At 66.6% G+C, this 55,246-nt stretch carries 53 protein-coding genes (3 of these 53 only partly in view); 18 read left to right on the forward strand and 35 right to left on the reverse strand.

The window, feature by feature from the left end; all coding sequences use genetic code 11:
* The 10 genes from B2W22_RS10210 to B2W22_RS10255 form a co-directional block, all read right to left on the reverse strand.
* Positions 1 to 551, reverse strand: partial view of a hypothetical protein gene (locus B2W22_RS10210; RefSeq protein ID WP_175122713.1) — the 5' portion only. The gene continues 103 nt to the left of window position 1, outside the view; the window shows 551 of its 654 coding nt (coding positions 1-551); the start codon lies at positions 549 to 551; its stop codon lies off the left edge, out of view.
* Positions 548 to 817 carry a hypothetical protein gene (locus tag B2W22_RS10215; protein WP_175137629.1) on the reverse strand — a complete coding sequence of 90 codons (270 nt, stop codon included), beginning with the start codon at positions 815 to 817 and terminating at the stop codon, positions 548 to 550. Before B2W22_RS10215 ends, B2W22_RS10210 begins: the two co-directional genes overlap by 4 nt.
* 8 nt (positions 818 to 825) lie before the next feature.
* Positions 826 to 1,974: a DUF4157 domain-containing protein gene (locus tag B2W22_RS10220; RefSeq protein ID WP_218343003.1), complete on the reverse strand. Its 1,149-nt coding sequence runs from the start codon at positions 1,972 to 1,974 to the stop codon at positions 826 to 828.
* A gap of 8 nt (positions 1,975 to 1,982) precedes the next feature.
* The gene (locus tag B2W22_RS10225; RefSeq protein WP_286937504.1) at positions 1,983 to 2,231 is read right to left on the reverse strand and encodes a hypothetical protein; all 249 of its coding nucleotides are present in this window, start codon (positions 2,229 to 2,231) and stop codon (positions 1,983 to 1,985) included.
* Positions 2,222 to 4,165: an ATP-binding protein gene (locus B2W22_RS10230; RefSeq protein ID WP_286937506.1), complete on the reverse strand. Its 1,944-nt coding sequence runs from the start codon at positions 4,163 to 4,165 to the stop codon at positions 2,222 to 2,224. The genes B2W22_RS10225 and B2W22_RS10230 overlap by 10 nt, the downstream gene beginning before the upstream one ends.
* The gene (locus B2W22_RS10235; RefSeq protein ID WP_175122718.1) at positions 4,162 to 5,454 is read right to left on the reverse strand and encodes a DUF4255 domain-containing protein; all 1,293 of its coding nucleotides are present in this window, start codon (positions 5,452 to 5,454) and stop codon (positions 4,162 to 4,164) included. The genes B2W22_RS10230 and B2W22_RS10235 overlap by 4 nt, the downstream gene beginning before the upstream one ends.
* Complete coding sequence (locus tag B2W22_RS10240) at positions 5,451 to 6,275, reverse strand: hypothetical protein (protein ID WP_286937508.1); 825 nt, start codon at positions 6,273 to 6,275, stop codon at positions 5,451 to 5,453. The genes B2W22_RS10235 and B2W22_RS10240 overlap by 4 nt, the downstream gene beginning before the upstream one ends.
* On the reverse strand, positions 6,272 to 6,997 hold the full coding sequence (locus B2W22_RS10245; RefSeq protein WP_175122720.1) for a hypothetical protein: 726 nt from the start codon (positions 6,995 to 6,997) through the stop codon (positions 6,272 to 6,274). Before B2W22_RS10245 ends, B2W22_RS10240 begins: the two co-directional genes overlap by 4 nt.
* 12 nt (positions 6,998 to 7,009) lie before the next feature.
* Positions 7,010 to 7,534 (reverse strand): phage tail protein, encoded by a 525-nt coding sequence (locus B2W22_RS10250; protein WP_056566211.1) that lies wholly within the window; start codon positions 7,532 to 7,534, stop codon positions 7,010 to 7,012.
* Positions 7,535 to 7,601: 67 nt separating this feature from the next.
* Entirely contained in the window at positions 7,602 to 9,884 is a 2,283-nt protein-coding gene (locus B2W22_RS10255) for a phage tail sheath subtilisin-like domain-containing protein (protein WP_286937511.1), read from the reverse strand.
* 412 nt (positions 9,885 to 10,296) lie between these two features.
* Between B2W22_RS10255 and B2W22_RS10260 the strand changes: the two genes are divergently transcribed.
* Positions 10,297 to 12,918: a carbohydrate-binding family V/XII gene (locus tag B2W22_RS10260; protein WP_286937512.1), complete on the forward strand. Its 2,622-nt coding sequence runs from the start codon at positions 10,297 to 10,299 to the stop codon at positions 12,916 to 12,918.
* A gap of 74 nt (positions 12,919 to 12,992) precedes the next feature.
* Here the strand turns inward: B2W22_RS10260 and B2W22_RS10265 are convergent, their stop codons facing one another.
* From B2W22_RS10265 to B2W22_RS10280, 4 genes are all read right to left on the reverse strand, one after another.
* On the reverse strand, positions 12,993 to 14,186 hold the full coding sequence (locus tag B2W22_RS10265) for a hypothetical protein (protein WP_286937513.1): 1,194 nt from the start codon (positions 14,184 to 14,186) through the stop codon (positions 12,993 to 12,995).
* A gap of 55 nt (positions 14,187 to 14,241) precedes the next feature.
* A complete protein-coding gene (locus B2W22_RS10270) occupies positions 14,242 to 14,970 on the reverse strand; it encodes a hypothetical protein (protein ID WP_286937515.1) in 729 nt (242 codons plus the stop codon).
* A 38-nt stretch (positions 14,971 to 15,008) separates the two neighbouring features.
* Positions 15,009 to 16,736 carry an alpha/beta hydrolase gene (locus tag B2W22_RS10275; protein WP_224776715.1) on the reverse strand — a complete coding sequence of 576 codons (1,728 nt, stop codon included), beginning with the start codon at positions 16,734 to 16,736 and terminating at the stop codon, positions 15,009 to 15,011.
* 102 nt (positions 16,737 to 16,838) lie between these two features.
* Positions 16,839 to 17,498 carry a glutathione S-transferase family protein gene (locus tag B2W22_RS10280; protein ID WP_175122725.1) on the reverse strand — a complete coding sequence of 220 codons (660 nt, stop codon included), beginning with the start codon at positions 17,496 to 17,498 and terminating at the stop codon, positions 16,839 to 16,841.
* A 156-nt stretch (positions 17,499 to 17,654) separates the two neighbouring features.
* On the opposite strand from B2W22_RS10280, the gene B2W22_RS10285 reads away from it, so the two are divergent.
* Positions 17,655 to 18,419, forward strand: coding sequence for a class II aldolase/adducin family protein (locus B2W22_RS10285; protein WP_175137640.1), 765 nt, complete (start codon positions 17,655 to 17,657; stop codon positions 18,417 to 18,419).
* Between the two features lie 44 nt (positions 18,420 to 18,463).
* Here the strand turns inward: B2W22_RS10285 and B2W22_RS10290 are convergent, their stop codons facing one another.
* From B2W22_RS10290 to B2W22_RS10300, 3 genes are all read right to left on the reverse strand, one after another.
* Positions 18,464 to 19,252 (reverse strand): hypothetical protein, encoded by a 789-nt coding sequence (locus B2W22_RS10290; protein WP_175184496.1) that lies wholly within the window; start codon positions 19,250 to 19,252, stop codon positions 18,464 to 18,466.
* A 163-nt stretch (positions 19,253 to 19,415) separates the two neighbouring features.
* Positions 19,416 to 19,877 carry an SRPBCC family protein gene (locus B2W22_RS10295; protein WP_175122728.1) on the reverse strand — a complete coding sequence of 154 codons (462 nt, stop codon included), beginning with the start codon at positions 19,875 to 19,877 and terminating at the stop codon, positions 19,416 to 19,418.
* A gap of 93 nt (positions 19,878 to 19,970) precedes the next feature.
* A complete protein-coding gene (locus B2W22_RS10300; RefSeq protein WP_175137642.1) occupies positions 19,971 to 21,554 on the reverse strand; it encodes an FAD-dependent monooxygenase in 1,584 nt (527 codons plus the stop codon).
* 332 nt (positions 21,555 to 21,886) lie between these two features.
* Here B2W22_RS10300 and uvrA point away from each other — a divergent pair, with 332 nt between their 5' ends.
* On the forward strand, positions 21,887 to 24,523 hold the full coding sequence (gene uvrA, locus B2W22_RS10305) for an excinuclease ABC subunit UvrA (protein WP_286937519.1): 2,637 nt from the start codon (positions 21,887 to 21,889) through the stop codon (positions 24,521 to 24,523).
* A 6-nt stretch (positions 24,524 to 24,529) separates the two neighbouring features.
* A complete protein-coding gene (locus B2W22_RS10310) occupies positions 24,530 to 24,979 on the forward strand; it encodes a GNAT family N-acetyltransferase (RefSeq protein ID WP_056558459.1) in 450 nt (149 codons plus the stop codon).
* 26 nt (positions 24,980 to 25,005) lie between these two features.
* Here the strand turns inward: B2W22_RS10310 and B2W22_RS10315 are convergent, their stop codons facing one another.
* A complete protein-coding gene (locus B2W22_RS10315; RefSeq protein WP_175122731.1) occupies positions 25,006 to 25,788 on the reverse strand; it encodes a hypothetical protein in 783 nt (260 codons plus the stop codon).
* A gap of 155 nt (positions 25,789 to 25,943) precedes the next feature.
* Between B2W22_RS10315 and B2W22_RS10320 the strand changes: the two genes are divergently transcribed.
* A complete protein-coding gene (locus tag B2W22_RS10320) occupies positions 25,944 to 26,993 on the forward strand; it encodes an NADP(H)-dependent aldo-keto reductase (RefSeq protein ID WP_286937521.1) in 1,050 nt (349 codons plus the stop codon).
* A gap of 284 nt (positions 26,994 to 27,277) precedes the next feature.
* Positions 27,278 to 28,348, forward strand: a complete 1,071-nt coding sequence (locus B2W22_RS10325) for a polymorphic toxin type 44 domain-containing protein (protein WP_175122733.1) — start codon at positions 27,278 to 27,280, stop codon at positions 28,346 to 28,348.
* Positions 28,349 to 28,867: 519 nt separating this feature from the next.
* Here the strand turns inward: B2W22_RS10325 and B2W22_RS10330 are convergent.
* On the reverse strand, positions 28,868 to 29,689 hold the full coding sequence (locus tag B2W22_RS10330; RefSeq protein ID WP_175122734.1) for a metallophosphoesterase: 822 nt from the start codon (positions 29,687 to 29,689) through the stop codon (positions 28,868 to 28,870).
* Positions 29,690 to 29,798: 109 nt separating this feature from the next.
* On the opposite strand from B2W22_RS10330, the gene B2W22_RS10335 reads away from it, so the two are divergent.
* Positions 29,799 to 30,203 carry a lysozyme inhibitor LprI family protein gene (locus B2W22_RS10335; RefSeq protein ID WP_175122735.1) on the forward strand — a complete coding sequence of 135 codons (405 nt, stop codon included), beginning with the start codon at positions 29,799 to 29,801 and terminating at the stop codon, positions 30,201 to 30,203.
* A gap of 170 nt (positions 30,204 to 30,373) precedes the next feature.
* Entirely contained in the window at positions 30,374 to 30,934 is a 561-nt protein-coding gene (locus B2W22_RS10340) for a DNA-3-methyladenine glycosylase I (protein ID WP_254594940.1), read from the forward strand.
* Positions 30,935 to 31,011: 77 nt separating this feature from the next.
* On the opposite strand, the gene B2W22_RS10345 is transcribed toward B2W22_RS10340, so the two are convergent.
* Together B2W22_RS10345 and gvpU are read right to left on the reverse strand one after the other, a co-directional pair.
* Positions 31,012 to 31,707, reverse strand: coding sequence for a pentapeptide repeat-containing protein (locus B2W22_RS10345; protein ID WP_175122737.1), 696 nt, complete (start codon positions 31,705 to 31,707; stop codon positions 31,012 to 31,014).
* Positions 31,708 to 31,712: 5 nt separating this feature from the next.
* Entirely contained in the window at positions 31,713 to 32,159 is a 447-nt protein-coding gene (gvpU, locus tag B2W22_RS10350) for a gas vesicle accessory protein GvpU (RefSeq protein ID WP_175122738.1), read from the reverse strand.
* Positions 32,160 to 32,330: 171 nt separating this feature from the next.
* Between gvpU and B2W22_RS10355 the strand changes: the two genes are divergently transcribed.
* The gene (locus B2W22_RS10355) at positions 32,331 to 32,705 is read left to right on the forward strand and encodes a hypothetical protein (RefSeq protein ID WP_175122739.1); all 375 of its coding nucleotides are present in this window, start codon (positions 32,331 to 32,333) and stop codon (positions 32,703 to 32,705) included.
* Positions 32,706 to 32,756: 51 nt separating this feature from the next.
* Here B2W22_RS10355 and B2W22_RS10360 read toward each other — a convergent pair whose 3' ends face one another.
* A complete protein-coding gene (locus B2W22_RS10360) occupies positions 32,757 to 34,109 on the reverse strand; it encodes a ParB/Srx family N-terminal domain-containing protein (protein WP_175122740.1) in 1,353 nt (450 codons plus the stop codon).
* 190 nt (positions 34,110 to 34,299) lie between these two features.
* Between B2W22_RS10360 and B2W22_RS10365 the strand changes: the two genes are divergently transcribed.
* Positions 34,300 to 34,983, forward strand: a complete 684-nt coding sequence (locus tag B2W22_RS10365; protein WP_175122741.1) for an ankyrin repeat domain-containing protein — start codon at positions 34,300 to 34,302, stop codon at positions 34,981 to 34,983.
* A gap of 54 nt (positions 34,984 to 35,037) precedes the next feature.
* Here B2W22_RS10365 and B2W22_RS10370 read toward each other — a convergent pair whose 3' ends face one another.
* Positions 35,038 to 36,144 carry a porin gene (locus B2W22_RS10370; protein ID WP_175122742.1) on the reverse strand — a complete coding sequence of 369 codons (1,107 nt, stop codon included), beginning with the start codon at positions 36,142 to 36,144 and terminating at the stop codon, positions 35,038 to 35,040.
* A gap of 252 nt (positions 36,145 to 36,396) precedes the next feature.
* Between B2W22_RS10370 and B2W22_RS10375 the strand changes: the two genes are divergently transcribed.
* The 3 genes from B2W22_RS10375 to B2W22_RS10385 all read left to right on the forward strand — a co-directional run bounded on the left by B2W22_RS10375 (position 36,397) and on the right by B2W22_RS10385 (position 39,747).
* A complete protein-coding gene (locus B2W22_RS10375; protein WP_175122743.1) occupies positions 36,397 to 37,050 on the forward strand; it encodes an NUDIX hydrolase in 654 nt (217 codons plus the stop codon).
* Positions 37,051 to 37,153: 103 nt separating this feature from the next.
* Positions 37,154 to 37,999: a ribose-phosphate diphosphokinase gene (gene prs / locus B2W22_RS10380; RefSeq protein ID WP_175122744.1), complete on the forward strand. Its 846-nt coding sequence runs from the start codon at positions 37,154 to 37,156 to the stop codon at positions 37,997 to 37,999.
* Between the two features lie 47 nt (positions 38,000 to 38,046).
* Complete coding sequence (locus tag B2W22_RS10385) at positions 38,047 to 39,747, forward strand: nicotinate phosphoribosyltransferase (protein ID WP_175122745.1); 1,701 nt, start codon at positions 38,047 to 38,049, stop codon at positions 39,745 to 39,747.
* Positions 39,748 to 39,832: 85 nt separating this feature from the next.
* On the opposite strand, the gene B2W22_RS10390 is transcribed toward B2W22_RS10385, so the two are convergent.
* From B2W22_RS10390 to cyoA, 5 genes are all read right to left on the reverse strand, one after another.
* The gene (locus B2W22_RS10390; protein ID WP_286937526.1) at positions 39,833 to 40,612 is read right to left on the reverse strand and encodes an SURF1 family protein; all 780 of its coding nucleotides are present in this window, start codon (positions 40,610 to 40,612) and stop codon (positions 39,833 to 39,835) included.
* Entirely contained in the window at positions 40,612 to 41,034 is a 423-nt protein-coding gene (cyoD, locus tag B2W22_RS10395) for a cytochrome o ubiquinol oxidase subunit IV (RefSeq protein ID WP_370647789.1), read from the reverse strand. Before cyoD ends, B2W22_RS10390 begins: the two co-directional genes overlap by 1 nt.
* Positions 41,035 to 41,042: 8 nt before the next feature.
* Entirely contained in the window at positions 41,043 to 41,687 is a 645-nt protein-coding gene (gene cyoC / locus B2W22_RS10400; protein WP_105240366.1) for a cytochrome o ubiquinol oxidase subunit III, read from the reverse strand.
* Positions 41,680 to 43,683: a cytochrome o ubiquinol oxidase subunit I gene (gene cyoB / locus B2W22_RS10405; protein ID WP_105240365.1), complete on the reverse strand. Its 2,004-nt coding sequence runs from the start codon at positions 43,681 to 43,683 to the stop codon at positions 41,680 to 41,682. The genes cyoC and cyoB overlap by 8 nt, the downstream gene beginning before the upstream one ends.
* 63 nt (positions 43,684 to 43,746) lie before the next feature.
* The gene (gene cyoA / locus B2W22_RS10410) at positions 43,747 to 44,790 is read right to left on the reverse strand and encodes a ubiquinol oxidase subunit II (RefSeq protein WP_105241679.1); all 1,044 of its coding nucleotides are present in this window, start codon (positions 44,788 to 44,790) and stop codon (positions 43,747 to 43,749) included.
* Between the two features lie 221 nt (positions 44,791 to 45,011).
* Here cyoA and B2W22_RS10415 point away from each other — a divergent pair, with 221 nt between their 5' ends.
* A complete protein-coding gene (locus B2W22_RS10415; RefSeq protein ID WP_175122748.1) occupies positions 45,012 to 46,346 on the forward strand; it encodes an MFS transporter in 1,335 nt (444 codons plus the stop codon).
* 37 nt (positions 46,347 to 46,383) lie between these two features.
* Here B2W22_RS10415 and B2W22_RS10420 read toward each other — a convergent pair whose 3' ends face one another.
* Complete coding sequence (locus B2W22_RS10420; protein ID WP_286937529.1) at positions 46,384 to 47,427, reverse strand: histone deacetylase family protein; 1,044 nt, start codon at positions 47,425 to 47,427, stop codon at positions 46,384 to 46,386.
* Positions 47,428 to 47,468: 41 nt separating this feature from the next.
* The gene (locus B2W22_RS10425) at positions 47,469 to 48,047 is read right to left on the reverse strand and encodes a YdcF family protein (protein ID WP_286937531.1); all 579 of its coding nucleotides are present in this window, start codon (positions 48,045 to 48,047) and stop codon (positions 47,469 to 47,471) included.
* Positions 48,048 to 48,255: 208 nt separating this feature from the next.
* On the opposite strand from B2W22_RS10425, the gene B2W22_RS10430 reads away from it, so the two are divergent.
* Positions 48,256 to 48,657, forward strand: coding sequence for a hypothetical protein (locus B2W22_RS10430; protein ID WP_175122751.1), 402 nt, complete (start codon positions 48,256 to 48,258; stop codon positions 48,655 to 48,657).
* A gap of 73 nt (positions 48,658 to 48,730) precedes the next feature.
* On the opposite strand, the gene B2W22_RS10435 is transcribed toward B2W22_RS10430, so the two are convergent.
* The 3 genes from B2W22_RS10435 to B2W22_RS10445 form a co-directional block, all read right to left on the reverse strand.
* The gene (locus B2W22_RS10435; protein WP_286937534.1) at positions 48,731 to 49,390 is read right to left on the reverse strand and encodes a hypothetical protein; all 660 of its coding nucleotides are present in this window, start codon (positions 49,388 to 49,390) and stop codon (positions 48,731 to 48,733) included.
* A gap of 52 nt (positions 49,391 to 49,442) precedes the next feature.
* The gene (locus tag B2W22_RS10440) at positions 49,443 to 49,841 is read right to left on the reverse strand and encodes a hypothetical protein (RefSeq protein WP_175122753.1); all 399 of its coding nucleotides are present in this window, start codon (positions 49,839 to 49,841) and stop codon (positions 49,443 to 49,445) included.
* 86 nt (positions 49,842 to 49,927) lie between these two features.
* Positions 49,928 to 50,821 (reverse strand): LysR family transcriptional regulator, encoded by an 894-nt coding sequence (locus B2W22_RS10445; protein WP_175137668.1) that lies wholly within the window; start codon positions 50,819 to 50,821, stop codon positions 49,928 to 49,930.
* A 121-nt stretch (positions 50,822 to 50,942) separates the two neighbouring features.
* Here B2W22_RS10445 and B2W22_RS10450 point away from each other — a divergent pair, with 121 nt between their 5' ends.
* Together B2W22_RS10450 and tam are read left to right on the forward strand one after the other, a co-directional pair.
* Positions 50,943 to 51,929 (forward strand): TerC family protein, encoded by a 987-nt coding sequence (locus tag B2W22_RS10450; protein WP_175122755.1) that lies wholly within the window; start codon positions 50,943 to 50,945, stop codon positions 51,927 to 51,929.
* A gap of 234 nt (positions 51,930 to 52,163) precedes the next feature.
* The gene (tam, locus tag B2W22_RS10455; protein ID WP_286937537.1) at positions 52,164 to 52,937 is read left to right on the forward strand and encodes a trans-aconitate 2-methyltransferase; all 774 of its coding nucleotides are present in this window, start codon (positions 52,164 to 52,166) and stop codon (positions 52,935 to 52,937) included.
* A gap of 66 nt (positions 52,938 to 53,003) precedes the next feature.
* Here tam and B2W22_RS10460 read toward each other — a convergent pair whose 3' ends face one another.
* On the reverse strand, positions 53,004 to 53,810 hold the full coding sequence (locus tag B2W22_RS10460) for an AraC family transcriptional regulator (protein ID WP_175137669.1): 807 nt from the start codon (positions 53,808 to 53,810) through the stop codon (positions 53,004 to 53,006).
* A gap of 143 nt (positions 53,811 to 53,953) precedes the next feature.
* On the opposite strand from B2W22_RS10460, the gene B2W22_RS10465 reads away from it, so the two are divergent.
* Positions 53,954 to 55,246 carry the 5' portion of an MFS transporter gene (locus B2W22_RS10465; protein WP_349679452.1) on the forward strand. 45 nt of this gene lie beyond the right edge of the window, so the window shows 1,293 of its 1,338 coding nt (coding positions 1-1,293); the start codon lies at positions 53,954 to 53,956; the stop codon falls past the right edge of the window.
* Positions 55,212 to 55,246, reverse strand: the 3' end of a protein-coding gene (locus B2W22_RS10470; RefSeq protein WP_175122759.1) for a protealysin inhibitor emfourin. Its footprint extends 298 nt past the window's final position; only the last 35 of its 333 coding nucleotides appear in the window; its start codon lies off the right edge, out of view; it ends in the stop codon at positions 55,212 to 55,214. The genes B2W22_RS10465 and B2W22_RS10470 overlap by 80 nt on opposite strands.

Genomic DNA, 55,246 nt, shown 5'->3' on the forward strand with positions numbered 1-55,246 from the left:
TTGTCGCCAAAGCCCAGATCGCCCACGTGCAGCACGCGCAGGCCCAGCGACACCTTGGCGCGGATGGGATTGAGGCGCGCGTCGAAAGCCTCTTCGGTAATCGAAAAGTCCGTCACGCGCACCGGCACCACGCGCTCGCGGCTCCACACGAACAGGCTCAGCGGCGCGACCGTGGGCGCGATTTCCAGCGTGCCCAGGTTGGCGATCTGGTTGTTGCGGATGAGCGCGGCGCTGTCCGGGTAGACGATGGTCTCCAGCGCGGCCAGCTGCGCATGGATGCCCGTGTCGCGCGCCTGCGGATGATCGTCGGGAAATTCGAGCTGATCGGTGGCGTCCAGCTCGGCGTCCAGCCGGATCGTCTCGGACGGCGGACCTTTCAGGCGCAGCGGTTCGCCTGCCGCGCCGCCGTCGTCCACGCTCTGCGGCTGCAGCGAGCGCGTCAGGGTCTCGGGGTTGTATTGCAGCGATATCACGCGCTGCACCGCCCCGCTGGCCGGATCGATCAGGATGATGCCGCCGCGCAGCAGGCGGGGCGAAAGCGGTCCGCTCATGGATAGGCCTGCGGTTCCGCAGCGTTGCGTACGGCGGTGATGCGCTGCGCGCCCACCAGCGCTTCCGGCCAGTGGCGCGCCGCGCTGAAGAGGTCGGGGCGGTAGTCGAACTCCAGCACGAAGCGCGACACCGGCACCCGCGCCACGCAGTCCAGTTCGACGGCGCGCAACTTGCCCGGCGGCTCGTCGACCATCGTGACGTCGGCGTAGCGCGTCTGGCACAGTTCCAGCACCTCGCCCACGGTCTTGCCAATCCAGTCTTCCATGGCGGCTCCTAGATCAGGTTCATGTTCTTGGGCACGGCGCTCGCGTCGTCCGGCCGGCAGGCGCGATAAAAGCAGATGCCGCAGCCGTCGACCGAGGCCCGCACGGCGGTCTCGACCTTGGCCTGGAACGTGCCGGTGGCGGCGGCAAACGCGTCGTTCCAGCGTGTCTTGAAATCGACGCCGCGCTTTCGGCAGTCGTACACGGCCTCGTAGTCCTGCATGTTCAGCGCGTAGTTGCAGCTGCCGGCGCCGATGTACTTCACCCAGCCCTGGCTGCCCGCCATGAAGTTGGCCACGTCGGCGCCGGAGAACGCGACGCCCAGCTTGGATCCTTCCGAGCTGCTGTACGGATGCGTGTGATAGGTGCCGAGCGTGTAGTCGCCCTTTTTCTCGGCGGGCAGGCTGATGCTGCCGCCGCCGCCCGATCCGGTGCGGATCACCCGCTTGCCGTCCTTGTCGGACACGATGCGCCCGCCATGTTCCTGCACGGTGTCGCCGCCGTGGCCGGACTTGGACCAGGCTTCGTTGACCGCGTCATACACGTCGTCCGGCATGGTGTGCGTGGTGGGGCACTTGCGCGCCTCGGCTTCGGCCACGCGCAGATCGCCCATGCCGGCGCGCTGCACGGTCTGCGCCAGGCCCGGCGCCGCAGCGGGCCGTGACAGGCTGTGCGCGGCGCGGTCGGCTTCCGCTTCCTGCGGCGAGTGCGACGGGCCCAGTTCCAGCGGCAGCCCGGGACGGTAGCGCCCATGCTGCTGCACGACGTGCGCCAGCTCGTGCGCCAGCAGGTCGCGGCCCTGGCGTGTGCCCGGCGCGTAGCGGCCCGCGCCAAAGGCGACATGCGCGCCGACGGTCCAGGCCTGCGCATCCAGCGCGCGCGCCGATTCCGCGGCCCGCGCATCCGCGTGGATGCGCACGCGCCCGAAATCGTGGCCGTAGCGCCGCTCGAATTCCATCCGGTCGGCGGAGGCCAGGGGCTGACCCGCGCTGCGCAGCACGTCCTCGACCTGCTCGGGCACCGCTGATTTTGCACGACCCGAAGTCGACGAGGCGGCGCACGTCGACTTGCCGCCGCAACCGCAGGCGCATCGCCGCATCACCAGGCGCGAGCGCGGCGTTGCGGTGTCCGGCCGCGGCGCGAACAAGGACGTTCTCATGGCTCTGCTCAATGCTTCAGATGAAACGTGTCCGCGATCGCGCGGCCCGCCTGCGTGCCCGTCTGCGCCGGTTGCGCGCCGTCCGCCACGGTGCGTACCGCTTCTGCATGGGCATCGGCGGCCGCGCCGCCGTTCTGCGCCGCCCGCCGGACCAGCTCGTGGACCAGGGCGGCAACGAACGCATTGCGTTGGGCCGCGTCATGGCTCGGCAGGCTGAGCGCGCGGATATGCAGGTGAATTGCGGATTTCATGGCCATCCCCTCGTTTCGGCATCGGCCAGCGGCCGTTCCCGTTTGGCGGCTTCAGCGTGCGCGGCTTGCAGCACGTGAGCCATGGTGACTTCGGAGCCGGCGTCGGCGGCCAGAAAGGCCGCGTTCAGCGCGACGTTGCGGATGCTGCCGCCCGTCAGGTTCAGGCGCGCCAGTTGGCGCGGATCAAGATCGCGGGTAGGCGTGGCGGCCGGGAACACGCCGCGCCAGATCCGCGCGCGCTGCTCCAGGTCAGGAAACGGAAACTGCACGACAAAGCGCAGCCGCCGCAGAAAGGCGCTGTCCAGGTTGGACTTCAGGTTGGTGGTCAGCACCGCGAGGCCCCGGTACGACTCCATGCGTTGCAACAGGTAGCTGATTTCGATGTTGGCGTAGCGGTCGTGGCTGTCCTTAACCTCCGAGCGCTTGCCAAAGAGCGCGTCTGCCTCGTCGAACAGCAGGATCGCGCCGCCGTCTTCCGCGGCTTCGAAGAGGCGCCGCAGATTCTTTTCGGTCTCGCCGATGTACTTGCTGACGACGGCGGACAGGTCGATGCGGTACAGGTCCAGCCTGGTTTCGCGCGCCAGGACCTCCGCGGCCAGCGTCTTGCCCGTGCCGCTTTCGCCGGTGAACAGGGTGGCAAGACCCAGACCTCGCGACTGCGCGGCCGCGAACCCCCAGTCTTGATGGACCCGATAGCGCTGGCGCAGATGCGCGGCGATCTGGCGCAGCACGGCGCGTTGCGGCTCGGGCAGCACCAGGTCGTCCCAGCCTGCGGCCGGCGTCAGACGTTGCGCCAAGCCGTCCAGCTTGCGGCGGCTGGCCTGCGCGCAGCCCTGCCACAGCACGGCGGCCGGATCGGCGCCGGGTTCCTGCAAGGCGGGGGCGAGCGCGGCGGCGGTGCGCTGCAGGGTCCGCGAGTCCAGCCCGAACTGGCTGGCCGCCTGGTCCACGGCATCGCCGACTTGCGCGGCGGCTTGCGGCCCCAACGCCTGCCGCCACAGCGTTCTGCGGTCGGCCTCTTGCGGCCGGGAGACGGCGCACGGGCGCGAGGCCGCGCGCAACGTGACGGGTTCGCGCACGCCCACGAGGCACAGCCCGCCGGCCTGTTCCACCAGATGCCGCGCCGCCGGCGTCAGGCCCTCCGAGGCGTCGATGAACAGGGCGGCCCCCAGCAGCACGGCCTCGCGCTGCCAGAGCGTCAGCATGACGTTGCGCTCGGCGGCGTCCGCCGGCACGTCTTCTACCTGCAGCGCCAGGCACGCGAGGCCCGCAGCATGCGCGGCGCGCGCCGCCACGTCTTCCTGCGCACCGGGGTCATCGCCTTCCAGCACAAACACCGGCAGCGGCGTGCCTTGCGCGGCGGTGACCTGCGCGGCGATCTGTTTCGCCGCCGCTTCGTGCGCGGTCGCCGTGTGGGGCAGGGGCAGCGCCGGCCGCAGTAGCGGGCGCAGTCGCGCGTCCGGCTCGTTCAGGCCGGCCAGGTAATGCAGCACGCGTTCGTCGATGCGCAGGCGCGCGGTGCTCAGGTCGGCCGTGTCGTCCACGTCCAGCAGGCGCCAGCGGCGCAGCGGACGCTGCGGCGACAGGGCGCTCCAATGCGCGCCTTCCAGCTCGGCCAGCGCCAGCGCGAAGCTGGCATGACGCTGGCTGCCCGATCGGCCGTTCGCGTGGGCGCACAGATCGGCCAGCACCGCGTCCATCTCGATGCCGGCGCACAGCAGCAGCAGATCACGCTCGAACGCCGACAGGCCGAAGGTGGCCGTCAACTGATCGATGGCCGAGTCGCCGTGGAGCGCGGCGCGCGCCTGCGCAAGCTGCTGCGCGCCGTGGCGCGGCGGCCGGCTGCCGGGCTTGCGCAGCCTTGTGCGCAGCCGCGTGAACTCGGCGGCCAGCAGTTGTTGGTTGGCTTCGATCCAGTCGGTGGGCGCGCGCGCGTTCATGGCAGCTCGATCTGGCGGTCAAGATAGCGGACGGGGACCGCCTCGCGGTCCACCAGCGGGCTTTCAATGCCGTCCACCCGCAGCCGCACCAGAAATCGCGTGCCGGCGGGCGGCGCGTCGCGCCATTCGAAGATGAGCGCGCTGGCGGGTGCGGTGGCGGGTTCAGCGGGCAGCTCGCGGTCGCCCAGCAGCAGGCTGGCCGCCTGGCTGGGCAAGAGCGGCGGCGCGATGCCCAACGTGATGCGCACCGTGCCCGCGTTGCGCGTGGCGGCGGCCGGCGGCAGCACGGGCTCGGGCGCCAGCACCAGCGCCAACTGATTGCTGTCGCGGCGCAGGCCGGTATCGCTGGCCTGCACCGTGGCATGCACGCGATAGACGCCGACCGGCAGGTCCGACGGCATCGTCAGCCGCAGCCATGCGTCCGTGCCGGCCTCGACGGGCACGTTGCGTTCGGCATCCAGCGTTGAATGGCGCAGCGTCACCGTGCGCGCCAGGCCATCCAGATGATGACCCTGCAACGTCACGGCGCCGCCGGGCACGGCAACCGGCTGCCTGCCCGCGGGTTGCACCGATAGCAGCGTGGGCAGCGGCGGCGTCAGGCCGGGGAACACCAGCACACCCCGGTCGCGCGGCGTGCCGGGAATGGCTTCCCCGCGTGTCAGCACGGGCAGGGCGCCGCGCGCGGGCCGCCTGGACTCGATCAGCACCACCGACACCTGAAACGCGGCGGTCGGGCGGTAGTGCGCCTGCAGGGCGGACCACAGGCGCGACATCTCTTCCGCGCCCAGCGCTGCCGGGGTGATCTTCAACAGTTCGATCTGACTGGCCAGGTCTGCGCTGCGCAGGCTCTGGTAAACCGTCGGCAGAATGGCGCCATCGACCACGTCCGGATCCAGCGCGCGGCGCACGGCCTCGCGCGGCAGCACGGCCGATTCGTGCAGCAATTGCAGCGCATAGCCCAGCAGCACTTCCGCCTGCAGCTCGGCGCGGCCATACGCGGTCAGCAGATAGTGGAGGTCCAGGGCCAGCGGCGGATTCGCGATGCGATCGCCTGCCGGATCGCGCGACGGCAGCGCGGCATTGCGCCACGCAGCGTTGGGCGTGACCTGATGCAGGAAGAGGTTCAGTTGCGGATCTTCCTGGTTGTCCAGCGACACCGCGTCGGGCGCCAGCGCGGATACCTTGACGCCCGCGCCCAGCGCGTCCGTGACCGCGTGGTCGATCATGCCCGAGTCGAGCAGGTCCTTGATGACGGCGGTGACCGCCGCGATCGCCAGCGCGTTGCTCATGGCAGCCCCGCGCGTCTGGCGGTCAGGTAGGCGCGCAGCGACAGCGCAGACGATCGCGGGGCGGCGGGCGCCGCGCGTTGGGGCGGGGGGGCGACTTCCAGGCGGTCAATGGTGATGTGGACGTCGGGCGGAGAGGGCGGCAGCGCGGGAAGGCGGGAGGCGGACGCCGCATCGGCGGCGTGGCTTCTTGCGTTGCGTGCGTTGGGGCCGGCAAGTTCACGTGCCTCGGCGGACAAGGCCGCGTCGCGTGGGGCAGCAGGGCGGGTACTGTCAGTGACGTCGTGCTCGCCTGACTTTTCCGCCGGTAAGGGCGATGTGATTGGCGATACGGCTGCGGGGCGGGTCTGCCGGTCGTCGGCGGCGTGTTTGTCTGCCTCGGTGGACCGAAGCGCGCGCGATTGGCGAACCGGCGAGGGCGCATCTTGATCACCGCGCGCCGGGTTGCGTGGGGGCACGTCCGCGTCGGCGATCGGCGCTGTCACGCTGAAATGCGTGCGATGCCGGCGTGTGTCATGCGCCGCGTCAGGCCCGTTCGCGCCGGCCGTATCAACGTTCCTTTCTGTCTGGCCAATCCCCCCGGAATCCGCAGCGTGCAACGGCGTCTGCGCGAAGCTGGCCACGCTGGATCGCGCGTCGTCTCTGGCCGCCTGGACGCGCGCGTCCGACGCCGCCTGCGCAGCCCCCAGCCCCTGCGTCTCACCCCGCCAATCATCACGCGGCACGGTCCCGACAAGCGCCACGGCCCGCGGCGACGGCGCGCTGCGCAGGCGCGGTGCGGAACCCACGCTGCGGCTCGCAAGCTGGCGCAGAAAGCCGCTCATGGAAGCGCCTCGCTGTCGGCCAGTTCCAGATACGCGGCGCGCCGGGCAGGTCCCAGCGCCAGCACCTGCGGTTCGGTCCAGCCGTAGGCGCGCGCCAGACGATGCACATCCCGCAGCAGTCCACGCGCGCAAAGACTGATGTCGTCCCACACGCAGGCGTCGGCGTCCAGCGCCACGGTCCACGCATGCGCGCAGTCCGCGCAGCGCAACGACAGCTCGATGTTGGCGGCGGGGTCCAGCGCTTCCATGCGCGCTTCGATGTCGTCCAGCGCCGCACCCTGCGGCAGGTCGGCGCCGGGCGGTGCGTCAACCCGGCACGCACGCAGCAGCAGCGCAAGCGCCGCGTCGCTGTCGGCGGCCACCGCGGCCTGCGCCTGGTCGCGGCTGCTGGGCAGACGCCATGCCGCTCCATGCGCGTCGAACATCGGCTCGGCCGATGCGCGTTCCGGCGGCGGGGACACCGATTCCAGCAGCGTGGCCACATCCAGGTCGAACGCCATCGCCGCGCCGCATGCCGGACAATCGGCGCAAGCGGCCAGCTGCGGCCCGAACGTGGCTTGCCGCAGGCGCAGCAGCGCCAGGTTCCGCCATCCGACCGGCCGTGACGCGACATCCACGTCGGGCATTGCCTCGGCAAGCGCAAGCAGGCCGCGGTCTATCGGATGACAGTCACGGCCCGCCTCCCACAGCGCAAGAATCTGCGATTCGATCAGGGCGTTCATCGCGGCGCTCCATCAGGCCGGCTCGACGAAACTCGGTTCGGATGGCTCGGCGACTTCGTAGTCGCGTTCCCATCCTTCGTTTTCCAGCTTGATGGTCTGAATGGCGACCGCGTTGGCGTTCGCATCCAGATCGGGAATCGCCTGGTATTCCGACACCCAGCAGCGGAACACCTTGTAGGCCAGGACGAGCTGCCCGGCTTCGTTGTAGACCTCGATAATGAGGTCCTTGCGGAAGTTCTTCAGCGACACCTCGCTGCCCAGGCCCGATCCAAAGTTCCACACCTTGTTGGCCCACTGCTCAAATTCGCGGTCGTGCGTGACGCCGCGTTCCAGCGTCACCGCCTCGAATTTGCTGCGGCCTGGCGATTTGCGTCCGCTGGACGGGTCGCCGCCTTCGCGGTGCTCGACCACTTCGGTGCTGCGCTTGAGCGCCGACACCTTGCTGACGCCGGCCACGTAGCGGCCATCCCACTTCACCCGGAATTTGAAGTTCTTGTACGGGTCGAAGCGCTGCGGATTGACGGTGAACTGCGCCATGGCAATCTCCTGGTAACCGTGGTCGGCAAACGCGCCGGGCCGCATGCGGCGCCGGGGCGTGCCGGGCTCAGGCCTGTATCTGGCCGGCCAGTTGCTGGATGCTGATGACGACGAACTCGGCGGGCTTGAGCGGCGCAAACCCCACCAGGATGTTGACCACGCCGCGATTGATGTCGTCCTGCGTGGTGGTTTCCCGGTCGCACTTGACCAGATAGGCCTCGCGCGGCGAACTGCCCTGGAAGGCGCCTTGCCGGAACAGCGTGTTCATGAACGCGCCGATGTTCAGGCGGATCTGCGCCCATAGCGGCTCGTCGTTGGGCTCGAACACCACCCACTGCGTGCCGCGATACAGCGACTCTTCGAGGTAGAGGGCCAGGCGCCGCACGGGTACGTACTTGTATTCCGAAGTGAGCTGATCCGCGCCGCGCAGCGTGCGCGCGCCCCACAACACCGCGCCATACACCGGGAACGTGCGCAGGCAATTGACCCCCAGCGGATTCAGGCTGCCGTTCTCGCCATCGGTCAGCGTGGCGGCCAGCGAGATGACGCCGGTCAGGTTGGCGTCGGTGCCCGCAGGCGCTTTCCACACGCCGCGATTGCCGTCGGTGCGCGCATACACGCCGGCGACGGTGCCACACGGCGGCGCCAGACGCGGCTTGCCGTTCTTGAGCGGGTCGGACACGTACGTCCACGGGTAGTAGACGGCGGCGTGATCCGACTTGGGCAGCGCCGTGCCGTTGGCCACTGCCACCATCGCCGCCGGATCGGTGGCGGTGGGCGGGGCATCCACGATCATGAAGGCGCGCCGCTCTTCGCAGTACGACGCGGCATCGGCCAGCACGCCGCTGTGCGTGATGGCCGGCAGGCAGAGCAGATTGAAGATGTCGGCGTCTTCCAGGGCGTACAGCCCTTGCCGCAGCGCGCGGCTGCCGATGAACGCGGCATAGACGTCGTCCGGCCCGTACGGCGTTTCGGTGCCGCCTTCCAGCAATGCATCAACCGGCGGCGGCGAGGCGACGGCCCCGGTCAGCAGATGCAGCGAGGCGGCCAGGTCGTTGGCCGGCGCGGCCGCGACCGCGATGGTCGAGCCCAAGCCGCGCGAGCCGCTTGCCAGCACCAGCGTGCTGCCCTGCACCCGCGCCGTGAAGTCGCGGAAGGCCGGCGTGCCCGGCCGCAGCGCGCGCACGGCGGCCTGCAGGCGCGCCGCCACGTCTTCCAGTTTGGCGGCCAGCGAACCGCCCGTGGCGGTGGCGTCACCCAGGCTCACGAGTTCGGGCCCCAGGCCATCCAGCGTGATGCGCAGGCTGGTGTGCGTGGCGTCGGGCAGCGCGTCCAGGTCGGTTGCGCCGAAGGCGTCGCTGGTCAGCGTTGCCGCGTCGGGCGTGGGCGCGGGGCGAATGATGGCCGCGCCGTCGGTTTCGATGCCGCCCGCCAGCGAGCCCAGCATCAGCACGCCCGCGGCGTTGTTGCGCGCGCCCGGCAGCACGCGGACGCTGGCGTTCTCGCCGCCCGCGCCGGACGTCATCACCAGCGTGTTGCCGTTGCGCGCGGCGGTGAAGTTCGCCAGCGCCGGCCGGCCCTGCGCCTGCGCCCGCACCTTGGCCTGGATCGCCGAAGCCAGCGCGGTCAGACGCTGCGTCGCGGTGCCGCCGGCTATGTCGCCAGGCAACGCGATGCTGACGCCCACGGGTTCCAGCCCGTTCACGGCCACGCGGAAATCGGTGTGCGTCGCATCCAGCAGCGTCTGCACGTCGCCCAGCGTGCCGCTGACGCTGGTGCCCGCCGGCAGCGCATCCAGCGCGCCCTGCGACAGCATCCGCTCCAGTCGAACGAGCTGCGATACGCCCTGCACCAGATCCAGCAGATAGCGCGGATCCTTGGCGTTCAACGAGACGTTGGCGTAGCTTTCCGCCCGCCCGTCGCTGCCGCGGATGATCTGGATGTTGAAGGTGCTGGAGGGCACCGCGGTGGCGTGGTCGACGCGGACCTGGATGCTGTTGCCGGATACGCCGGGGTCCAGCGCGCGCACCGTCAGCACGTCCACCGCGGTTGCGCTGCGCAAGGTGCGCTGCGCGGGCGACGCTTCCTTGACCACGCGCACGACCCAGGCGTCCGTGCCGCCGTTCACGAAGAACTGGCGCACGGCATAGCCCAGCTCGGAATCGTCGGCCAGTCCGCCGAAGGCGCGTTCATAGTCGGAGAAACTGAATATCCGGACCGCCTTGTTGACGGGACCGCGTGGGGCCGCGCCCAGAAAGGCGGCGACCGAGGTCGCGACCCCGGCAATCGTGCGAACGCCGCTGGGAATTTCCTGGATATAAACCCCGGGATGGGACAGGGTAAGGGCCATGAGCTGCTCCTTCACACGGCTGTCAGGATCAATGTCCTGGCCGCAGGAGAGGCTTAGAGAGCCGCCAGCGCGCCACGGGAGACGGGCAGGAGAAGGCTGGCGATTCGCGCGAGGCTTGCGCGGGATGGCGGGCGTTGCGCCGCTCTAGTTGGATTGCAGCGGAAAGGCAATCGGGCAAAAGCAGCAAGCCCTGGTAGGAACGAGTTATAGAAGTTCTGATTGATGCGATCAATAGCTTTTTAACGGCGTTAACCATCTGTTTCTTATTCAGGGGGCGGTCAGCTCCGGTCTTGCCGCAATTGAACCCCGGGGCGCGCTGGCGTATAACCCGAAGCGGCGCCGCCCGCGATCATCCGGGCGGCGGAACGCCCCAGCCGGTTTGGCAGGCGGCCAGAACCTCAAGGAGCGTGAGATGAATTGCGTGTCCCGAATGCTGCATTTGCATGACTGGTTTTCCCGCTTGCCTGCCACCTCCGGCGATGCCGCCCGACGCCTGCGCATGACGCGCGTTGTCCTGGGCGTGGCGGCCGGAACGTCGCTGGCGTTTGGTGCCGCGGCGCAGCCGCAGAATGCCGGCCAGCCCCCGTCAGCCCCCACGACCCAGACTGCTGCCGCGCAACCGGGCGCCGGCCAACAAGACTCGTCCGCCGCGCGCGCGCTGCAATGGCCGCGTAGCTTCACCGCACCCGACGGCAAGCGGGTCGAGCTGTACCAACCGCAGATCGACACCTGGACCGCCGACCGCCTCACCGGCCGCATGGCGGTGGCGGTGGGACCGGCCAAGGGCAGCCCGACCTACGGCGTCGCCGAGTTTTCCGCCCGCGCCGACGTGAACAAGCCGGCCGGGCTGGTGCGCCTGTCAGACATCCGCGTCGAACGCGTGCAGGTGCCCACCGCGCCGCAGGAGGCCGCGCGCCTGCGCAGCGAACTCGAAGCCCGCATCCCCGCCAACGGCGTGGTCACGCCATTGGCTGCGCTGCAACTGAGCTATGCGCTGTCGCAGAACAACCCGCCCGCCAAGACCGTGCCGGTGAACAACACGCCGCCGCGCATCATCTACCGCACGGTGCCGGCGATCCTGGTGCTGGTGGATGGCGCACCCGCGTGGACCCAACTGCCCGACACGCAGGGATGGCGCCGCGTCATCAACACCCGCGCGCTGATCCTGGGCGACAACGCCGGCCGGTTGTACCTGCAGGCCGCGGGCCACTGGTACGAAGCCGGCGACATCAACGGGCCGTGGCGCACCGTGGCGCAACCGTCGCCCGCGCTGCTTGCGGCGGCAGACGCCGCGCGACGCGGTCCGGCGGCGGACCCGTTGATGCCGCACGACGGCAAGGCGCCGCACCGCGCGCCCGATGTCGAAGTGTCGACCGTGCCCGCTGAACTGCTGATCACGATTGGCCAGGCCGAGCTGCGGCCGGTGCCGGGGACTTCGCTGCTGTCGGTCACCAACGCCGACCACGCCGTGTTCATGAACCCGGGCGACAACCGCTACTACCTGCTGGTGTCCGGCCGCTGGTTCCGAGGCGCGCGGCTGGAAGGGCCATGGTCGTATGTGCCGGGCAAGGACCTGCCGCGCGATTTCGCGCGCATTCCGCCGCGGGATCCGCAAGGCGGGGTGCTGGTGTCGGTGCCCGGCACGCCGCAGGCGCGGGAAGCCGTCATTGCGTCGACCATTCCGCAGACCGCCACCGTGTCGCGCAGCGCCGCCAAGCTGCAGGTCGAATACGCCGGCGGCGCGCCGGTGCTGCGGCCCATCGACGGCACGACTCTGCACTACGCGACGAACTCGCCGGTGCCGGTCATCGAGGCGGAAGGCCGCTATTACGCGCTGTCGAACGCGGTGTGGTTCGTGTCGGACTCGCCAACCGGACCGTGGCGCGTGGCCGACCATGTGCCGGCGGCCATCTACGCCATTCCCGCCAGCTCGCCGCTGCATTACGTGACCTATGTGCAGGTCTACGGCGCCACGCCGCAAAGCGTGGTGTTCGGCTATTCACCCGGCTACATGGGCGTGGTGGTGGCGCCAGACGGCACCGTCGTCTACGGCACGGGCTATTCCTATCCGCCCACGATCGTACAGAACACCTGGGTCGGCTATCCGCCCAGCTATGGCTACAACGCCGCCTTCGATTCGGCCGCGGGCTTTGCCTTCGGGTTTGCCGCCGCCGAGGCCTGGGGCGGCGCCGCGCCGTACTGGGGACCGTACTATGGCGCGCCCTATTGGGGCGGCGTGGACGTCAACAAGGTCGACGTCTACGGCGCCTGGGGCGGTTCCGGCACGGTCACGCACGCGGCCGGCTGGAACGGCTGGACGGGCACCGAGTGGCAGGGCGCCCACGCCGAAGGCTACAACCCGCATACCGGCGCCGCGTTTGAAGGCACGCGCGGCGCGGCTTACAACGAGTACACGGGCAACGCCGCCGCCGGACGCCGGGGCGCCTACACCGATCCGGTCACGGGCGCATCGGGCGCGGGCCGCGCGGGCGCGGTCGAGAACGACGACGGCCAGTGGGCCGCGGGCCGGCAGAACGTGCGCACCAATGCCGACACCGGCCGCACCACGTACTCCGCCGCCAGCGCGACCGGCACGGCGGGCCAAGGCGCCGACAGCGTCGACCGGCGCGGCGCCACCTACAACCGCAACACCGGCAGCGGCGCGGCGTGGAACAACGGCAACGTGTATGCGGACCACAACGGCAACGTCTACGAGCACAACGACAACGGCTGGCAGCAGCACACGTCGTCGGGGTGGCAGCCCGTTCAGCCGAACACGCAGTCCAATTACCTGAACGCACAGCGCCAGGCGCGCGATTATTCGACGCAACCGGGCGGCATGGATGGCGGAGGCTGGCAGAACCGCATGAACGAGTCCGCGGGCGGTTGGCAAGGCCGCAGCGACGGCGGCTGGCAGGGTCGCGCGGAGGGCGGCTGGCAAGGGCGCGGGGAGGGCGGCTGGCAGGGCCGCGGGATGGAGGGGCGCAGCTTTGGCGGGTTTGGCGGGTTCCGGGGCGGCGGCTTCCGGCGTTGAGCCGGTAGGGGCAACGCGCTCACCTGGCGCGCAACGCGTGCCGGCTCGGCGGCCGGCACGCATGTTGTCTGTGGTCAGTCCTGCACCAGGTACGCCTGTCCGCCCGGCTTCAGATACGCCGCCAGATCGCTGAACGGCACCTGCGCCAGCGTGCCAAGACACACGCCCGACGCGTGCCCCACGCCCGACACCGACAGGCTCAGCGCACCCGGGGCGGTCGCGCCCAGCGCAAGATACGTGGGCCAAAGATCCCAGCAGCCTTCCTTGGAGCGGTCTTCCGTCAGGCCCGCCTCGTCGCGCGCCGCCAGGGTTTTCTGTACCTGGCCGGCAAGTTCCTTCAGCGCGGGGCGCGGTTCGCGGTTGTTCGGCTCGTAGGCGTCGAACACGCGGTTCCAATCCAGGGTTTCGCCGCGCAGCAGGTCCAGCGTGTAGGGATCGAAGTGATTGTTGGGATGCGCGCCGCCACAGTCCAGGCTGCCGGACTCGGTCACGGTCATCATCGCGCTGGACAGCCACGGCACCTTCACGACCTCTTCCTCGTAGTTGCCCAGCGTTCCCGCGGACGGGCCGTCGCTGGTGTAGGCCGTGGCCTTGCAGGCCAGTGCTGCGTGGCTCATGCGCCAGTGGCGCTGTTCGAGCAGATGGTTGACGCGTGCCATGACCGCTTTGTCCGGATGCCGCGACAGGCGCGGATAGCTGAATTGCGTGCGCGGATCGCGCCACATGCGATAGGCCACGGTGGCGCTGCCGATGTCGTCGCCCACGGGCTCGGCATGACCCGCTAGTTTGAGCGTGTCGTAAGGCACGCGGGCCGCGTCGATCTCTACGCCGAACTCGATGCCGCCATCGGGCGTCAGCGCGCTGGCGTCGTACTGCGCGGCACGCTTGAGCGTGAAGCTGCGTTGCTCGCCCGTGCGCGTGTCGATCCAGACCCCCCGATAGCCCTGCGCGTCGAGCGTGCCTTGCCAGGTGGCGGCAGGCTTTGCGCCCGGCTGTTTGGCGGCCTGGTACGTCAGCGGCTCGGCCAGCGATTTGACGGTGCCTTTGAGCGGAATGTCGACGCCGTTCTGGGGATAGAAGTAGCGTCCGGTCAGCTCGCCGTCGGCGGCCGCGCTGTCCAGCTCCATCACGATGTCGCCCACGCCTTGCAGCGTGCCCGTGTAGACGGTGCGCTCGGCGGCGCTGGCCTCGCCGGGCGCCTGCAGCAGCAGGGCCAGCGCCAAGGCGCCAATCGGAATCGAAAGCGGGCGTGCAATGGGAAAGGGCATCTGCGTGGTGGACCCTGAGACGTGGGCCGGTCAATATACTCGACGCATCAGGGCTTCAATCTGCTGACCGCCACTGTCCAACGCTGGGGTCCACGCCAACGCGCCGGCCATCTGCCCAGACCTGTTCCTCATCCAGCCGCGACGCCGCTGCGGTGTCGATGTCGAAGACAATGCCAAGCGCCAGTGCGACCGCCGGATCTTCGATCGGCAGCTCCCAGGTCAGAAAGAGTTGCGACAGATCTTGGTCATCGGCAAAGTCCGCATCGTCGTACCCGCTTTGATGCCGGCGAATCACGGCGTGCGGCTGGCAGGTGTCGAAGACGATGGCCACGCCGCGCGTGAGCGCAATGCGGTGGCCGGTGCCGGGAAAATGCACGTCCAGGCCCTTGTCGTCGGACAGGAACAGATTGCAGAACGCCGCGCTGCCGTATTGACCGCCGTCGTGGTGATAGCGCGCGCCGCGGCAGGCCATCAGCGCCATGTCGCTGGCGCCCAGCACATCGCCCAGTCCCAGCGCGCGCGTCCAGTCGCGCATGGCTTGCACGCACTCGCCGAATTCCGGCCAGCGCGCGCGGGTGCGGGACACCGGCATCTGCTCGACGTCGCCGGGTTCGAGCAGCAGCCGCGTGCGGATCTCGCGATCCCAATCGGCCAGCAGACGCGCCGGCGGCGCGGGCACGTTCAGGTGGCCAGCGAGCAGCCGGCTGCTGACGCTGCGGCTGCGCAAGACGTCATCGTGCGCGTAAAAGAACGACGTCAATCGGTCCTGCAATGGGTGATTCATGACTGCAATGGGTGATTCATGAGCTGCGCCTGCCGCGCCTAACCTCCGCGTCCTTCATAGGCGCCTTCGTCGCCGTCCTCGTCTTCCATCGCGGCCTGCGCGCGTTCCAGCAGATAGCGCTTCAGGCCTTCAAGGCCATCCGGCGTCCAGTCCGTTACGCCGGTCACCGCAACCCATGCATCCACATAATGCTGCGGCGCATAGACGTGTCCATAGCCCATGGGCGTCGCCGTGCCCACCGCCATGTCCAGCGCCAGCTGCAACATCGTCACCACGGGATACCAGCGCAGCTCGGGCGACACGTCCGGTCCCATCGGCGCGTTCATCCACGCGGGCGGACGGTACAGATCGCGATAGTCGAAGAACGTGACCGGGTCGCTGGCGTATTGCAGGTAGACGACACGCATCGGCCCCCACGGCGCGTCGGCCGGCACGGGTGATCCGTGCTGGTTCATGAAGCGCACGAAGGCGCCATCGCGCAGCTCGGGCAGCCACGCGGGCGAGCCGGGATTGCGGGCGTCCGTGATCTTGCGCCAGACCCGGCTCTCAAAGGGCGGGCCGCTCCAGAGCGCGCCCTGGATCGGATCGCCGATCATCTCGAACAGTTCGGCCGAGCCGGCGGAGTTCATGGCGCCCAGGCTCAGGCCATGCAGATACAGCCGGGGCCGCCGGTCCTTGGGCAGCGTGGTCCAGTGGCCATACACCGCCTGGAACAGCGCCCGCGCCGCCTCGGCGCCGTATTCGGGTTGCGCCAGCAGCGATAGCGGGCTGGACAGGTACGAATACTGCATTGCCACGCTGGCCACGTCGCCATTGAGCAGGTATTCCAGCGAGTCTGCGGCGGCGGGGTCGACCCACCCCGTGCCGGTTGGCGTGATGACGACCAGCACCGAGCGGTCGAAGGCGCCGACGCGTTTCATCTCGTCCAGCGCAAGCTGCGCGCGGGCCTGCGGCGTGGCCGCGCCGCGCAGGCCGACATAGACGCGGATGGGTTCCAGCGCCTCGCGTCCCGACTGCGTGGTGATCTCGCTGGCTGTCGGGCCCGACGCGATGTATTCGCGGCCCGCACGGCCCAGTTCATTCCAGCGGATCAGCGACGCCGGACCGCCGGTCTTGTTATCGGCGGTCGGCTGCGGGCGTTCGGGTTCCAGCAGCGCGTCGAATTCTTTGAACGACGCATCCAGCACATGCAGCGCGCCGCGGAAGAACACGTCGGTCGCCAGCAGCCAGAAGATCAAAAGGGCGATGGCCGCGCCCGTGACGTTGGCCACACGCCGCGGTACGACACGCCGCACCTGCCGGGTCAGATAGCGCGCGATCAGCTTGAACAGCCGCGCCAGCGCCAGCAGCACGGCGAACGTCGCGAGGGCGATCAGGCTAACCTTGATGGGATGTGCGCTGGTCACGGGTTCCATCTGCATCAGCGCGCGGATGGTGTTCTGCCATTCGGCTGCGCGGCCCAGGAATACGATCGCCACGGACACGCACAGCAGGCCGATGACGGCATTGATGATGCGCGCGGTCCGGCCGCGGGGCTCGGGTAGTTCCATGTAGGCCCACAGCCAATGCCACAGCACGCCCAGGCCATATCCCGCGGCGAGGCAAGTGCCGGCCAGCACGCCCTGCGTGACGTGGGTGCGGGGGATGAGGGTGGGCGTCAGCGCCGCGGCAAAGAACAACGTGCCGAGCATGAGGCCGACGCCGGATAGGGACTCCAGGTGCGAGCGCAGGAAGGTAGGCAGGTGGCGGGGCAAGGTCTGCTGCACGGTGGGCGTCCTCATCCGGGAGGGAATGGCGGGGATTCTCGCACGTTGCCGCGCGATGGTCGCGGGTGACGATGTTTGCGGGTGCCGATACGGACGGTGCTGTCAGTCGCGGTCGGGCGCGCCCAGCGGAAAGAGCGTCCGGTAGGGCCGGGCCTCGTCGACCGCCCGCGCGAACGACGGCCGCGCCAGCAGCCGCGCGCGATAGGCCCGCAGATGCGGATAAGCGTCGGCGATCGGGTGGGTCCAGTCGGCGTAGAACAAGGCGGGCGCGGCGGCGCAGTCGGCCAGCGTGAAGTCCCCGCCCGCCGCCCATGTGCGCGTCGCAAGCTGCGCGTCGATCCAGGCGTAGGCCCGTTCCAGCTTCTCCGCGGCCAGCGCCCGCGCTTCGTCACGCCTGGCGGGATCGCCGGTCAGCGCGCCGTTCACCGCGTGCTGCATCCAGTACATGACGTGCAGGTCGAAATAGCGGTCCAGAAAGCGCACGTCCAGCGCGGCCATCGGGTCGGCGGGAATCAGCCGGACCGGGCCGGGGTGGGTCAGTTGCAGGTATTCGATGATGATGCTGGACTCGGCGACGTTGCGTTCGCCGTCGACCAGCAGCGGAAACTTGCGCAGCGGCCAGCGCTCGATCCAATCGGCGGCATGCTGGGGCGTGTCGGGCCCGATGCTGCGGAACTCGAACGGCGTGGCGTTTTCGTACAGCGCGATCAGTGTCTTCTGCGTGTACGACGAAAAGGGATGACCGTAAAGTGCAGGCAGCATTCTCGGAGTCTCCTCGGACGTGGCTCACAGGTTAATGGGTCTCGGGCTGTTTCACCAGACGGACGCCGCCGTGCGCGCCGGGCGCGAAAAGGAATACAGTGCATGACGGATCCCGGCGCAACGGCGCGGGGCCGACACCAACAATACGGAGACAGGATGGATACGGCAGGCAAGCAGGGCGCCAGCGTGCGCGAACAGGTCGGCGAAACGGAATGGCAGGTCCGCAAGGACCTGGCGGCGTTGTACCGGCTGGTGGCGCTGTTCGGGTGGGACGATCTGATCTTCACGCACATCACCGCCAAGGTGCCGGGCACAGAGCATTTCCTCATCAACCCCTACGGGATGATGTTCGACGAGATCACCGCGTCCAGCCTGGTCAAGATCGACCTGCACGGCAACAAGGTGATGGACTCGGAATACGACATCAATCCCGCCGGCTTCACCATCCACAGCTGTATCCATGCGGCGCGCAAGGATGCGATGTGCGTGCTGCACACGCATTCGATCAATGGCGTGGCGGTCTCGGCGCAGAAGGCGGGCCTCTTGCCGCTGTCGCAGTTCGCGTTCATCGTGCTGCGCTCGCTCAGCTACCACGACTACGAAGGTCTGGCGCTCAATCCCGACGAGCAGCCGCGCCTGGTGCGCGACCTGGGCGCCAACAACTACCTCATCCTGCGCAACCACGGCCTCTTGACCGTGGGTCAGAGCATGGCCGAGGCCTTTCAGGCCATGCACCGGATGGAAGCCGCCTGCATGGTGCAGGTGCGCGCCCAGGCGGGCGGCGAACTGACCCACATTCCCGCGGACATCCTGGCCCGCGCGGCGGTGGAGTCGCCGGCTGACCGCGCCCACAAGGCCCAGCTGGCGTGGCCGGGCCTGCTGCGTCGCCTGGACCGGCGCAATCCGGGCTACGCGGAATAAGCGTGAAGGCCGGTGCCCGACACCGGCCAGCAGCACGTCGCCGCCTACTTCTTCGCAGCCGGGTCCGCCGACAGAAACTCGGCGCAATCCGGCAGCGGCGTGGCCGGCTGGTACGCCGCGTCGCCGGCATTCCATGTGTAGGTGACGGTGTAGCTGCACTGCTTGTCCGCCTGCGGCGCAAGCTGCGCCTTGGTCAGGGCGGGCCGCGTGCTTGAATCCGCGAGACGGCTGGCGCCGGCTGGCGAGCGGGTGGCCTGCGTCTTCACCAGCAGATCCGGCAATTCCTTGCCCGGCAGGGCCTTCAACGATGCCGTGAACTGATAGACATCGCTGCATTGCCCGGCGCGCTTTTCCTGGTCCGCCTCGTTGAAGCACGCCCGGATGGAGGCATCGGCCGAGTACGGCATGACGAGCACCAGGCTCGCGCCGGCCTGCTCGCCCAGATTGACGTCGTACAGATACAGATCCCGGCGTTCGAATCCGCCGCCGGAGAACGGGGTCGACGCCTTGAAATCCGGCTCCGCCGGGCCGATCACGCCGACCAGCGCCCGCTCTTCGCTCAAGCGGATCAGTTCCGGCCAGACCTTGAAATCCTTGAAGTCGGGAATGTCGGGCGAGTCCCAGAACCGGTAGTCGGCGCGCAGGGTCCTGCTGGTCGCGAATGGCCCGTTTTCGCTGAATGCGCCGTCCGTCTTGATGCCCACGCACCAGTCGGTCTGGGCGTTGCAATACAGCTTGTTGTCCGCGTTCAGCTTCAGGGGCTCGGTATCGGGGGCGGCCGATGCCGCGGCGGGCAGGGCGGCGCAGAGCAGCAGGGCAAACACTTTTGACACGATTCTTCCTTCTTGTGGGATGCGCGCGGGCCGGTATGTTACGGCCCGCGCAGCGCCGCTGGGGCGCGCCACATTTTGTAGGGAGTCGGGCCATTGCGCGCGACCCGATGGTGTCAAAAGATGAACAAACGTATCGGAGTCGATGCCGTTCGCGCCGGCGGCCTCAGTCGCGCACCGGGCCGTCGGGCGTATCGGTTTCCACCAGCCGGGCCAGTTGCAGCAGTGATTCCTGCCAGCCCAGGTAGCACATCTCGGTCGGGATGACCTCGGGAATGCCCTCCTGGACGATGGTCAGTTCCGTGCCGCACGAGACCTGCCGCAGGTTGATGGTCGTCGTCATCTCGCCCGGCAGGGCGGGATCGTTGAAGCGGTCCGTGTAGCGAATCTTCTCGCCTTCCACCAGCTCCAGGTATTCGCCGCCGAACGGCTCCAGGTGGCCGGTGGCGAAGTTGCGAAAGGCCATCCGGTGCTTGCCGCCCACGCGCGCGTCCAGTTCCTGGACCGAGCAGGTGTAGCCATAGGGCGGAAGCCACTTGGCGACCGCGTCCGGTTCGAGAAAGGCGCGATAGACGCGGTCGGGGGAGGCGCGCAGGACGCGCAGGTGTCGTACGGTTCCGGTAGTCATGGTGTAGTCCGCCTTGAATTGAGGGTGGGTGCATGACTACGACGAACGGCCGGCACCCGGATCGACACGGATTTACCTGGGGATTTCCCTAGGTCATGGCGTCTGCCCGGATTGGCGCAGCCGTTCAATGTACGCCGACAGCGTCTCGGCGTGCCGCTGCTCGGCGCGCAGGCCGACGTGCCCGTCCGCCCGCACCGCCAGCAGCATCATGTCGCCCACGCCCATCCGGGCCGCGGTGGCGGGCTCCAGGTAGGCGTCCACGTCGGTGACGCCATCGCTGGCGGTCAGGGAAACCACCACCTCGATGATGTAGCCGTCAGCCAGCGCCATCAGCTGGCGGCGCAGGTCCGACAGCGGCTGCTGCGGTGTGCCGGGGCCGCCAATCAACAAAACGGTATGCCCGCGCCGCCTGGCGTACTCGTGCAGCTTGCCCCGGCCGCCGGTGGAAAACCGCACGTCGATATGGTCCGGCAGCCGCTGGCCCGGCCAGATGGCCTCGTGCCGGTCACCCATGACGATGGGCGACCTCGCGTAGTCGATGTCGAGTTCGGCTTCCGACACGGCCTCGCGGTGCCGCGCCTCGGGGTTGCCGAAGGCCGCGCGGATCGCCAGATCGCGCGCGCGCCGCTCTGCGTTGCCCTGCGCCATCTGCGCGCTTTCGGCGGCATCGCCCGACGCCATCACCATGTCGGCCACGGGCCGGCGTTCGGCGTGATAGCTGTCCAGCAGCGCGGGCGAACAATGTCCCTGGCAGACGAGTGCCAGCTTCCAGCCCAGGTTGTAGGCATCCTGCAGGCCGGTGTTCATGCCATGTCCCTGCGCCGGGCTGCACGTGTGCGCGGCGTCGCCCGCCAGCAGCACGCGGCCGGACCGGAACGCGCGCGCCACCTTGGTGTGGCATTCGAAGCGCGCCGGGTGCGAGACGTTGTAAAAGCCGGCGTCGGGCAGGTAGCGCCGCAGCGTGGACAGCGCGTCCTCGACCAGGTCCGACTCCGCGGAGCTGGGACGCAGGTAGACGCGCCAGCGCTCGCCGGGAAGCGCGGTCAGAATCACGGGAATCTGATCCAGGTAGGCGTAGTTCGCCTCGAACGCCTCCGGCCAGTCGGGGATGGTGGCGTCGAACACGGCCCACGGCTGGTTGATGTCGTGGCCGTCCTGCTCGATGCCGGTCAGCATCCGCACGGTGCTGTGATGCCCGTCGCAGCCGACGAGCCACTGCGCCAGCACCTGCGACAGCTTGCCGCCGCGCTCCACGGTGGCCAGCACGCCGTCTTCCTGTTCCTGCAATCCCACCAGCTTCGTGGCGCGCGTGACCTTGCCGCCCAGCCGCGCCAGATGGTCGGCCAGCACCGTCTCGGTGACTTCTTCCGAGATGCCGATGTTGAAGGGATAGCGGCTGCCGGCAAGTTCCAGGTCGATGATGCCCAGTTCGCTGCCGCCCGCGTGAATGCGGGCGCGCCGCTGCTTCACGCCCGCGGCCAGCAGGGGTTCGATGATGCCCAGCGCATCCAGGATTTCAAGTGAACGCGGATGCACGACGGTTGCGCGGTCCCAATCCAGCGGGCGTTCGTGCGCATCGATCAGCAGGCAGTCAACGCCGCGGCGCTGCAATTCGGCGGCGGTCAACAGGCCGGCCGGGCCCGCGCCCACGACCAGGACGGAAATCGAGATCACCATGTCTTGCCCTCAGCAATGTGGTCATCAAGTCCTGCCGCAAGGGATGCAGCCTGCCCGGCAGTCGGAAGCAGCGCGGTCGCGCCGATGCTGCCGGCAGCACGACAAAGGCGGCGCATTGCGCCGCCCCTGCCGTTTCGCGTGTTGCGAAATTAAAGCAGCGCCGGGGCGCCGTCAACGGCAATGCGCGGCGCTGCGCGCGAGTGGGGAGGCACCTCGTTCCGCGGTATGAATGCATCAGTGCGCGCGGTCTCATGCGCTGGGATGAGGCGCCGCTCGCCCGGTTGGCCACGCCCGCGAAGGCATCCGCCGTCCGGTCCATTACTATTTCAGCCATGAGCCAGCGCAAGAATCCTTCGAAGCCGGGCCCCGATGCCTGCATCCGCGTGCGAGGCGCGCGGGAACACAACCTGAAGAACGTGGACGTCAGCATCCCGCGCGATGCGCTGGTGGTGTTCGCCGGCGTGTCCGGGTCGGGCAAATCGTCACTTGCATTCGGCACGCTGTACGCCGAAGCGCAGCGCCGCTACCTGGAATCGCTGTCGCCGTACGCCCGGCGCCTGATCGATCAGGTGGGTGTGCCCGACGTCGACGCCATCGATGGTCTGCCGCCCGCCGTGGCGTTGCAGCAGCAGCGCGGCACGCCGAACGTGCGCTCCACGGTCGGCAGCGTCACCACGTTGTCGAGCATGCTGCGGATGCTGTATTCGCGCGCCGGCACCTATCCGGCGCGCCAGCCCATGCTGTACGCCGAGGACTTCTCGCCCAACACGCCGCAGGGCGCCTGCCCGCATTGCCACGGCCTGGGCTACGTGTACGACGTGACCGAGGCATCCATGGTGCCGGACCCGTCGCTGTCCATTCGCGAGCGCGCGATCGCATCGTGGCCGCCGGCCTGGCATGGCCAGAACCTGCGCGACATCCTGGTGACGCTGGGCTACGACGTGGACAAGCCGTGGCGCGACCTGCCCAAGAAGGACCGCGACTGGATCCTCTACACGGACGAGCAGCCCACGGTGCCGGTCTACGCCGGTTTCACGCCTGCCGAAACGCGCGCGGCGCTGCGCCGCAAGACCGAACCCAGCTACATGGGCACCTACACCGGCGCGCGCCGGTACGTCATGCACACGTTCGCCACCACGCAGAGCGCCATGATGAAAAAGCGCGTGGCGCGATTCATGACCGGCGCGCCGTGCCCGGAATGCGGCGGCCGGCGCCTGAAGCGCGAGGCGCTGTCCGTGACGTTCGCGGGCCTGGACATCGGCAGCCTGTCGCAACTGCCGCTTGCCCGCATCGCAGAGGTTCTGGCGCCCGCCGCCGAAGGCCGGTTCGACGAACACGCGGCGCAGTCTGGATCGACGCGCAGCAAGGCTGCGGGCGTGCGCGCCAACGCCAAACGCGTGGCGGCCGGCGGGCTGTCGCATGCCGGCAGCCGCGACGTGCGCCGCACGCCGGACCTGTCGCCCGAGAAGCGCATCGCCGCGCAGCGCATTGCACATGATCTGGTCGAGCGCATCGGCACGCTGCAGGCGCTGGGCCTGGGCTATCTGGCGATGGACCGGTCCACGCCCACGCTGTCGCCCGGCGAGTTGCAGCGCCTTCGGCTGGCCACGCAGATCCGCTCCAACCTGTTCGGCGTGGTGTATGTGCTGGACGAACCGTCGGCCGGTCTGCACCCCGCGGACGGCCAGGCGCTGCATCGCGCGCTGGATGAGCTGAAAGCGGGCGGCAACACGCTGTTTGTCGTGGAGCACGACCTGGACACGCTGCGCCGCGCCGACTGGCTGGTCGACGTGGGGCCGGGCGCGGGCCAGCACGGCGGGCAGGTGCTGTACAGCGGTCCGCCCGAGGGGCTGCGCAAGGTAAAGGATTCCGTCACCGCCAAGTACCTGTTCGACATGCGCCCCGCCAGCCGCCGCAACCCGCGTGAACCGGCTGGGTGGCTGGAGCTGCGCGGCATTCATCGCAACAACCTGCACGGCGTGGACGCGCGCTTTCCGCTGGGCGCCTTCACGGCGGTGACGGGCGTGTCCGGCTCGGGCAAATCCAGCCTGGTCAGCCAGGCGCTGGTTGAACTGGTGGGCGAACACCTGGGCCAGGAACTGCCGGCCGAGGAACCCGACAGCGACCTGCCGCAGCCCGGGAACCTGCCGCGCACCACGGGCCGGTTGCATGCGGGCGGGCAGGCCATCAAGCGCCTGGTCAACGTGGACCAGAAGCCCATCGGCCGCACGCCGCGCTCCAACCTGGCCACCTACACCGGGCTGTTCGATCACGTGCGCAAGCTGTTCGCCGACACCAAGGCCGCGCGCGCCCGACGCTACAGCGCGGGCCGCTTCTCCTTCAACGTGGCGCAAGGGCGCTGCGAGACCTGCGAGGGCGAAGGCTTCGTCCACGTCGAACTGCTGTTCATGCCCAGCGTGTACGCGCCGTGCCCCACGTGCCACGGCAGCCGCTACAACGCCAAGACGCTTGAAGTCGAGTGGAATGGCCGCAACATCGCCCAGGTGCTGGACATGACGGTGGACGAAGCGCGCGATTTCTTCAAGGACGAGGCGGTGGTGGCGCGCCCCTTGACGCTGCTGGCCGAGATCGGCCTGGGCTACCTGCGCCTGGGCCAGCCCGCCACTGAACTGTCCGGCGGCGAAGCCCAGCGCATCAAACTGGCCACCGAACTGCAGCGCAGCCAGCGCGGCAACACGCTGTACGTGCTGGATGAGCCCACGACGGGCCTGCACGCGGCGGATGTGGACAAGTTGATGACGCAGCTGCATGGCCTGGTCGATGCCGGCAATACCGTGGTCGTGGTCGAACACGACCTGCGCGTGGTCGCTGGCAGCGATTGGATGCTGGACGTGGGGCCGGGCGCTGGCGAAGAAGGCGGCGCGATCGTCGCGGCCGGCACGCCGGAGACCGTCAGCCGCGGCAATGCGGGCGTCACCGCCCCGTTCCTGCGGCGTTTTTTTGACTGAGGAAACATGGAATTCATCTACCGTCCCGCGCGCGGCGAGGACGTGGCGGCCTGTATCGACATCCGCGGCAAGACTCGCGAGAACGCATTTTCCGCGGCGGACCTCGCCGAGGCCGGCGTCACGCTCGAATCATGGACGGCGGCGGTGCAGGACGGATCGCTGCCCGGTTATGTGGCAACCGTCGACGGCAAGGTTGCCGGATACTGTTTTGGCGACACCGAGGCCGGTGAAATCGTGGTGCTGGCGCTGCTGCCCGACTTCGAGGGGCATGGCGCGGGCAAAACGCTCTTGAATCTGGTCGTGCGCGATCTGAAGGCGCTGGGGTTTGGGCGGTTGTTCCTGGGATGCGCGAGCGACCCCGCCGTCCGCTCGTATGGCTTTTACCGGCACCTGGGCTGGACATCCACGGGCAAGTTCGACGACCGGGGCGACGAGGTGCTGGAGCTGCTTGCCTGAAACTCGTGCCGTGAACGCCCGCACTCCTACTGCTGCATTTCCTGCGCAAGCGTAGCCTGCATGCGCTCCATGCTTTCCTGACCCACCTGGATCAAGCCGCTGCCCGGCTGATCGATATCCAGGATGAAGGTCAGCACCAGGGCAATCAGCGCAGCAAACATCCCGGTGGAAATCGGCCGCCGCCGTCCATACAGGCCCGTGCCGTACGCGATATAGCCCATCGAGCCGCCCGCCACGATGAACAGCAGGTAGTACACCGGCTCGGGCACGTGATTTTCCAGTGCGACGCGCCGCTTCTCGTTGATCTGCGCCATCTCGTTGATGGCCTGGATGAACATGATCGTGGAGATGGACGGCGGATTCTCGGCCCGCGCCGCCACCGCCGCCCGGATCTGGCGTTCAATGCGGCGTGCCGTGGCGTTGGCGGCGGCAAAACGCGGCGAATCCTGGTCGGCCAGGTGGTAATCCAGCGATGCCGACGTGTATTCGTGCAGCATCTTTGCCACCACCGGCCGGTGCTCGGCGGGGATGAGCTGCGACCGCCAGTAGGCGTTGCCGATCGCGTTGGCCTCTTCCAGCACCAGGTTCTTGCGCGTTTCGAATCGTGTGACCGACATGGCGAACGTAAACCCCAGCAGCAGGGCCAGCAGGCCGAGCAGGGCGGTCTGCAGCGCGGTGATGTGCGTCTTGGCGGCCTCGTCGGCCGGCTTGCGCAGCCGGCGGCCAAGGCGGTAGCCGACCTCGATGACGCCCAGGAAAATGATGAGCACGACGAAAAAGAGGATGACCTCGTCGACTTCCCGCAGCATGCCGTTTTCCCCCCGGATCGGATTTGCGGATCAGCGTATGCCGATTGCGCGGCGGCGGCAAGCGTGGCCGAACGCCGGGCCATCCTGTCAGCGAAACGCCAACATCTTGGAGTAAGGTGTCGCATCCCAACCCCAAGACCCGCACGGAGCAGAACTTGAAATACCGCAAACTCGGCCGTACCGACCTGGATGTCAGCCTGATCGGGCTGGGCACCATGACCTGGGGCGAGCAGAACACCGAAGCCGACGCGCATCAGCAACTGGACTACGCGCTGGAGCGCGGCGTCAACCTGGTCGACGTGGCCGAGATGTATCCCGTGCCGCCCAAGCCCGAAACCCAGGGGCTGACCGAAACCTACATCGGCACGTGGCTGGCCAAGACCGGCCGCCGCCAGGACATCGTGCTGGCCAGCAAGGTGGCCGGCCCCGTGCGCGATGCCAAGCGCCCCGGCCACATCCGCGACGGCAAGACCTTCCTGGACCGCAAGAATCTGACCGCGGCCCTGGACGCCAGCCTGAAGCGCCTGCAGACGGATTATCTGGACCTGTATCAGCTGCATTGGCCCGATCGCACCACCGCGACGTTCGGCCAGCTCAACTACCCCTGGGTCGAAGACGAGCACACCGTGCCGATCGAAGAGACCCTGTCGGTGCTGCAGGACTTCGTGCGCGCCGGCAAGGTGCGCCACGTGGGCGTATCCAACGAAACCCCGTGGGGCGTCAGCCAATTCCTGCGCCACGCCCAGAACGCCGACCTGCCGCGCATCGCGTCGATCCAGAACGCGTACAGCCTGCTGAACCGCGTGTACGAGATCGGCCTGTCGGAATTCACGCACCACGAAGGCGTAGGCCTGCTGGCGTATTCGCCGCTGGCGATGGGCATGCTGTGCGGCAAGTACCTGGACGGCGCCAAGCCGGCCGGCGCGCGCCTGACGGTGTACACGCGCTTCACCCGCTACAGCAACCCCCAGGCCGAAGCCGCCACGCGCGAATATGTGGAACTGGCGCGCAAGCATGGCATCTCGCCGACGCATCTTGCGCTGGCTTGGGTGAATCAACGCCCGTTCGTCACCAGCAATCTGATCGGCGCAACGTCGCTGGAGCAGTTGAAGGAAAACATCGACAGTGTTGATGTGACGTTGTCGGCTGAGGTGCTGGACGCGATCAACCGGATCCACGTGCGTCATCCGAATCCGGCGCCTTGAGGCGCGCGGGGCGGGACGGGAAGCCGTTCATGCCCTGATGGAAAGCGGTTGATCTCCTTCGAGGTCAACAACCGAAAAGCTCACTTGCGAAAGCGGTGGGCTTTTTTCATTTCCGAGGGCGAGTTCTGTAATGCAGTCGCTGGCACGCATGTTTGAAGCAGGGGGGCTTCAAGTCGCGCGTCGCATCACGGGAGAAAAGTGAATCAGGCAATTTTCGCGTTTATCTGATTCAAGTCGGTTTCTGCGACGCTCAGACTTTCGCGCATCAGTAATTGCCTGGAGCAATGATGACAGCGCGCCCGATCATTCGTGTTGGTGACAAGACAACCCATGGCGGAACGGTGTTGGAGGGGTTTTCGTCCTACGACATCGACGGCAGGGCGGCAGCAGGGCTTGGTCACAAGGTGGACTGCCCAAAATGCAAGGGAATCTATCCCATCGTTGAGGGGGTTGGCAGCTTCGCTATCGACGACGGATACGTAGCCATTGAGGGAATGAGGACGGCCTGCGGCGCTACGTTGATCGCCAGTCAAAATATTGCATTGGTGATTCCGGATGAGGGTGGCACCGCTCGAGCGTCCGGCAATGCGGGCGCCTTTTCAAAGGGCATTTGGGAGGGCGGAGAAGGCGCAGATCGGTTGCTGTCCAATAAAGTGCGGCAGATTGGTTGTGAACACGCAGACACGGCATTGATCCCTGCCGAGTACATCGTTCGAGAGATGAAGACCAATCCCTTCTCAATCCGGGGGCGCCAAATCCATGACTCGAATTATTTCGACCTTGCGGCGTATCAAAAGCATTGGCGCGACTCGCCCTGGTACGCAAAGCTATCGACGCGCCCTACTTACTTGGAGGCGCTGGCCGAGGAGAAACTTCGCGCATATGCACTTTGGGCCGATATTGTCGGACCTGGGCAGCCGTGGGATCACAAGCCGGTGCTGCAAAAGATGCTGAAAGACGTTTGGAATTCAGGCTGGCATAAATTGGGCGCGTATGACTATTTCTACGACATCTGGTCCAACATTCATTATGGCTATGTCGGTGTGGCGGTCGGATTCACCCCAGATGAACTGATCAACGGAGCAGGGATCGCTCAGGCATTGCATGACACTTTGGGCGCCTTGGCAAAACGGCGAATGCCGACCATGCAGAATCATCCGGAAAACGGCGGATGGCCTGCTAGCGCAGACGATAGGCCGGACCATATTTCAATTCAGTTGGGGTGTGACCTGTACGCAAACGTCAGACCTCATGCACTGACCCCGGACATCCTGCTTGGAACAGTCGAAGCTGTACCGTTGCCTTGGGGAAACAGCAGGGGAAGTTCGAAAGAATTGCACGTCTGCGAACGCTAGCTAGGGCAAATATGCGGATTCTCGGAAGGTCAATTTGCATCCTGCTGGCTTTGCTAGGAGGGTTGTGTGGAAGTCTGGTAATTTGGGGTTCGCTGACGCCTACGGTGGTACTCCACTATGCGCAAGACGCTGCAGCGCCCGTGTTGGTTTACTTCAACGATAATCATCGCCTCACAAGGGAAACCATTCATCCCGGGGAGTCAGTCAGATTTTCGACCACGATGTTTGCGTCGCCGGCGTCGTGGATTGAGGTCAGCACGCCATTCGTCAATCGCCGAAGCGTAGAGATTACGGGCAAGTTCAGTCGGGTGGATGTGTGCATCAGTGCACAAGCGCGGTTTAGCTCGCACACAAGGCATCAGTATTTCTCGCGCTTCACGTCGCCAAGTGAGCCATGCGGGGTTGCCGATCACGGGCGGTAGGAGGCCGACTGCTGTTCGCCAAATCGGAGCGCGACGGAATCGATTTCGATCCCGCAATCCAGGGATCCGTCCACCGCCATCACAGCAGGTCCCGCATTCATGTCTGCCGACGCACCGGAACCTCCCACAACTTCTCCGGCGCAAAATCCGCCTGTTCCCCCTTCTTCGCATACCCCAGCGGATTCGCAATCACCCGGCAGCCGTCCTTCACGTAATCCTGCGCGCAGTGCAGATGCCCGTGAATCCACACGTCGGCCAGCGGCAGCAATCCATCCAGCGCGTTGCAAAACCCCGCCGTGCCCGGCGTGACGCCGTAACGGGGATCAGCACTGGCCAATGTCGGTGCAAAGTGTGTGACGGCCACCGTCGTGCCGTCGAAGGGCACACGCAGGGCGGCGTCCAGCCACGCCTGACAGGCCAGCCCCTGCTCGCGCATCTGTTCAGCCATGAAGGGCGCGCCATGGCGGCGCATCTCGGCCTTTTCCAGATAGAAGTCCGCCGCGCGGAAGGCCTTCGCTCGCTTCTTCAGCGCTTCACCCAGCGTGTCGTCCGGCGCCGCGAGCGCGTCGAAGTCCGTCCACAGGGTCGTGCCGACAAAGCGCACGCCGCCGATGACGGTGGTCTCGCGTTCCAGCCACTGGATGTCCAGCGCGCGGCACAGGTCTTGCAGGCGCGCGTGCGTCTCGTCGAAATCCACGTTGTCGTATTCGTGGTTGCCCGGCACGTAGAGGACGGGCGTGGGCCAGCCGTGGCGCGGCGAATAGTCGCCCAGGCCGAAGTCGTCCCGTTCCAGCCGTGAGCCCTGGCGGTACGATCCGATGTCGCCGGCCAGCACGAGCAGGTCGGCGCCCGGCAACGGTTGTGCCACAAAGGTGGGATCGGTTTCAAGATGCAAGTCGGAAAGCAGTTGGATCTTCATGGGGGCTATCTTAGGCGACGGATAGCCGCGCTGCGCCTCGCCGGCATCCATGCGACACTTTCCCCCATGCGTTGACCACCCCAATCCCACCCCAAAAGGAGGAATTCCCATGCGTATCGTGTTTGCCGCCGCCGCGCTCCTGCTTGCAGCGGGGGCGCAGGCCCAAGTGCTCAAGTGTGACCAGGCGTCCACCCAGACCGACATGAACCTGTGCGCGGATCAGGCGTATCGCCAGTCCGACGCCGAGTTGAACGCTGCGTACAAGGAAGCGACGGAGCGCCTGAAGGACAGCAAGGACGCCTTGACGCAACTGCAGGCGGCGCAGAAAGCGTGGCTGTTCTTTCGCGATGCCGAATGCGCGTTTTCGTCGACAGGCGTGACGGGCGGCAGCGCCTATCCGATGGTGTTGAGCATGTGCCTGGATAAGCTCACGAAGGTCCGGACCAAGGAATTGCGCGCGTATCTGGCGTGCGAGGAAGGCGACACGAGCTGCCCGGTGCCGCGCAAGCCATGAGTGCTGCCGCGCAGAATGCCGGACATCATGCCAGCCCGGAAGTCGGCACTCCGGACGTCAGCACTCCGAACACCAGCAACCCGGACATCGCCGACCCGGCCGCCGGCATCCCCGACACCGGCCTGATCATTGACGAGCATGGCAAGCCGCGTTGCTTCTGGCAGCCGTCCATGCCGGACTATCACGATCATGAATGGGGCCGGCCCGTCGTGGACGACCGGCGCCTGTTCGAGAAGATCTGTCTGGAAGGTTTTCAGGCCGGCATGGCGTGGATCACGATCCTGCGCAAGCGCGAGGCGTTTCGCGAGGCCTTTGACGATTTCGACATGGAACGGGTGGCACGTTATACCGAGCGCGACGTGGAGCGCCTGATGGGCAACGCCGACATTGTGCGCAACCGCGCCAAGATCGCGTCGGCCATCAACAACGCGCAGCGCGCGCGCGAACTGGCCGACGAGACCGGCTCGCTGGCCGGCTGGCTCTGGTCGCATGAACCGCCGCCGCAGGACCGACCGGTGGCGGTGGATCGGCATTATTGGGACAGCAATCCCACGTCCAAGGCGTCGATCGAACTCTCTCGCGCGCTGAAGCGGCGCGGCTGGACGTTCGTGGGCCCGACGACCATGCATGCCTTCATGCAGGCCGTGGGCATGGTGAACGAGCACATGAGCGGTTGCGTCTGCCATGGGCAGATCGAGGCGGCGCGCGCGTACTTCCGGCGTCCGGGCTGAACCAATGCGCGGCAATGCAGGCGCTGGCGGCATCGCCGGCCTGCAAGTCCGCAAAGACGGGCCGCGTCAGAACCGTGTCAAACCACGCTGATGCGCAACTCGGCCAGCAACGCCGCCGCCTGCGTCTTGGAAATCGTCGCGCCGGCCAGCCGGGCGGCCGCCGTCAAGTCCAATCCGCCAAGGTCTGCTTCCCGCAGGTCCGCGCCTTCGAAGTGGACGTTTTTCAACGTGGCATTGCGCAGGCTGCCGCCGTGAAACACCGTCTCGCGGAAGTCGCTTCCCGACAGGTCCGCGTCCGAGAAATCCAGCTGCAGCAGATTGCACTTGCGAAACGACACGCCGCGCAGCAGCGCGCCGACCAGCAGGCATTCCTCGAGCGACCAGCCCAGGCACGCAATGCCATCGAAATCCGATCCGGTCAGCTTGCACGACCGGAATTTGGCGCTGGCCAGCCGCGCGCGGCGCCAATTGGCGTTGTTCAGGTCGCAGTTCTGGAAGTGGGCCTCGCTGGCGTCCGCCGACGCAAAGTTGGCCGACCCGCCGCGGCAGCGTAGCCATTGGCTATCAGTCAGATCCGCGCCCTGGAACGAGGCGCCCGCAATCGCGCAGCCGCTGAACTGGAAGCCGCGCAGTTCCAGGCGCGAAAAATCTGCGTCCTGGAAGTCGCAGTCCACGAACGACAGCGCCTTGCCTGCCGCCGTCTCGATGAGGGCCTGCATTGCCTTGCGGTCGATGTCCTGTCCCTCGATCGGCGCAGTAACGGGTTGCGTCATGCGGATCAGGCCGAGGCGTCGGACTGCAAACGGCCCAGGATGAACCCGTCGACGGCGCTCGTGCGGCCGCGCCACAGCGTCGGCTGGCCGGCGATGGGCGTGCCGTCGGCGGTGAAGAACAGGGCGTCCGCCAGGTGAATGTAGTTGGGCAGCGGATCGACGGGCTGGGGCAGGCGGAACACGTCGCCCAGTTCGGCCAGCGAGGCGTGCACGGTCTGGCGCGTGTCGGGGTCCAGCGATTCCAGCGAGCCCGAGAAGCTGGCCGCGAAGGTGTCGAAGTACTCGGCGCCCGAGACGATCGAGCCGGAGACCAGCATGCCGCCCATCTGCAACGTCACGCCAATGCTTTCGATCTGGCTGCCGTTGTTGACGAGGTTGACCAGGAACTGCAGGAAGGCGTCTGCGGCGGGCGTGGCGGCAGCGGGCTGGCTCGAAGGGGTGTCAATGCTCATGAGAAGGGTCTCTGGAAGATTTGCGAGAGGCACAAGATACTCGAAGGGCGCTAAAAATGGTCGGACCGCAATCCGTAGAGAAACGGGCGGTTCGGGCGGCTGACCCGGTTTTCCGGCAGCGCGGTCGGGGAGTATGTTGGCACCCTGACCGCCAATCCCTCCGGAGCATCCATGAGCAGCGTGAATTTCCTGGGTATCAATGCCGCCGCCGGCCAGTCCGCGCCGGCCGCCAAAAATGCCAACGCCAACGCCGGCGAAAGCTTCCGCGCGGCGTTTGCCGATGCCACCGAGCGCAATCGTTCTGCCATGGGCCAAGGCGTGTCCGGCGCCTCGCAGGCCGCGGCGTCGCAGGCCGAAAAGGAATTCCTGGACTACGCCGGGATGTCGATCGAGGACAAGATGTTCTACGCGGCGCTGGCGAGCCTGGGCATTTCCAAGGAAGAATACGACGCCATGTCGGCCGCCGAACGCCTGGAAGTCGCCAAGAAGGTCGCCCTGGCGATGCAGCAATTGGCGAAGGCCGAGAACACGCAGGAAGTGCTCTGACGCGTTGACCGCCCGATGTGAAAAGGCCCGCTTGTGCGGGCCTTTTTCACCTTACCAGCCCCAGCAGGTGCCGGCCGCAGGCTTGCCGCAGGTGCGGTAGTTCACCGCGAACCACAGCTTGCCCGCGCCGCGCGGCGTGCCGTCGGACGTCTTGACGTCGTTGCGCGGCAATTCTTCCAGCGTGTCGCGCGCCGTCTTGGTGGCCGAGCCGCTGGCGGCATTGGCTTCCAGGACGATGCGGCCCAGGCTGGCGGCGTCGCGGTCTTCGAACACGATAGCCGTGTCAGCCAATGCGCTGATCTTCACCGACGCATCGCGCACGGCGGCGGCGTAGCTGTCATTGGCCCCGGTGGGCAGGATGTCCTTGTTCAGCGTACTGACCGCCAGGATTTCCGCGGGCGTTGCCGGCGCCTGCATCTTGTATTGGTCCAGGCCCTGCAGCTGCCCGGCCGCGGCCTGGCGGCGCAGCCAGTCGCCCCACAGGAATTCCGCGAATTCAGGCAGGTTGCCGTTGCTGTAGGCGATGTCGCGCGTGAAATACACCAGGGAGCGGTAGCGGTCTTCCTGCATACCGCCGGGCTCCTGCGCATTGGCGAGGCCGACGCGCGTGGGCAGCTGGTCGACGGTGATCGGCTGGTTCTGGCCGTCACGCAACCATGCCCGGCGCTCGTCGACCAGACGCTGCCAGAAGGCCGCCGCGGTCGGGAGGTCGCTGTAGTTGGCGTCGACCTTCACCCACACGGGGAGCTTCGGGCCGCCATCAGATATCTCGCGCAGGGACGAGAACGTGTGGTGGCCGTCGGTCAGGTACAGGTTGCCGTCCCAACCCACGATCACCGTCTTCAGGTTGGCCGTATTCGTGCCCGGCGCGTCCAGGCAGGTGAACGTTTCGGGCTGGTCCAGGCGCGCGGCGCGCGCCTCGGCGATGCTCTGGAACTTCTGCGCGCGCTCGGCGCCGCCCACGTCCTCGCAATAGTCGTCGAACTTCTTGCCGACGGTGCGGTTCAGGTAATCCAGTTGCAGAACTGGGTCGGCCGCCCAGGTGGCGCGGTCGAAGTCGCCTTGCCAGCGGCCGAGCTTGTAATAGATCTGGTCGTAGCCGATCGCGGCCTGGGTCGGATGCAGTTCCTCGATGCGGACCTGGATGACGTCGCCCGCCTTCTTCTGCAGATAGGCCGTGTTGCGCGGAGGCGTTTGGGGTTCGGGTTCCGGTTCCGGTTGCGGCTGCGGGGTGGGCTGCGGCGCCGGGGTTTCAGCGACGGGCGGCTGGACGTCGTCATCGTCATCATCGCCGCCGCCATTGCAGGCAGCCAGGGCCAGCGGCAACAAAGCCACGGCCAGGGCGCGCATCAGGCGCGACGGACGGAAAAGGGGAGAAAGCGCGGATTCGGTACGGGAGGGCATGGCAGTTCTTGGGGGCTGCGATCAGTAAGGGAGGCCGATCATGCCGGACGCGTGTTTCCTGCGCATTGCACGTCACCGAGAAACTGACCGAGCATAGGCCGCGCGCACGGCCGGGGGCAAGGAGATAATGGCAGCGCGTCCGGCACCGGACCGGGCGTCAAGCAGACACATACCAAGGAGGCTGCCGGCAATGGCTTACATCACATTCTGGCGCGTCTGCGTCGTACTGACGCTGAGCGCGATCGGCTTTGGCGCCGCCGCGGAAGACCGCGCCGATAGCGCGCGCGGCGCCCAACTGCTGGAGGCATCCGGCAAGGGCGATGCGGCGCGCGTGCGCCAATTGCTGGCAGAGGGCGCGCCGCTCGAGGCGCGGGACGGGCAGGGCAATACGCCGCTGCTGCGCGCCACGCAAGGCAACCACGCGCAGGCCGCGGCGGCGCTGATCGACGCCGGCGCAAACGTGAACGCCCAGAACGGCATGCAGGACAGCGCATACCTGCTGGCGGGCGCGCAGGGCTATCGAGAGATATTGGAGCTGACGCTGTCGCATGGCGCCGACCTGAAAAGCACCAACCGCTATGGCGGCACGGCCCTGATTCCGGCGTGCGAGCGCGGTCACGTCGAGGTCGTGAAGCGGCTGCTGCAGGCGGGCGTGGATCCCAACCACGTCAACCGGCTGGGCTGGACGGGGCTGCTCGAGGCCATCATCCTGAGCGACGGCGGACCGCGCCATCAGGCTATCGTGGCGCTGCTGATAGAGGGGGGAGCGGACGTGAATCTGCCCGACAGGGACGGGCTCACGCCATTGCAGCACGCGCGTCAGCGCGGCCAGACGGAAATCGTGCAGATGCTGGAGCGCGCCCGGGCGCGGTAGCGACCCGGGCGGCAAGATGGGCCGGCGCCGCGGGGCGGCCGGCCCGGCACACGCTTAGAACTGGTGGCGGATGCCCACGCCGGCGGCGGTGCTCTTCAGACCGTCGATGAACGCGTAGTCCGTGCCGTACGAACCGTAGGCGTACAGGTTGGTGCGCTTGGACAGGTCGTAGGTGTAGCCCACGCTGTACACGTTCATGTTGGCATCGCCGCCCGTCAGCTTGTCGTTGGACGGAGCCACGTGCTGCCACGAGGTGAACAGGCTGCCCGAGGCGCCCACCGGGAACGTCGCGCCCAGCATGTAGGAATTGGCCTTGAAGCCGTCCACGAAGCGGTTGGTGCCGAACTCATCGCTGAACGGCGTGCCCGACGGCAGGTCCTGGCCGACGAACCAGCCGTCGGTGGTGCGGCCGTAAGCGGCAGCCAGCTTGACCACTTCCAGGTCGTACGAAGCGCCGACGGCGTATTGGCGCGGCGTGGCGCCGTTGTCGACGGTGCTGCGGTTGGCGCCGTTCAGCTGGTCGTACGTCAGCGTCACGTTCAGGGGACCCTGCACATAGCGCAGGCCGGTGGTGATGCCGCGCGTGTTGTCGGCGGTCTGGAAGCCGGTCTGGTCCGAGGTGGTGTCGTCCACGCTGAACGAGTAGCCCACGGCGAATTCAAAGCCGTTCACCGACGGGGTGCGGTACATGACCATGTTGTCCCAGCGCATGGTGTTGGCCGCGCTGAAACCCAGGCCCAGGTTGGATTGGGTGTAGCTGGTGTAGAAGGGGTCGATGTCGGCCAGGTAGTTCGAACCGACCGTGGCCTGACGGCCGAATTCCAGCGAGCCCCAGGCGTCGTTGGCCAGACCGATGGTGGCTTGGCGGCCGAACAGGCGGCCGGATTGGCCGCGCTGGCCGTTGGCCGAATCAAAGCCGCTTTCCAGCTTGAAGACGGCGCGCAGGCCGTCGCCCAGATCTTCGGATCCGCGCAGGCCCCAGCGGGAGCCGGCCTGGATGCCGTTGATCATGCCGACTTTGGAACCACTGTAGCCATCGCCCTTGATCTTGTTGTAGCCGAGGCCGGTGTCGATGACACCGTAGAGGGTGACTGACGGTTCTGCCTGGGCAACGCCTGCGAAAGAGGCCAGCATTGCCGCGGCGAGCAGCGTCTTTTTCATCCGGAAAACTCCTGAGTTGCAGTTGAAGAAAAAGCAAAAGGAACACGACGCCAAGCATCGACCCGACGGTGTTCCTCGGCGCATAGTGTAGAACAATGCGTTAATTGTCGTTATCCACCGTCAATTCTTGCCAAAATTCGAACACTTTCTAGTGGGACGTTCGGGTGCTTTTTCTGGGACGAAGCCGAGCGAATTGACCTTGCGGCGTCATAGTGGCATCTTGCCCAAAACCTCAATCACGGAACCCGCTCCTTGAACTTTCCCCAACCGCTCGTCACCGTCGACGCTGTCCTTCTTACCCTGCGCGAATCCGGCCTGGAAGTCGCGTTGCATCAGCGCGACCGCGAGCCGCTTCAGAGCGCCATGGCGCTGCCGGGTGGCGTGGTGCACGCCAACGAAGACACGTCCACCGAAGACAGCATCCGGCGTGTATTGCGCGACAAGACCGGCTTCGAGCCGCGCTACCTGGAGCAATTGCAGGTGTTTTCCGGTCGGGATCGGGATCCCCGGGGATGGTCGATGTCGGTCGCCTATGTGGCGCTGGTGCCCGCCGCCGAACTGGAAGCCGCCACCCGCGCGGAATTCCGTTTTGTCAGTGTGGACGCCTTGCCGCCGCTGGCGTTCGACCATGCGGACATCATCACTGCCGCCGTGGACCGCCTTCGCAGCAAATCCACGTACTCCACGCTGCCGTTTTTTCTGCTGCCCGAGCGCTTCACGCTGACCCAACTGCAGCACACCTACGAGGCGATCCTGCAGACCCGGCTCGAGAAGTCGAACTTCCGCAGGAAGATGGAAGCGTGGGGGGCGCTGGAGGCAACCGACGAAGTTGTCGGGGGCGCGCAGCGTCCGGCGCGTCTTTACCGGTTGAAGGATTTCACCTTTTTCGACCGTAGCGTCGGCTGATTCGACGGGACGAGCCTTTTGCAACGCAAAGATAGTTGCAAAACAACAATAAGTAGGCATATACTGGCCTCGCTTAGTTTTGAAATGCCACTAAGGGGCCATCATGTTCACCATCACTGCGGTAATCGAAGGACAGCGCAAGACCGATACGCCAGCCGCGTTCCGGTTTCCCGGCGGCGAAATGCAGGTCACCATTCCCGCCGGCTTGCGTGAACATGCCGACGCCGCCCGCGAATTCCGCATCCACGCCTTGCTGAAGTCGGCCGACGACGTCATGCAGTTGCTGCTGCTGACTGACGCGCTGCGCCGCCTGAACCCGGCCGCGCCCGTGCACCTGGACATGCCCTACGTGCCGTATGCGCGCCAGGACCGCGTCTGCAATCCCGGCGAGGCGCTGGGCGCCGCCGTGTTCTGCAAGCTCATCAATGACCAGCAGTACGCCACGGTCACCATCGTGGAACCGCATAGCGACGTCACGCCAGCGCTGTTGCAGCGGGTGCGGGTGATCGACGCCGCCGCCTTCCTGAAGAAAGCGCTGGCCGCCCCGGCCTTTGCCCAGGGCGTCACACTGATGGCCCCGGACGCCGGCGCCCGCAAACGGGTGCAGTCGCTGGCCAAAACGCTGGGCGTGGCGGACGTGCGCTACGCGGAAAAGGTCCGCGACCCGCAGACCGGCCGCATCACGGAAACCCGCGTGCCCGACGATATCCCCGCCCAGCCGGTGCTGGTGGTCGACGACATCTGCGACGGCGGACGCACGTTTCTGGAACTGGCCGCCGCCCTGGCCGACAAGACCCGCCAGCCGCTCTATCTGTATGTGACGCACGGCATCTTCAGCAAGGGCTTGAGCGAACTGAAGGCGCGATACGCCGGGATTTTCACCGCCTACGACTGGACCCGCACGGAAGAGGGCGCCGCGACCGCCGCCGGTGCGGTGCTGGTCAACTAAGCATGCAGATCAACCAAGAACACAGATCAACCAAGAAGGAACCTGCCATGAATGCCCCCGACACCCTGGCCCCCCAGCTCAAGAATGGCCTGAATCCCTTCCTGCAGGCGGACTTCTACAAGACCGGCCACCCGTTCCAGTACCCCAAGGGAACGAACAAGATCCTGGCCAACTTCACGCCGCGCTCGGCCCGCCTGGCGCCGGTGCTGCCCGAATTGTTCGACGAGAAGATCGTCTGGTTCGGCCTGCAAGGATTCATCAAGGAAATCCTGATCGGCCTGTTCAACCGCGAGTTCTTCGGCAAGCCCGCCAGCACCGCCGTGCGCCAGTACCAGCGCCGTGTGGACAACGCGCTGGGCAAGGGCGCGGTCACGGTCGATCACCTGCAGGCGCTGCACGACCTGGGTTATCTGCCGCTGGAGATCCGCTCGGTGCCGGAAGGCGCGCGCGTCGACATCCGCGTGCCGCCGGTCACCTTCATCAACACCCAGCCGGAATTCGCCTGGCTGGTGACCTACATCGAAACCCTGTTCAGCTGCGAGTCCTGGAAGCCGTCCACGGTTGCCACCATCGCCTTCGAATACCGCAAGCTGCTGACGTACTTTGCGCAATTGACCGGCAGCCCGATGGCGTTCGTGGACTGGCAGGGCCACGACTTCTCGATGCGCGGCATGGCCGGCCTGTACGACGCGCGCAAGTGCGGCGCGGGTCACCTGCTGTCCTTTACCGGCACGGACACGATCCCGGCCATCGACTACCTGGAAGACCTCTACAACGCGGATTCGGACCGCGAACTGATCGGCGGCTCGGTGCCGGCGACGGAGCACTCCGTGATGTGCCTGGGCAGCAAGGAAGGCGAGATCGAGACCATCCGCCGCCTGGTCAAGCAGGTGTATCCGGCCGGCATCGTGTCGGTGGTGTCTGACACCTGGGACTTCTGGCAGGTGGTGACGGACTTCGCCGCGGCGCTCAAGTCCGAGATCATGAGCCGCCAGCCGGATGCGCTGGGCAACGCGAAGGTGGTGTTCCGTCCGGACTCCGGCGACCCCGTGAAGATCCTGACCGGCTATTTCTGCACCGACGTGCCGGACGTGCAGGACCGCGCCGCCCTGCAAGCGGCGCAGGCCGCCGGCTTTGAGGCCGTGCGGGATGCGGCCACGGGCACGTACTGGCTCCTGGGCGAAGACGCGAGCGCGCAGCAGACGCTGCGCGCGCCGGAGGTGAAGGGCGCCGTGCAATGCCTGTGGGACACGTTCGGCGGCGTTCAGACCGATCGCGGCTACAAGCTGCTGGATCCGCACGTGGGCCTGATCTACGGCGACTCCATCACGCTGACCCGGGCGCGCGACATCCTGGTGCGCCTGGAACGCAAGGGCTTTGCGTCGGGCAACGTCGTGCTGGGCATCGGGTCGTACACCTATCAGTACCTGACTCGCGACACCTTCGGCTGGGCGCTGAAGGCCACGTATGCCGAGGTTAATGGCGAACCGCAGGAACTGGTGAAGGACCCGGTCACCGATTCCGGCGTGAAGAAGTCCGCCAAGGGTTTGCTGCGTGTGGACAAGACGCCGGACGGCTATGTGCTGCACGACCAGCAGACCCCCGAGCAGGCGGCGGGTGGCGCGCTGGTGCCTGTGTTCCGCGACGGCGAACTGCTGGTCGAACAAAGCCTGGCCGAGATCCGGACGCGGCTGCAGGGATCGTGGACCTGCCCCGAAGCGGGCAGCATCCGCTGGCCGGCCTGCTGATCCCGCCGGCATTCGCCAGTATTTGCCGGCAGATCAGACGACAACGGCGCCCTTGCGGGCGCCGTTTCTCATACGTGACGGCGAATCAGCCCGGCCGGCGCGCGCGTTTTTCCTCGCGCACGAAGATCACCACGCCCACGATCACCATCAGCGCCAGCGCATACCAGGTGATGGCGTAAGTCAGATGGTTGTTGGGGAAGTTGATCATCGTAAGTCCGCCAACCGGCTCCCGGGCGGCATCCTTGCCGGGGCTGGACGCGGCGTCGGCGTCGATGAAGTAGGGCGCCACGTCGGCAAGTCCGCGCGCCGCCGCGATGCCGGGCAGATCGCGCGAATACCAGAGGTTGGCGGCCGGATCGTTGTTGCGCAGAAAGCCGCTGGCCGGTTCGCCCATGCGCAGCAGGCCCGTGACCTGGCCCGGCGCCGGCGGCTGGGCGCTGTTGGCTGCGTCCTTGCGCCATGCCGGCAGCACGAAGCCCCGGTTCACCAGCACGATGCCGCCGTCCGCCAGCTGCAGCGGCGTCATGACCCAATAGCCGCTGCCCAGTTCCGTGGCGGCCTGCACCAGCGTCTGCTTGTCGAAGTGGTAGGTGCCGGAGGCGGTGACGTGGCGGTATTCGGCGTTGTCCTGCGTCAACTGCGCCCATTCGTTCTTGCCGGGGGCGGGCGTGGCGGGCGCGTGGGCCCGCTGATCCACCTGCGCGATCAGCGCGCGCTTCCAGGCCAGCCGGTGTACCTGCCAGGTTCCCAGGGCGCAAAGCCCGGCGAAGATGGCAACAGCCAGCAACCCCAGGATGACCAGGGTTGCCTTGCTGCGCGGATTACGGGAGGTGTCGCGTGAAGAAATGTCTTTGACTACAGCCATCAGGGCATCTTGCGCATGTCATGCGGGGACATGGGCATCATGTTGGAGTTCAAGTGGTACATGATCCAGATGGATCCGCTGAGCGTGATGACGACCAGCACGAGCGTGAATATTAACGCCAACATGTTCCACCCGCTTTCGGACTTGGTGTCCAGGTGCAGGAAATAGATGATGTGGACCACGATCTGCACGACGGCAAAGGCCAGGATCACCAGGCCGGTGACCCGCGAGCTGTCGATGACGCGGTCCATAACCAGCCAGAACGGAATCGCCGTCAGGATGGCGGCCAGCACGAAGCCGGTCATGTAGCTCTTGAAGGTGCCGTGGCCGGCGCCGTCGTCATCGTCATGGTGGCCATCGTGATGATCGTGGCCGCTATGGCCACCGTGGCCGCCGTGGCCGGTGTCGGCCAGGTTATCCATGTGCGACGTCATGGCAGCACTCCCATCAGATACACGAACGTGAACACGCCCACCCAGATCAGGTCCAGGAAGTGCCAGAACATCGACAGGCACATCAGGCGGCGGCGGTTTTCAGGGATCAGGCCGTGCATGCGCACCTGCAGCATCAACGTCACCAGCCACACGATGCCGAACGTGACGTGCAGCCCGTGCGTGCCGACCAGCGTGAAGAACGCCGACAGGAAGGCGCTGCGCTGGGGACCCGCGCCCTGGTGGATCAGGTGCCAGAACTCGTAGATTTCCAGCGACAGAAAGCCCAGGCCCAGGATGCCGGTGACGGCAAGCCACAACTGCGTGGCGCCGATGCGGTTGCGCCGCATCTCCAGCATCGCGAACCCGTAGGTGATGGACGACAGCAGCAGCAGCGACGTGTTCACCGCCACCAGCGGCAGGTCGAACAGGTCCGCGCCGGATGGGCCGGCCGCGAAGCTTCGGCCCAGCACGCCGTAGACCGCGAACAGGCACGCAAAGATGAGGCAGTCGCTCATCAGGTAGACCCAGAACCCAAGCAGCGTGCCGTTCTTGGGGTGGTGTTCGCCAGGAACGTAAAAGACGGGTTCCTGGGAAGACGGCGCGGCGCCGCCGGGCATGGGGTGGGCGAGGGTATCAGACATGTTGCGCTAGCAGCCTTGTGCGGGCGTCTTCCGTGGCGACGACCTCAGCGGCCGGCACGTAGTAGTCGCGCTTGTAGTTGAAGGTATGGATGATCGACACGAGGATCAGCGCCGCAAACGACAGCACCACCAGCGGCCACATGTGCCAGATCAGCGCAAAACCCAGCACCACGCTGATCCCCGCCAGGACGATGCCCGCCCAGGTGTTCTTCGGCATGTGGATCGGAATGAAACCCTGTTGCGGTCGCTGGTAGCCGTGCTGCTTCATCTGCCACCAGGCGTCCAGGTCGTGCACGCGCGGCGTGAACGCAAAGTTGTACACGGGCGGCGGCGACGACGTAGACCATTCGAGCGTGCGGCCATCCCACGGGTCGCCCGTGGTGTCGCGCAACTGGTCGCGGCGGCGGTAGCTGACCACGAGCTGGATGATGAAGCTGGCGATGCCGCATGCGATCAGCAGCGCGCCGAAGGCCGCGATCTGGAACCAGATCTGCAGCGACATGTCTTCAAAGTGGTTCACGCGGCGCGTCACGCCCATCAGGCCCAGCACGTACAGCGGCATGAAGGCCACGTAGAAGCCCACCAGCCAGAACCAGAACGAGCACTTGCCCCAGAACGGATCGAGCTTGTAGCCGAACGCCTTCGGGAACCAGTACGTGATGCCGGCCATCAGCCCGAACAGCACGCCGCCGATGATCACGTTGTGAAAGTGCGCGATCAGGAACAGGCTGTTGTGCAGCGCGAAGTCGGCGGGCGGCACGGCCAGCAGCACGCCTGTCATGCCGCCGATCACGAACGTGACCATGAACCCCAGCGTCCAGAGCATCGGGACTTCAAAGCGGATGCGCCCGCGATACATCGTGAACAGCCAGTTGAAGATCTTGGCGCCTGTCGGGATCGAAATGATCATTGTCGTGATCCCGAAGAACGAGTTCACGCTGGCCCCGGACCCCATGGTGAAGAAGTGGTGCAGCCACACCAGGTACGACAGCACGGTAATCACGACCGTGGCGTACACCATGGACGCATAACCGAACAGGCGCTTGCGGCAGTAGGTGGACACCACTTCGGAAAAGATGCCGAAGGCCGGCAGGATCAGGATGTAGACCTCCGGGTGGCCCCAGATCCAGATCAGGTTCACGTACATCATGGCGTTGCCGCCGAAGTCCGCCGTGAAGAAGTTGGTGCCTACGTAGCGGTCCATGGACAGCAGCGCCAGCACCGCCGTCAGCACCGGGAAGGCCGCCACGATCAGGACGTTGGTGCACAGCGCGGTCCACGTGAAGATGGGCATGCGCATCATCTTCATGCCGGGCGCGCGCATCTTCACGATGGTGACCAGCAGGTTCACTCCCGATAGCAGTGTCCCCACGCCCGCTATCTGCAAGGCCCATATGTAGTAATCGACGCCCACGTCCGGACTGTGCAGGATGCCCGATAAGGGTGGATACGCCAGCCAGCCGGTGCGGGCGAATTCCCCCACGAACAGCGACATCATCACCAGGATCACGCCGCCCGCGGTCATCCAGAAGCTGAAGTTGTTCAGGAACGGAAACGCCACGTCGCGCGCGCCGATCTGCAGCGGCACGATGAAATTCATCAGCCCCGTGACCAGCGGCATGGCCACGAAGAAGATCATGATGACGCCGTGCGCCGTGAAGATCTGATCGTAGTGGTGCGGGGGCAGAAAGCCGGTGGAGTCGCCGAAGGCCACGGCTTGCTGCGAACGCATCATGATGGCGTCGGCAAAGCCGCGCAGCAGCATGACGATGCCCAGGATCACGTACATGATCCCGATCTTCTTGTGGTCGATGCTGGTGAACCACTCGCGCCACAGATAGCCCCACTTCTTGTAGTACGTGACGGACCCCAGCAGCACGATGCCGCCAGCCGCCACCACGAAGAAGGTGCCTAGCAGGATGGGGTCGTGAAAAGGAATGGCGTCCCAGGTAAGCCGGCCGAAGATCAGCTTGGTGAGGTCAGGTTGATCAGGCATCTCGATTCCAGCAAAAAAACCGCGTTTACATGGAGCACGTCGCGTGCCGAAAAACCTGCCGCGCTAGAGCACCAGTCCTTCAGAGGCCGTGCACATGGCGCCGACATACTTGCGCGGCGGCGTTTCCGTAAGACCCAGCTTCTCGCGCACTTGCGGGTCCAGAGTGGTGAGGTTGTGCGCGCCCGGTATGCCGGCGCCGCCTTGCGCGTCGATGGCCATCGCATCGCGCATGCACATGCGGTTCGGTTCGACGCAGCGGTTCACGATGGCGTCGAAAAGGCCGGGCGCAACGGTGGCGTAAAGCTGCACCGGGTTGCGCTCGCTGGGTTGTTCAAGCTTCAGGTAAGCGGCGCGGTCCAGCGTGGCCTGCGATTTCTGGGCCTGCGCGACCCAGTCGTCAAAACCCTTCTGGTCCAGCCCATGGAAGCGGAAGCGCATGCCGGAAAAGCCGGAGCCGCTGTAGTTGGCCGACAGACCTTCGTATTCACCAGGATGGTTGATGACGGCGTGGAGCGTGGTCTGCATGCCGGGCATGGCGTAGATCTGACCGGCCAGCGCGGGCACGAAGAATGAGTTCATGACCGACGACGACGTGATCTTGAACTGGATGGGACGGTCCACCGGTGCGGCCATCTCGTTGACGGCGGCCACGCCTTGCTCGGGATAGAGGAACAGCCACTTCCAGTCCAGCGCGACTACTTCGACGACCAGCGGCTTGGTGTTGGGCGGCACTTCACGGCCTTCGGACAGTCGTGCCAGCGGCCGGTAGGGATCAAGCTGGTGCGTGCTGACCCACGTGAGCGCGCCAAGCGCGATGATGATGAGCAGCGGCGCCGCCCAGATCAAAAGCTCCAGCATCGTGGAGTGGTTCCAGTCGGGGTCGTAGGCGGCTTCCTTGTTGCTGGCGCGATAGCGCCATGCGAACAGCAGCGTGAGGATGATGACCGGCACGATGATGATGAGCATCAAGCCGGTGGAGATGATGATCAAGTTGCGTTGTTGCACGGCCACGTCGCCCGATGGCGACAGCAGGACCGCATTGCACCCGGCGAGCAGCGGCAGGGCGGCAAACAGGATCAATCCGCGGAGCCTTGCGAAGGACGACATGGTCATACCCCGAAACGTAACCGTGCGAAGTAAACGAAACACTACGCTGGAAGCCGCGAAAAATCTAGGGTAAAAAGAGCAAAAGTATGCACGGGAACGCGTGCGGGGCAGTCATGGGCCAAAACGCTTGCGGCTTCCTGCATGATGCGCGTACCGTGGTGCTGGTGTGTTGCAAGATCGTAGACAAGGCGTATTCAGAACCTTCTTTTGCGAGCGAACCCATGTCGACCACCACGCAGTATCCTGGTCATCCCTCTCCCGGTTCCGGACCCGGGGCGATCAGCGGCGGCACCAGCCACGCCAAGGTGGCGCCCGGTGAAATCGCCGTGGGGGTGGTCGTTGGACGCGCCTCTGAATACTTCGATTTCTTCGTCTTCGGCATCGCGTGCGTGCTGGTTTTTCCGAAGGTGTTCTTTCCCTTCGAAGGCCAGCTGGAAGGCACGCTGTCAGCCTTCATCATCTTCTCCTTCGCCTTCATCATGCGTCCCATTGGCACCGCGCTGTCGATGGCGATCCAGCGCCGATGGGGCCGCGCAACCAAGCTGACCGTCGCCTTGTTCGTGCTGGGCACCGCGACCGTCGGCATGGCGTTTTTGCCCAGCTATGAATCGATCGGCGTGCATGCCATCACCTTGCTTGCCGTGTTCCGATGCCTGCAGGGGCTGGCGTTTGGCGGCTCGTGGGACGGCCTGCCGTCGCTACTGGCGCTGAACGCGCCGCCCAACCGGCGCGGCTGGTATTCGATGATGGGTCAGCTGGGCGCGCCTGTTGGATTTCTGGTGGCCAGTGCGCTGTTTCTCTATCTGCACATCACGCTGACGGAGGCGGACTTCATTGAATGGGGCTGGCGCTATCCGTTCTTCGTGGCGTTCGCCATCAACGTGGTGGCGCTGTTTGCGCGGCTCCGGCTCGTGGTGACCGAGGAATACACGCAGCTGCTCGAAGAAGGTGAACTCGAGCCCATCGGCATCCGCGAGATCATCAGCCAGCAAGGCTACAACCTCTTCATCGGCGCCTTCGCCGCGCTGGCCAGCTATGCGCTGTTTCACCTCGTCACGGTTTTTCCGCTGTCGTGGATCGCTGTCAGCGGCACGCAACAGATTTCGGATGTGCTGATCGTTCAGATCATCGGCGCGGTGATCGGCATCCTGGGTACGATCGCTTCCGGGTGGCTGGCTGATCGCATCGGGCGGCGCACCACGCTGGGTTTGCTTGCCATGCTGATCGGTGTGTTTGCCGTGGTGTCGCCGTGGCTGCTGGGCGGCGGGCCGAAGGCGCAGGATGCGTTCATCCTGATCGGCTTTGCGCTGCTGGGTCTGTCTTACGGGCAGGCGTCTGGTACGGTCACTGCCAACTTCACGCGGCGGTTCCGTTATACCGGTGCAGCCTTGACCTCTGATATGGCGTGGCTGGTCGGCGCGGCGTTCGCGCCGGTGGTGGCGCTGGGGCTGTCGGCGCGATTCGGGCTGGTGGCAGTCAGCGTGTACCTGTTGTCTGGCGTGGCGTGCACGTTGATTGCGCTGCGCATCAACAAGGTGCTTGAAACGCGCGATTGAATACGGGGCAGTGGGTTGCTGCCCCGGTGTCTGACGTTCAGCCCACAAACCCCTCCAGCACGTTTGCGACGTTGATGCCCACGTCGGCGACCGCATAGCCGCCCTCCATCGTGAACACCGTCGGCAAGCCAAGGTCGGCCAGCATGCGGCCGACCTGCAGATAATCGGCGCTCTTCAATTTGAACTTGGATATCGGATCGCCTTCGTACGTGTCCACGCCAAGTGCAACGACCAGCGCGTCGGCCTTGAACGCACGCACCGCATCCAGGCCCTGCTGCAATGCCGCCGTCCATGCCGCAAAGTCGCTGCCGGCGGGCAACGGCAGGTTCAGGTTGCAGCCCTGGCCCGCGCCTTCGCCACGTTCGTCGGCGTATCCCAGATAGAAGGGGTACTCGGTGATCGGATCACCATGGACCGACACGGTCAGCACGTCCCCGCGGTCGTAGAAGATGCTCTGCGTGCCGTTGCCATGGTGATAGTCCACGTCCAGCACGGCAACGCGCTGTGCACGCGCGTCGCGCAGGGCCTGCGCGGCCAGCGCCGCATTGTTCAGAAAGCAGTAGCCGCCAAAGAAGTCCGCGCCGGCGTGATGGCCTGGCGGCCGGGTCAGCGCCATCGCCGCGCGCAGGCCCTGGCCTTGGGATACGGCGCGTGCGGCGTCGATGGCGCAGGCGGCGCCCGCGGTGGCCGCTTCCCATGTGCCGGCCGTCAGCGGACAGCCGCTATCGAACGAGAACAGCCCGACGCGCGCCGCGAAGTTCGTGGGTTCGATGTCGTGCCGAAATCCGCGCACGGGCCAGATCGACGGCAGCACGTCGAGATTGGCGTTGGCCGGATCCAGCGCAATCCATTCGTTCCAGGCGTTTGCCAGAAAGTCCACATAGCGGGGGGTGTGCACGCGCTTGATCAGATCCATGTCGGGCGCGGACGGCACGCGCAATTCACCGATGCCGCGCTGGCGTAGCGCGTCCAGCACGTATTCCAGCCTTGCCGGCGTTTCGTGGCAGGGAACCAGCTTGCCGCGGAACATCTCCTGGCGGCCGCTGTGTTTGTCGTGAACGGGGTTGTGGAAGATCAGCACGATGGAAAGTCCTGGAAGGGGTAGGGCAGGCGGATGCGCCGCTACAGTGGCCGGAAAATATACAGCGCCACGGCGGGCAGCTCGCGCAAAACGGAATAGACGTCGCGTAATTCGAAAAATGCAGGGTACGCGCCGCTTACGTCCGCGACGCCCTGGCGCTTGAGCGCGAGCATCGTGCGCGGCACATGGAAATACTGCGTCACGGCCATCGCGCTTGTGTAGCCGTGCTTGCGCATGTAGGCGCTGGCGTGGCGGGCCGTGGCCCAGGTGTCGACGCCGGCGCTGTCCACGACGATGCGGTCGGCGGGCACGCCGCGCGCCAGCAGGTAGTCGCGCATGGCGGCGGCCTCGTCCGTGCCCGCCGGATCCACGCCGCCGCTGACGAACAGGATGCGGCAGATTGATGCGGCGTAGCAGTCGAACGCACTGTCCAGCCGCGCGGCCAGGCGCGGCGAAGGCTGGCCGCCGGGTTCAACTTTGTTGCCCAGCACGACGGCCACGTCGGCGTGGCGCGCGCTGGTCAGCAATCCGGTCGCGGCCAGTGCCGCCGCGGCCAGCAGCACGAGCGCCGCCAACGCCATCAAGGTACGGGCCGCAAATCGGTAGGTCGAAACGGTCATGGGGGGAGCCAGGATTCAGGGCAAGGGCAGGAGCTTACGGCAAAAGGCGTTCGGGGCAATCTCACCCCTGAACGATGACTGGTAGCGGGCCAGGGGGAGGGCCGCCCCGCGCTTGCGGGTAAACGCGCAGTGCGCGTCGGCGGGTGGTCATCCTGGTTAGAATCGGGAAGATATCGTCCCGCGCCGTTGTGGCTGGTGCACCGTCCCCATGAACCTGCCGTTTCCCATCCGCCAAGAATGTCCTCCCGGCGCCTGTGTGTGCGACCGGGAGCAGTTGCTGGCCAATCCAACGACGGACATGCGGGTCCTGCGGCTGACGCGCGAGGAAGAGAAGCGTCTGGTGGCGCGGCTGGAAAACATCACCAGCCTCGAGGACCTGCGTGCGATGCAAGGGCGCATTCACGCGCAGCTAGGCATCGTCATCCACATCACGCCCAGCGAAAACGAGGTGCGGACGTCGCGCGGCATTTCGATCCAGCTTGAAGAACTGCCGGGTCTGTGCCGCAAGACGCGGGCGTCGCTGCCTGCCGCGATCCGTCGCGGTTTCGACAGCCGGCCCGAGATCGTCTATGCGCTGCTGAACGAGCGGGATCTGCTGAGCGGCACGTGATAGGAAAGCGTAGGGGTCGTGGGACGGCAATCTCGCCGTAGCAACGCGGTCCGGCGTCAGCAAATGAACGCGATCAATGTTTGCGAGGCGTGGCGCAGGAAAGCAGCGGCACCACGTCCGCAGGCGCGCGCCCGGCATCGGGCCGCGTGACGTCACGCTTCTTTCCGGTGCGGGCGGGGTAGATGAGGAGCACGGCGCTGCCGGGTTCCAGCTTGGGACTCTGCGCCGTGCCATAGGCCACGGTCCAGCCGCGCAAAGCCAGCGGCGCCAGCGTGTACTGCAACGCCGAGCCGGGCGCCACGTGGGCGACTTTGCCCGCGTAGAGCTCCTGTTGCGGCGTGTCGACGCCGTTGACGGTCTGGTAGGTGGCGATGCTGACCAGCGCCGCCGATTCGCCGTGGCGCGCCAGGACGGCGGTCTTGTACTTGCCGGGCGGTACGTCCTGCAGGTTGACGGTGACGGTGTTGCCGCCCTGGCCGGCGGCGTTCAGATACACGCCCACGACGTCCGCGTGCGAAAGCGTCTTGTCCGTGGTGTTGCGCACCCGCACGCTGTATTGCCCCGACGTCCCCGTCACCGTGCACACGTCGATGCCGTGGGGGGAGGCGGCCTGCGTTGATGCGGCCTGCGTTGGTGCGGTTTGCGAAGGCGCCGCCTGCCCGGACGTCGCGGCGGCGCTGGCCAGCAGCGCCGCAAACGGCAGGATCAGACGGCGGGTAGATCGAGAGGGCACGGCACGCTCCGGTTGAGGGCAGCGTGCCGGGCGGCGCGTTGCCTGCCCCTTTTTACACCACTTGACGGCCAGGGGCCGTCTGCTGCTCGCGCTTGCCGGCCAGCCAGTGCAGGATCAGCGCAAGCACCAGCAGTCCCGCCATGATGAAGCCCCAGCAGATCCAGCCCAGCACGGTGATCAGCGTACCCAGGCTGCCGGCAAAAGGCAGGACCTGGTTCAGGCCTTGCGCGGCCCAGACCAGGCCCCCTTGCAGCGATGCCAGCCATGCCGGGTCAACCCACGGCGCCGCCCAGGCCGGCGCCACCCACTGCGAGGTGTCGATGGCCGTGCCGGGCACCTGCGCCGTGGCGATGGTGGCCAGCACCCAGTCGGTCAGTTGCAGGGTCAGCGCCACCAGCCCGGTCCAGAGCGCCGCGAGAACGGCAAAAACGAGCCAGATGATTTTCTTCATTTGTTCAGGTACTCCGATGACTCAAAAAGAACGGCCACGATACCGGGGATTCTATTTCTGAAAAACCAGAGTGGATGTGACAAACATTAAGATAAAACCGAAGTTTTCGCCTGCTCGAGGATCTGCCGGACGAGGGGGTGATGCTGGCCGCGGCGGTTGCGGATGGCGTGGATTTCCTCGTGCACGTCGTCGCAGCGCGCCAACGGCCGCAGGCCGCGCAGCAGCGCAACGTCGTCCCCGCCCAGCCGGCTGAGCGGAAAGACGCCCAGGCCCCGCGCCGCGAACACGGACATGAGGGCGCTGTCCTCGAACTCGCCCACGACGTTCGGGTAGACGCCCTGTTCGGCAAACCAGCGATCCAGCGTCTGGCGCAGCACCGAATGGCCCGTGGGCAGCAGCACGGGCAGGCGCTCCAGACAGCCCGGAAAATCCAGCGTGTCCGGCTTGCGCACCAGCTTGGCCGGGCCGTACCAGTCCACCGGAGACGACACGAGGCGGTCGCTGGTCAGCCGCAGGTTGGGATTGGCGGGGGCGCCTTGGCCGGCCAGCACGAGGTCCAGGTGATGCCGCGCCAGCTCGCCCAACAGTTCCTCGACTTCACCTTCATGACAGGTCAGATGCAGATCGGGCGTGTGCAGCACGGGCCCCAGCAAGGCGTGTGCCGCCAGCTTGGAAATGCCATCCGACAGGCCCACGGACAGGCGCACGACGGGCTTGGTGGCGGCGGCACGCACTTCCTGCGGCAACACCTGCCCGATCTGGAAGATTTCTTCGGCGCGGGTAAAGGCGGCTTCGCCGGCGTCGGTCAGCGTCACGCCGCGGCCGGCCGGCTTGAGCAGCTGATGGCCCAGGTTCTTTTCCAGTTCGCGGACCTGCGCGCTGATGGTCTGGATGGCCATGTCCAGGCGCTCGGCGGCGCGGGAAAACCCGCCCTCCTTGGCGACCATCCAGAAGTAGTACAGGTGGCGGTAGTTCAGCATGGGTGTTGGCTCGGTCAGTCGGATCACTTCGGTTTTTTCGAACCTTAACTCACTTTCAGGCTGATTTCTCCATCCCCGGCGGATCCGGATCATGGGCACCTTCGAATCTAGCGGGGCAATCATGGACACTTTGATCACCTTCTTCAATGCCGATTTTCTCGGCACGCCAACCTGGAGCTGGCTGCTCTTCATCAGCATCGTGGTCAGCCTGCTGGCCTTTGACCTGGGCGTGCTGCACAAGGAAGACCGCGAGATCGGCGTGCGTGAAAGCTTGCTGCTTTCCGCCGGCTACATCACCGCTGCCGTGCTGTTCGGTGGCTGGGTCTGGTGGAACATGGGCGCCGAAAGCGGCATGGCCTATTACACGGGCTTCATGATCGAGAAATCGCTGTCCATGGACAACGTGTTCGTGATCGCGCTGATCTTCAGCTTCTTTGCGATCCCGCGCCAGTACCAGCACCGTGTGCTGTTCTGGGGCATCCTGGGCGTGATCGTGCTGCGCGCCACGATGATCGGCCTGGGCGCCGCGCTGGTCAGCAACTTCGGCTGGCTGCTGTATCTGTTCGGCGCGTTCCTGGTGTTCACGGGCATCAAGATGTGGATGATCGCGGACCAGACGCCTGACATCGCGACCAACCCGATCCTGAAGTTCCTGAAGCGTCACATGCGTGTCACGGACGGCCTGCGCGGCAACGCGTTCATGGTGACCGAAACCGATCCGGCGACGTCCAAGAAGGTGCGTTATGCGACGCCGCTGCTGCTGGCCCTGGTGCTGATCGAGTTCGTCGACCTGGTGTTTGCCGTGGACTCGGTGCCCGCAATCTTCGCCATCACGACCGACCCGTTCATCGTGTACACCAGCAACATCTTCGCGATCCTGGGCCTGCGTGCGTTGTACTTTGCCCTGGCGGCGATGATCCACCGCTTCCATTACCTGAAGTACGCGTTGGCCCTGGTCCTGGTGTTCATCGGCACGAAGATCTTCCTGGTCGGCTTCATCGGCAAGGTGCCTCCCGCGATTTCGCTGGGCGTGACCTTCAGCCTGATCCTTGGCGGCGTGCTGTTCTCGCTGTGGAAAACCCGCACGGATGAGCTGAAGCCTCAGTAATCCGGCTTACCGCCCCACGAACCCGCCCGCCGGCAACGCTCGGCGGGCGGTTTTTTTTGTGGCAAGCCATATGCGCCGGATATGGCAGGCGGGTGTTTTGTGGATTTGTCATTGGAAAGAGCCAGGCGTAGAGTCGGCGGCTGACAAACCGCTATTTCCGACGCGCACCACCGACGCGCACCACCGGGTCGCACCACCGGGTCTCACCATCCGGCCGCCAAACAAGGAACGATCATGAACACCTGGTCCGCCAAGCAGTATTCCGCTTTTGAAAACGAACGCACGCGTCCGGTGCGGGATCTGGTGGCGGCGCTGCCCAACCTGGTGGTCAAGCACGCCGTGGACCTGGGTTGCGGGCCGGGCAATTCCACCGAGGTGCTGTCCAGCCGCTATCCGGACGCGGAGATTTCAGGCATGGACAGTTCGCAGGACATGATTGACGCCGCGCGCAAGCGCATGCCTGCACTGTCGTTCGAGCTGGCCGACATCGCCAGCTGGAATCCGCCGCAGGCGTACGACGTGATCCTGGCCAATGCCGCCCTGCAGTGGGTGCCCGACCACGCCACGCTGTATCCGGCGCTGGTGGCCAAGCTGGCGCCCGGCGGCAGCCTGGCGGTGCAGACGCCGGACAACCTGGAAGAGCCCGCGCACCGTCTTGCCCGGCAGGTGGCCGGTGAGGCGCCCTGGGCCGCCAAGACGGGCGGCGTGAAGCATCCGCTGCGGCACAGCGCGGCCTGGTACTACGAATTGCTCAAGCCGCATTGCGGCGCGCTGGATGTGTGGCGCACGACGTATCACCATCCGCTGGCGGGCGCTGCGGCGGTAGTGGAATGGTTCAAGGGTACGGCCCTGCGGCCGTATCTGGACAAGCTGAATGCCGATGAGCAGGCCAGCTTTCTGGCGCGCTATCAGTCGCTGATCGAAGCGGCCTATCCCGCGCTGGCGGACGGCACCGTGCTGTTGCCGTTTCCGCGGCTGTTCATCGTGGCGAGCGCGAAGCAGGCGTAGGGCGGGCAATCCCGCGGCCACACCCATAGCCGGTTCTTTGGGCGAGGCCAAGCCCTTGGACGGGCATCATTGCACGGCCGTCTGCCCGTCGGTCTTGTCCGCAAAGTAACGCGCGGGCGTCTTGCCCAGCGTCTTCTTGAACATCGTGATGAAGGCGCTGACCGATTCGTACCCCAGGTCGTCCGCCGTGCGTTGCACCGACACGCCCGCCGACAGCCGCTGCAAGGCCAGGATGATGTGCAGTTGCTGGCGCCAGCGGCCGAAACTCATGCCGACCTCCTGCTGCACCAGCCGCGCCAGCGTGCGTTCGCTCATGGCGACGCGCTTGCCCCACTGCGCGACGGTGCTGCGGTCGGCGGGGTCCGCGTTCAGCGCGCCGGCGATTTCGCGCAGACGCGGGTGGTCGGAGATGGGAAGGTGCAGCTGCTCGGTGGGCATGTGCGACAGCTGGTCCAGCAGCACGTCGGCCAGCTTGCGGTTGGCGTCGGCCGCGGCCTCGGCGGGCGTCAGGTTGGCCAGGTGCACGACCAGCTCGCGCACCAGCGGGGTGATCGACAGCGTGCAGCAGGCCGTGGGCAAACGCGGCGTGTCGGCCGGCACGAACAGGAAGCACATGCGCCCATTGGCGGTGACACGATTGCTGTGGGGTTGGCCGCCGGGAATCCAGACCGCGCACTGCGGCGGCACCATCCACAGGCCCTGCGCCACCGAGCACGTGACCCCGCCGCGCAGCGCCAGAACAAGCTGGCCCATGTGATGCTGATGCGTGGGCGATTCGTTGTCCCGCTCGGCCGCATGCACGGGCATGGCGAAGGCCCATTGCGTGGGGCTGTCGGGATCGAACGGAGCGGTGGGCGTATCGGGCGTGCGCATGGGCGTCGGCCGGGCAGAAGGGCGCGTTTTGGCCGGATTGCGAGAGAGTTTGTCATTATCTCGAAATTCGGTAAAGCGGACGATGCGTAAGCTGGCGGGATCGAATAGGGCCTCCATGCCTGAAGAATTTCCAAGCTGACTCCATGCAAGCCTCCCGCCACCCGATGCCAAGCCACCCCTCACCCGGCCACCCCGCACCCGGCCAACGTACGTCCAGCCACGCCTCATCCAGCCACCCCCTACCCAGCCGCCCCGCGCTGCTGATCTTGGGCATCCTGTTCATCGCCATGGCCCTGCGCGCGCCGTTCACCGGCGTGCCGCCGCTTATCGGCCTGATCCGCGCCGAGTTGAATCTGTCGTCGGCGGCGGCGGGGATGCTCATCACGCTGCCGCTGCTGGCCTTCGCCGTGGTGTCGCTGTTTGCCGCGGGGCTGGCGCGCCGCTTTGGACTGGAACGCACGCTGTTCGCGGCGCTGCTGCTCATCGCCGGCGGAATCGGGATCCGCGTGCTGGGCGATGCCGTGGGACTCTACGCGGGCACGGCCATCATCGGCGCGGGCATCGCGCTGGGCAACGTGCTGCTGCCCAGTCTGCTCAAGCGCGATTTCCCGCAGCGCCTGGCGGGCCTGACGTCGGCCTACGTGCTGACGATGGGCCTTGCAGCCGGGCTGGCCTCGGCCGTCGCGATTCCCCTGGCCGAATTGCCGTTGGCCGACCCTCAACTGGGCGGCTGGCGGTTTTCCACGCTGTGCATGCTGGCGCTGCCGCTGCTCAGCCTCTTGCTGTGGCTGCCGCAACTGGCCAACCATACGCCGCCCGCAGCGACCACCGCGCACGCACCGCACGGCGTGCGTCTGTGGCGCTCGCCGCTGGCCTGGCAGGTCACGGCGTACCTGGGCATCAATTCGTTCGTGTTTTATGTCGCGGTGAGCTGGCTGCCCGCCATCCTGCACGACGCGGGCTTTTCGGCCGAGCGCGCAGGCTCGCTGCACGGCTTCATGCAGCTGGCGTCCGCAGCGCCCGCGCTCTTTCTGGCGCCGTTGCTGCGCCGTTTGAAGGACCAGCGTGCGGCGGCGTTCTGCGCGGCGGGCGCGTCGTTCGTGGCGTTCACGGGCCTGATCGCGGCGCCCACATGGGGCGTGGTGTGGATCGCGTTTCTGGGATTGGGCACCGGCGCGGGCATCATCCTGGGCCTGGCGTTTGTCGGGCTGCGCGCCAGCCACGCGCAACAGGCGGCGGCCCTGTCTGGCATGGCGCAATGCGTGGGGTACTTGTTCGCCGCGACGGGCCCCACCCTGGTGGGCAGTGTGCACGACGCGCTGGGCGGCTGGGCCGTTGCGCTGGGCGTGTGTGCGGCGTTGTGCGCGCTGATGGCGCTGGCCGGGCTGTACGCCGGGCGCGCTATCCAGATTGGCCGGCCTGGCGCTTCCACAACT

It is taken from the genome of Achromobacter sp. UBA4530, assembly GCF_002388205.1.
Lineage (GTDB): Bacteria > Pseudomonadota > Gammaproteobacteria > Burkholderiales > Burkholderiaceae_B > Achromobacter > Achromobacter animicus.

What these genes read in the sequence shown, in the direction of transcription:
- B2W22_RS10370 (WP_175122742.1), bottom strand. Translation starts at nt 36,144, where the DNA reads ATGAAAAAGACGCTGCTCGCCGCGGCAATGCTGGCCTCTTTCGCAGGC.
- B2W22_RS10285 (WP_175137640.1), top strand. Translation starts at nt 17,655, where the DNA reads ATGGATACGGCAGGCAAGCAGGGCGCCAGCGTGCGCGAACAGGTCGGC.
- B2W22_RS10265 (WP_286937513.1), bottom strand. Translation starts at nt 14,186, where the DNA reads ATGCCCTTTCCCATTGCACGCCCGCTTTCGATTCCGATTGGCGCCTTG.
- B2W22_RS10450 (WP_175122755.1), top strand. Translation starts at nt 50,943, where the DNA reads ATGGACACTTTGATCACCTTCTTCAATGCCGATTTTCTCGGCACGCCA.
- B2W22_RS10295 (WP_175122728.1), bottom strand. Translation starts at nt 19,877, where the DNA reads ATGACTACCGGAACCGTACGACACCTGCGCGTCCTGCGCGCCTCCCCC.
- B2W22_RS10445 (WP_175137668.1), bottom strand. Translation starts at nt 50,821, where the DNA reads ATGCTGAACTACCGCCACCTGTACTACTTCTGGATGGTCGCCAAGGAG.
- cyoB (WP_105240365.1), bottom strand. Translation starts at nt 43,683, where the DNA reads ATGCCTGATCAACCTGACCTCACCAAGCTGATCTTCGGCCGGCTTACC.
- B2W22_RS10355 (WP_175122739.1), top strand. Translation starts at nt 32,331, where the DNA reads ATGAGCAGCGTGAATTTCCTGGGTATCAATGCCGCCGCCGGCCAGTCC.
- B2W22_RS10245 (WP_175122720.1), bottom strand. Translation starts at nt 6,997, where the DNA reads ATGAACGCCCTGATCGAATCGCAGATTCTTGCGCTGTGGGAGGCGGGC.
- B2W22_RS10345 (WP_175122737.1), bottom strand. Translation starts at nt 31,707, where the DNA reads ATGACGCAACCCGTTACTGCGCCGATCGAGGGACAGGACATCGACCGC.
- B2W22_RS10360 (WP_175122740.1), bottom strand. Translation starts at nt 34,109, where the DNA reads ATGCCCTCCCGTACCGAATCCGCGCTTTCTCCCCTTTTCCGTCCGTCG.
- B2W22_RS10325 (WP_175122733.1), top strand. Translation starts at nt 27,278, where the DNA reads ATGATGACAGCGCGCCCGATCATTCGTGTTGGTGACAAGACAACCCAT.
- B2W22_RS10300 (WP_175137642.1), bottom strand. Translation starts at nt 21,554, where the DNA reads ATGGTGATCTCGATTTCCGTCCTGGTCGTGGGCGCGGGCCCGGCCGGC.
- B2W22_RS10310 (WP_056558459.1), top strand. Translation starts at nt 24,530, where the DNA reads ATGGAATTCATCTACCGTCCCGCGCGCGGCGAGGACGTGGCGGCCTGT.
- B2W22_RS10255 (WP_286937511.1), bottom strand. Translation starts at nt 9,884, where the DNA reads ATGGCCCTTACCCTGTCCCATCCCGGGGTTTATATCCAGGAAATTCCC.
- cyoA (WP_105241679.1), bottom strand. Translation starts at nt 44,790, where the DNA reads ATGTCGTCCTTCGCAAGGCTCCGCGGATTGATCCTGTTTGCCGCCCTG.
- B2W22_RS10440 (WP_175122753.1), bottom strand. Translation starts at nt 49,841, where the DNA reads ATGAAGAAAATCATCTGGCTCGTTTTTGCCGTTCTCGCGGCGCTCTGG.
- B2W22_RS10430 (WP_175122751.1), top strand. Translation starts at nt 48,256, where the DNA reads ATGAACCTGCCGTTTCCCATCCGCCAAGAATGTCCTCCCGGCGCCTGT.
- prs (WP_175122744.1), top strand. Translation starts at nt 37,154, where the DNA reads ATGTTCACCATCACTGCGGTAATCGAAGGACAGCGCAAGACCGATACG.
- cyoC (WP_105240366.1), bottom strand. Translation starts at nt 41,687, where the DNA reads ATGTCTGATACCCTCGCCCACCCCATGCCCGGCGGCGCCGCGCCGTCT.
- B2W22_RS10415 (WP_175122748.1), top strand. Translation starts at nt 45,012, where the DNA reads ATGTCGACCACCACGCAGTATCCTGGTCATCCCTCTCCCGGTTCCGGA.
- B2W22_RS10215 (WP_175137629.1), bottom strand. Translation starts at nt 817, where the DNA reads ATGGAAGACTGGATTGGCAAGACCGTGGGCGAGGTGCTGGAACTGTGC.
- B2W22_RS10365 (WP_175122741.1), top strand. Translation starts at nt 34,300, where the DNA reads ATGGCTTACATCACATTCTGGCGCGTCTGCGTCGTACTGACGCTGAGC.
- B2W22_RS10225 (WP_286937504.1), bottom strand. Translation starts at nt 2,231, where the DNA reads ATGGCCATGAAATCCGCAATTCACCTGCATATCCGCGCGCTCAGCCTG.
- B2W22_RS10425 (WP_286937531.1), bottom strand. Translation starts at nt 48,047, where the DNA reads ATGACCGTTTCGACCTACCGATTTGCGGCCCGTACCTTGATGGCGTTG.
- B2W22_RS10390 (WP_286937526.1), bottom strand. Translation starts at nt 40,612, where the DNA reads ATGGCTGTAGTCAAAGACATTTCTTCACGCGACACCTCCCGTAATCCG.
- B2W22_RS10460 (WP_175137669.1), bottom strand. Translation starts at nt 53,810, where the DNA reads ATGCGCACGCCCGATACGCCCACCGCTCCGTTCGATCCCGACAGCCCC.
- B2W22_RS10315 (WP_175122731.1), bottom strand. Translation starts at nt 25,788, where the DNA reads ATGCTGCGGGAAGTCGACGAGGTCATCCTCTTTTTCGTCGTGCTCATC.
- B2W22_RS10220 (WP_218343003.1), bottom strand. Translation starts at nt 1,974, where the DNA reads ATGAGAACGTCCTTGTTCGCGCCGCGGCCGGACACCGCAACGCCGCGC.
- B2W22_RS10330 (WP_175122734.1), bottom strand. Translation starts at nt 29,689, where the DNA reads ATGAAGATCCAACTGCTTTCCGACTTGCATCTTGAAACCGATCCCACC.
- B2W22_RS10240 (WP_286937508.1), bottom strand. Translation starts at nt 6,275, where the DNA reads ATGAGCGGCTTTCTGCGCCAGCTTGCGAGCCGCAGCGTGGGTTCCGCA.
- gvpU (WP_175122738.1), bottom strand. Translation starts at nt 32,159, where the DNA reads ATGAGCATTGACACCCCTTCGAGCCAGCCCGCTGCCGCCACGCCCGCC.
- B2W22_RS10385 (WP_175122745.1), top strand. Translation starts at nt 38,047, where the DNA reads ATGAATGCCCCCGACACCCTGGCCCCCCAGCTCAAGAATGGCCTGAAT.
- B2W22_RS10230 (WP_286937506.1), bottom strand. Translation starts at nt 4,165, where the DNA reads ATGAACGCGCGCGCGCCCACCGACTGGATCGAAGCCAACCAACAACTG.
- cyoD (WP_370647789.1), bottom strand. Translation starts at nt 41,034, where the DNA reads ATGGATAACCTGGCCGACACCGGCCACGGCGGCCACGGTGGCCATAGC.
- B2W22_RS10280 (WP_175122725.1), bottom strand. Translation starts at nt 17,498, where the DNA reads ATGCTGCCTGCACTTTACGGTCATCCCTTTTCGTCGTACACGCAGAAG.
- B2W22_RS10340 (WP_254594940.1), top strand. Translation starts at nt 30,374, where the DNA reads ATGCCGGACTATCACGATCATGAATGGGGCCGGCCCGTCGTGGACGAC.
- B2W22_RS10235 (WP_175122718.1), bottom strand. Translation starts at nt 5,454, where the DNA reads ATGAGCAACGCGCTGGCGATCGCGGCGGTCACCGCCGTCATCAAGGAC.
- B2W22_RS10260 (WP_286937512.1), top strand. Translation starts at nt 10,297, where the DNA reads ATGAATTGCGTGTCCCGAATGCTGCATTTGCATGACTGGTTTTCCCGC.
- B2W22_RS10250 (WP_056566211.1), bottom strand. Translation starts at nt 7,534, where the DNA reads ATGGCGCAGTTCACCGTCAATCCGCAGCGCTTCGACCCGTACAAGAAC.
- B2W22_RS10270 (WP_286937515.1), bottom strand. Translation starts at nt 14,970, where the DNA reads ATGAATCACCCATTGCAGGACCGATTGACGTCGTTCTTTTACGCGCAC.
- uvrA (WP_286937519.1), top strand. Translation starts at nt 21,887, where the DNA reads ATGAGCCAGCGCAAGAATCCTTCGAAGCCGGGCCCCGATGCCTGCATC.
- B2W22_RS10335 (WP_175122735.1), top strand. Translation starts at nt 29,799, where the DNA reads ATGCGTATCGTGTTTGCCGCCGCCGCGCTCCTGCTTGCAGCGGGGGCG.
- tam (WP_286937537.1), top strand. Translation starts at nt 52,164, where the DNA reads ATGAACACCTGGTCCGCCAAGCAGTATTCCGCTTTTGAAAACGAACGC.